52 protein-coding genes, 1 tRNA gene and 2 pseudogenes are annotated in these 56181 nt (G+C 75.4%); 30 read left to right on the forward strand and 25 right to left on the reverse strand.

What is annotated here, in order from left to right; translation table 11 throughout:
* Positions 1-1265: MFS transporter (locus ACI780_RS16840; RefSeq protein ID WP_457004352.1), on the reverse strand; the 1265-nt coding region annotated here is incomplete at its 3' end.
* Between the two features lie 11 nt (positions 1266-1276).
* Positions 1277-3454, reverse strand: coding sequence for an alpha-galactosidase (locus ACI780_RS16845; protein ID WP_457004354.1), 2178 nt, complete (start codon positions 3452-3454; stop codon positions 1277-1279).
* A 200-nt stretch (positions 3455-3654) separates the two neighbouring features.
* On the opposite strand from ACI780_RS16845, the gene ACI780_RS16850 reads away from it, so the two are divergent.
* The 6 genes from ACI780_RS16850 (at position 3655) to ACI780_RS16875 (ending at position 9101) form a co-directional block, all read left to right on the forward strand.
* The gene (locus tag ACI780_RS16850) at positions 3655-5220 is read left to right on the forward strand and encodes a SpoIIE family protein phosphatase (protein ID WP_456871819.1); all 1566 of its coding nucleotides are present in this window, start codon (positions 3655-3657) and stop codon (positions 5218-5220) included.
* 49 nt (positions 5221-5269) lie between these two features.
* Positions 5270-6091: a class I SAM-dependent methyltransferase gene (locus ACI780_RS16855; RefSeq protein ID WP_456871808.1), complete on the forward strand. Its 822-nt coding sequence runs from the start codon at positions 5270-5272 to the stop codon at positions 6089-6091.
* 113 nt (positions 6092-6204) lie between these two features.
* Positions 6205-6690, forward strand: coding sequence for a hypothetical protein (locus ACI780_RS16860; RefSeq protein WP_457004356.1), 486 nt, complete (start codon positions 6205-6207; stop codon positions 6688-6690).
* A 120-nt stretch (positions 6691-6810) separates the two neighbouring features.
* Positions 6811-7437, forward strand: coding sequence for an antibiotic biosynthesis monooxygenase (locus ACI780_RS16865; protein WP_456871810.1), 627 nt, complete (start codon positions 6811-6813; stop codon positions 7435-7437).
* 81 nt (positions 7438-7518) lie between these two features.
* Positions 7519-8247, forward strand: a complete 729-nt coding sequence (locus tag ACI780_RS16870; RefSeq protein WP_457004358.1) for an enoyl-CoA hydratase/isomerase family protein — start codon at positions 7519-7521, stop codon at positions 8245-8247.
* Between the two features lie 38 nt (positions 8248-8285).
* A complete protein-coding gene (locus ACI780_RS16875) occupies positions 8286-9101 on the forward strand; it encodes an alpha/beta hydrolase (RefSeq protein ID WP_456871812.1) in 816 nt (271 codons plus the stop codon).
* 38 nt (positions 9102-9139) lie between these two features.
* Here ACI780_RS16875 and arfA read toward each other — a convergent pair whose 3' ends face one another.
* From arfA to ACI780_RS16895, 4 genes are read right to left on the reverse strand one after another with little or no spacing between them, the layout of a single operon-like run.
* Positions 9140-10642, reverse strand: a complete 1503-nt coding sequence (arfA, locus tag ACI780_RS16880; RefSeq protein ID WP_457004361.1) for an arabinosylfuranosidase ArfA — start codon at positions 10640-10642, stop codon at positions 9140-9142.
* Positions 10642-11628 carry an acetylxylan esterase gene (locus ACI780_RS16885; protein WP_457004363.1) on the reverse strand — a complete coding sequence of 329 codons (987 nt, stop codon included), beginning with the start codon at positions 11626-11628 and terminating at the stop codon, positions 10642-10644. The genes arfA and ACI780_RS16885 overlap by 1 nt, the downstream gene beginning before the upstream one ends.
* Complete coding sequence (locus tag ACI780_RS16890) at positions 11628-13991, reverse strand: beta-xylosidase/alpha-l-arabinosidase (protein ID WP_457004365.1); 2364 nt, start codon at positions 13989-13991, stop codon at positions 11628-11630. The genes ACI780_RS16885 and ACI780_RS16890 overlap by 1 nt, the downstream gene beginning before the upstream one ends.
* Positions 13992-14049: 58 nt before the next feature.
* The gene (locus ACI780_RS16895) at positions 14050-15321 is read right to left on the reverse strand and encodes an endo-1,4-beta-xylanase (protein WP_457004367.1); all 1272 of its coding nucleotides are present in this window, start codon (positions 15319-15321) and stop codon (positions 14050-14052) included.
* 135 nt (positions 15322-15456) lie between these two features.
* Here ACI780_RS16895 and ACI780_RS16900 point away from each other — a divergent pair, with 135 nt between their 5' ends.
* The 4 genes from ACI780_RS16900 (at position 15457) to ACI780_RS16915 (ending at position 19830) form a co-directional block, all read left to right on the forward strand.
* Positions 15457-16719, forward strand: a complete 1263-nt coding sequence (locus tag ACI780_RS16900; protein ID WP_457004369.1) for an extracellular solute-binding protein — start codon at positions 15457-15459, stop codon at positions 16717-16719.
* A 7-nt stretch (positions 16720-16726) separates the two neighbouring features.
* On the forward strand, positions 16727-17725 hold the full coding sequence (locus ACI780_RS16905) for a carbohydrate ABC transporter permease (RefSeq protein WP_457004371.1): 999 nt from the start codon (positions 16727-16729) through the stop codon (positions 17723-17725).
* A 34-nt stretch (positions 17726-17759) separates the two neighbouring features.
* Positions 17760-18596 carry a carbohydrate ABC transporter permease gene (locus ACI780_RS16910; RefSeq protein ID WP_456872060.1) on the forward strand — a complete coding sequence of 279 codons (837 nt, stop codon included), beginning with the start codon at positions 17760-17762 and terminating at the stop codon, positions 18594-18596.
* Between the two features lie 127 nt (positions 18597-18723).
* A complete protein-coding gene (locus ACI780_RS16915; protein WP_457004374.1) occupies positions 18724-19830 on the forward strand; it encodes a LacI family DNA-binding transcriptional regulator in 1107 nt (368 codons plus the stop codon).
* Positions 19831-19857: 27 nt separating this feature from the next.
* Here the strand turns inward: ACI780_RS16915 and ACI780_RS16920 are convergent, their stop codons facing one another.
* The gene (locus ACI780_RS16920; protein ID WP_457004376.1) at positions 19858-20649 is read right to left on the reverse strand and encodes a GAF and ANTAR domain-containing protein; all 792 of its coding nucleotides are present in this window, start codon (positions 20647-20649) and stop codon (positions 19858-19860) included.
* A gap of 147 nt (positions 20650-20796) precedes the next feature.
* Between ACI780_RS16920 and ACI780_RS16925 the strand changes: the two genes are divergently transcribed.
* Together ACI780_RS16925 and ACI780_RS16930 are read left to right on the forward strand one after the other, a co-directional pair.
* Entirely contained in the window at positions 20797-21198 is a 402-nt protein-coding gene (locus ACI780_RS16925; protein ID WP_457004378.1) for a hypothetical protein, read from the forward strand.
* Positions 21185-22486, forward strand: coding sequence for an ANTAR domain-containing protein (locus ACI780_RS16930; protein ID WP_457004380.1), 1302 nt, complete (start codon positions 21185-21187; stop codon positions 22484-22486). Before ACI780_RS16925 ends, ACI780_RS16930 begins: the two co-directional genes overlap by 14 nt.
* A 9-nt stretch (positions 22487-22495) precedes the next feature.
* Here the strand turns inward: ACI780_RS16930 and ACI780_RS16935 are convergent, their stop codons facing one another.
* The 3 genes from ACI780_RS16935 to ACI780_RS16945 form a co-directional block, all read right to left on the reverse strand.
* The gene (locus ACI780_RS16935) at positions 22496-24424 is read right to left on the reverse strand and encodes a CheR family methyltransferase (RefSeq protein WP_457004382.1); all 1929 of its coding nucleotides are present in this window, start codon (positions 24422-24424) and stop codon (positions 22496-22498) included.
* A 4-nt stretch (positions 24425-24428) separates the two neighbouring features.
* Positions 24429-25451 (reverse strand): chemotaxis protein CheB, encoded by a 1023-nt coding sequence (locus tag ACI780_RS16940; protein ID WP_457004384.1) that lies wholly within the window; start codon positions 25449-25451, stop codon positions 24429-24431.
* 76 nt (positions 25452-25527) lie between these two features.
* On the reverse strand, positions 25528-25974 hold the full coding sequence (locus ACI780_RS16945) for a hypothetical protein (protein WP_457004386.1): 447 nt from the start codon (positions 25972-25974) through the stop codon (positions 25528-25530).
* A gap of 128 nt (positions 25975-26102) precedes the next feature.
* On the opposite strand from ACI780_RS16945, the gene ACI780_RS16950 reads away from it, so the two are divergent.
* The 3 genes from ACI780_RS16950 (at position 26103) to ACI780_RS16960 (ending at position 27900) form a co-directional block, all read left to right on the forward strand.
* On the forward strand, positions 26103-26750 hold the full coding sequence (locus ACI780_RS16950; RefSeq protein WP_457004388.1) for a chemotaxis protein CheB: 648 nt from the start codon (positions 26103-26105) through the stop codon (positions 26748-26750).
* A gap of 71 nt (positions 26751-26821) precedes the next feature.
* Positions 26822-27547, forward strand: coding sequence for a Crp/Fnr family transcriptional regulator (locus ACI780_RS16955; RefSeq protein ID WP_457004390.1), 726 nt, complete (start codon positions 26822-26824; stop codon positions 27545-27547).
* Positions 27548-27627: 80 nt separating this feature from the next.
* Positions 27628-27900 carry a hypothetical protein gene (locus tag ACI780_RS16960; protein ID WP_456872005.1) on the forward strand — a complete coding sequence of 91 codons (273 nt, stop codon included), beginning with the start codon at positions 27628-27630 and terminating at the stop codon, positions 27898-27900.
* Here the strand turns inward: ACI780_RS16960 and ACI780_RS16965 are convergent.
* A complete protein-coding gene (locus ACI780_RS16965; RefSeq protein WP_457004392.1) occupies positions 27869-28267 on the reverse strand; it encodes an ANTAR domain-containing protein in 399 nt (132 codons plus the stop codon). The two genes, ACI780_RS16960 and ACI780_RS16965, sit on opposite strands and share 32 nt — an antisense overlap.
* A gap of 201 nt (positions 28268-28468) precedes the next feature.
* Between ACI780_RS16965 and ACI780_RS16970 the strand changes: the two genes are divergently transcribed.
* Genes ACI780_RS16970 through ACI780_RS16980 form a run of 3 tightly spaced genes read left to right on the forward strand, consistent with a single transcriptional unit; the run spans position 28469 to position 30165 of the window.
* On the forward strand, positions 28469-28963 hold the full coding sequence (locus ACI780_RS16970; RefSeq protein ID WP_457004394.1) for an STAS domain-containing protein: 495 nt from the start codon (positions 28469-28471) through the stop codon (positions 28961-28963).
* Positions 28944-29717, forward strand: a complete 774-nt coding sequence (locus ACI780_RS16975) for a GAF and ANTAR domain-containing protein (protein ID WP_457004396.1) — start codon at positions 28944-28946, stop codon at positions 29715-29717. The genes ACI780_RS16970 and ACI780_RS16975 overlap by 20 nt, the downstream gene beginning before the upstream one ends.
* A gap of 16 nt (positions 29718-29733) precedes the next feature.
* Positions 29734-30165 carry a hypothetical protein gene (locus tag ACI780_RS16980; RefSeq protein ID WP_456872009.1) on the forward strand — a complete coding sequence of 144 codons (432 nt, stop codon included), beginning with the start codon at positions 29734-29736 and terminating at the stop codon, positions 30163-30165.
* Here ACI780_RS16980 and ACI780_RS16985 read toward each other — a convergent pair.
* Entirely contained in the window at positions 30049-30873 is an 825-nt protein-coding gene (locus tag ACI780_RS16985; RefSeq protein ID WP_457004398.1) for an ATP-binding protein, read from the reverse strand. The two genes, ACI780_RS16980 and ACI780_RS16985, sit on opposite strands and share 117 nt — an antisense overlap.
* Before the next feature lie 377 nt (positions 30874-31250).
* On the opposite strand from ACI780_RS16985, the gene ACI780_RS16990 reads away from it, so the two are divergent.
* Positions 31251-33998: an ATP-binding protein gene (locus ACI780_RS16990; protein WP_457004400.1), complete on the forward strand. Its 2748-nt coding sequence runs from the start codon at positions 31251-31253 to the stop codon at positions 33996-33998.
* 462 nt (positions 33999-34460) lie between these two features.
* On the opposite strand, the gene ACI780_RS16995 is transcribed toward ACI780_RS16990, so the two are convergent.
* The 3 genes from ACI780_RS16995 to ACI780_RS17005 form a co-directional block, all read right to left on the reverse strand.
* Positions 34461-35111, reverse strand: a complete 651-nt coding sequence (locus ACI780_RS16995) for a hypothetical protein (RefSeq protein ID WP_457004402.1) — start codon at positions 35109-35111, stop codon at positions 34461-34463.
* Positions 35112-35316: 205 nt separating this feature from the next.
* Positions 35317-36036 carry an ABC transporter permease gene (locus ACI780_RS17000; RefSeq protein WP_457004404.1) on the reverse strand — a complete coding sequence of 240 codons (720 nt, stop codon included), beginning with the start codon at positions 36034-36036 and terminating at the stop codon, positions 35317-35319.
* Between the two features lie 21 nt (positions 36037-36057).
* Complete coding sequence (locus ACI780_RS17005; RefSeq protein WP_457004406.1) at positions 36058-36954, reverse strand: ABC transporter ATP-binding protein; 897 nt, start codon at positions 36952-36954, stop codon at positions 36058-36060.
* 164 nt (positions 36955-37118) lie between these two features.
* Here ACI780_RS17005 and ACI780_RS17010 point away from each other — a divergent pair, with 164 nt between their 5' ends.
* Genes ACI780_RS17010 through ACI780_RS17020 form a run of 3 tightly spaced genes read left to right on the forward strand, consistent with a single transcriptional unit; the run spans position 37119 to position 39458 of the window.
* Positions 37119-38294 (forward strand): sensor histidine kinase, encoded by a 1176-nt coding sequence (locus tag ACI780_RS17010; protein ID WP_457004408.1) that lies wholly within the window; start codon positions 37119-37121, stop codon positions 38292-38294.
* Entirely contained in the window at positions 38291-38893 is a 603-nt protein-coding gene (locus ACI780_RS17015; RefSeq protein ID WP_457004410.1) for a response regulator transcription factor, read from the forward strand. Before ACI780_RS17010 ends, ACI780_RS17015 begins: the two co-directional genes overlap by 4 nt.
* Positions 38894-38912: 19 nt before the next feature.
* The gene (locus ACI780_RS17020; protein WP_457004412.1) at positions 38913-39458 is read left to right on the forward strand and encodes an SDR family oxidoreductase; all 546 of its coding nucleotides are present in this window, start codon (positions 38913-38915) and stop codon (positions 39456-39458) included.
* A 65-nt stretch (positions 39459-39523) separates the two neighbouring features.
* Here ACI780_RS17020 and ACI780_RS17025 read toward each other — a convergent pair.
* The 3 genes and pseudogenes from ACI780_RS17025 to ACI780_RS17035 form a co-directional block, all read right to left on the reverse strand.
* Positions 39524-39859 (reverse strand): annotated as a pseudogene (locus tag ACI780_RS17025) (cupin domain-containing protein); the annotation flags it as partial.
* A 21-nt stretch (positions 39860-39880) separates the two neighbouring features.
* Complete coding sequence (locus ACI780_RS17030) at positions 39881-40651, reverse strand: alpha/beta fold hydrolase (protein WP_457004415.1); 771 nt, start codon at positions 40649-40651, stop codon at positions 39881-39883.
* A gap of 34 nt (positions 40652-40685) precedes the next feature.
* Positions 40686-41507 (reverse strand): alpha/beta fold hydrolase, encoded by an 822-nt coding sequence (locus tag ACI780_RS17035; protein WP_457004417.1) that lies wholly within the window; start codon positions 41505-41507, stop codon positions 40686-40688.
* A gap of 639 nt (positions 41508-42146) precedes the next feature.
* Between ACI780_RS17035 and ACI780_RS17040 the strand changes: the two genes are divergently transcribed.
* The 3 genes from ACI780_RS17040 (at position 42147) to ACI780_RS17050 (ending at position 43874) form a co-directional block, all read left to right on the forward strand.
* Positions 42147-42917 carry a helix-turn-helix transcriptional regulator gene (locus ACI780_RS17040; RefSeq protein ID WP_457004419.1) on the forward strand — a complete coding sequence of 257 codons (771 nt, stop codon included), beginning with the start codon at positions 42147-42149 and terminating at the stop codon, positions 42915-42917.
* A 274-nt stretch (positions 42918-43191) separates the two neighbouring features.
* Positions 43192-43596, forward strand: a complete 405-nt coding sequence (locus ACI780_RS17045) for a VOC family protein (protein ID WP_457004421.1) — start codon at positions 43192-43194, stop codon at positions 43594-43596.
* Entirely contained in the window at positions 43593-43874 is a 282-nt protein-coding gene (locus ACI780_RS17050) for a winged helix-turn-helix transcriptional regulator (protein ID WP_457004423.1), read from the forward strand. The genes ACI780_RS17045 and ACI780_RS17050 overlap by 4 nt, the downstream gene beginning before the upstream one ends.
* Before the next feature lie 116 nt (positions 43875-43990).
* Here ACI780_RS17050 and ACI780_RS17055 read toward each other — a convergent pair whose 3' ends face one another.
* Positions 43991-44380: a VOC family protein gene (locus ACI780_RS17055; protein WP_457004425.1), complete on the reverse strand. Its 390-nt coding sequence runs from the start codon at positions 44378-44380 to the stop codon at positions 43991-43993.
* A 740-nt stretch (positions 44381-45120) separates the two neighbouring features.
* On the opposite strand from ACI780_RS17055, the gene ACI780_RS17060 reads away from it, so the two are divergent.
* On the forward strand, positions 45121-46368 hold the full coding sequence (locus ACI780_RS17060; RefSeq protein ID WP_456872015.1) for a PP2C family protein-serine/threonine phosphatase: 1248 nt from the start codon (positions 45121-45123) through the stop codon (positions 46366-46368).
* Positions 46369-46823: 455 nt separating this feature from the next.
* Positions 46824-47009 (forward strand): annotated as a pseudogene (locus ACI780_RS17065) (tyrosine-type recombinase/integrase); the annotation flags it as partial.
* Positions 47010-47112: 103 nt separating this feature from the next.
* On the opposite strand, the gene ACI780_RS17070 reads toward ACI780_RS17065, so the two are convergent.
* Positions 47113-47186: transfer RNA gene (locus tag ACI780_RS17070), tRNA-Pro, on the reverse strand.
* Between the two features lie 77 nt (positions 47187-47263).
* The gene (locus tag ACI780_RS17075) at positions 47264-47947 is read right to left on the reverse strand and encodes a CPBP family intramembrane glutamic endopeptidase (protein WP_457004427.1); all 684 of its coding nucleotides are present in this window, start codon (positions 47945-47947) and stop codon (positions 47264-47266) included.
* 423 nt (positions 47948-48370) lie between these two features.
* Between ACI780_RS17075 and ACI780_RS17080 the strand changes: the two genes are divergently transcribed.
* On the forward strand, positions 48371-48496 hold the full coding sequence (locus ACI780_RS17080) for a hypothetical protein (protein WP_457004429.1): 126 nt from the start codon (positions 48371-48373) through the stop codon (positions 48494-48496).
* A 5-nt stretch (positions 48497-48501) separates the two neighbouring features.
* On the opposite strand, the gene ACI780_RS17085 is transcribed toward ACI780_RS17080, so the two are convergent.
* Positions 48502-51135 (reverse strand): LuxR C-terminal-related transcriptional regulator, encoded by a 2634-nt coding sequence (locus ACI780_RS17085; protein ID WP_457004431.1) that lies wholly within the window; start codon positions 51133-51135, stop codon positions 48502-48504.
* 404 nt (positions 51136-51539) lie between these two features.
* On the opposite strand from ACI780_RS17085, the gene ACI780_RS17090 reads away from it, so the two are divergent.
* Together ACI780_RS17090 and ACI780_RS17095 are read left to right on the forward strand one after the other, a co-directional pair.
* A complete protein-coding gene (locus tag ACI780_RS17090; protein WP_457004433.1) occupies positions 51540-51716 on the forward strand; it encodes a hypothetical protein in 177 nt (58 codons plus the stop codon).
* A 152-nt stretch (positions 51717-51868) separates the two neighbouring features.
* The gene (locus ACI780_RS17095) at positions 51869-53443 is read left to right on the forward strand and encodes an MDR family MFS transporter (protein ID WP_457004435.1); all 1575 of its coding nucleotides are present in this window, start codon (positions 51869-51871) and stop codon (positions 53441-53443) included.
* 3 nt (positions 53444-53446) lie between these two features.
* On the opposite strand, the gene der is transcribed toward ACI780_RS17095, so the two are convergent.
* Genes der through aroH form a run of 3 tightly spaced genes read right to left on the reverse strand, consistent with a single transcriptional unit; the run spans position 53447 to position 55883 of the window.
* Entirely contained in the window at positions 53447-54793 is a 1347-nt protein-coding gene (gene der, locus ACI780_RS17100; protein ID WP_456872025.1) for a ribosome biogenesis GTPase Der, read from the reverse strand.
* The gene (cmk, locus tag ACI780_RS17105) at positions 54790-55485 is read right to left on the reverse strand and encodes a (d)CMP kinase (RefSeq protein ID WP_456872026.1); all 696 of its coding nucleotides are present in this window, start codon (positions 55483-55485) and stop codon (positions 54790-54792) included. Before cmk ends, der begins: the two co-directional genes overlap by 4 nt.
* Before the next feature lie 35 nt (positions 55486-55520).
* Positions 55521-55883 carry a chorismate mutase gene (aroH, locus tag ACI780_RS17110; protein WP_456872027.1) on the reverse strand — a complete coding sequence of 121 codons (363 nt, stop codon included), beginning with the start codon at positions 55881-55883 and terminating at the stop codon, positions 55521-55523.
* Between the last annotated feature and the right edge of the window lie 298 nt (positions 55884-56181).

Raw genomic sequence — 56181 nt, forward strand, 5'->3', positions numbered from 1 at the left:
CCCACCCGCGCCCCCCCGCCCGCGCCGGGCCCCCCCCCCCCCCCCCCCCGCCGGGGGGGGGGGGGCCCCCCCCCCCCGGCGCCCCCCCCCCCCGCCCCCCCCGCGGCCGGAGCGCGCAGGACGTCGACGCTGAGGACGGCGCCGGCCACCGCGGCGAGCCCGGCGAGGAGGAACGGGACGAGGAAGGCGCCGGTCGCCTCGGCGAGGGCGCCACCGAGCGGGGGCCCGCACAGCTGGGCCAGGCCGAAGGCGAGCGTGCAGCGGCCGAAGGCGCCGGCGAACTCCCGGGGGGTCAGGAAGTCCGACAGGCGGGCGGCGATGACCGCCGGCAGCCCGGACATCGTCAGCCCGAACACCAGGGCCGACGCCGAGGCCAGGGGCTCGCGGCCCAGCGGGACGAGCAGGATGGCGCCGGCCATCGCCAGGTAGCCGCCGACGAGCGTGGCGCCGCGCCCCCAGCGGTCCGACAGCGGCCCGAGCACCACCCCGCCGGCGACCAGCCCGACGCCGACCAGGGTGTAGACCGCCGACGCGTGGCCGGCCGAGAAGCCGGCGTCGTCCTCCAGCGCGGTCACCAGGTAGCTGGTGTAGACGGAGTAGGCCAGGCCGTAGGCGGCGTAGCCGCCGGTCAGCCCGATCCAGCCGGGGACCCGCCGCAGCGGGGCGGTGCGGACCGGGGCGTCGTCGTCGCGGTGCTGGGCCGGGCGGAGCAGCAGCAGGCACAGGACGAGCGCGACCACCGCGATCGCCGTCTCCACCAGGTAGACCGTCCGCCACGAGGCGTCGCCGCCGCGGGACTGCAGCACCCAGGTCAGGGCGCTGGCGAAGACGATCCCGCCGCCGATGCCCGACCCGGCGACGCCGATGGCCGCGCCGCGGCGCGACGGGCGGACCACCGAGCCCGCGAGCCCGGGGGCCGGCACCCAGATGAACGCGCCGCCCACGCCGGTCAGCGTCAGCCCGGCGGCCAGCCCCCCGACGCCGCCGGCCCGGGTGAGCAGCGCCAGGCCGACGGCGCTGCAGGCCAGCCCGGCCTGGATCATCGCGGCCGGCCGCGCCCGGCGGGACAGCGCGCTGACGGCCACCGTCCCCAGGAGGTAGGCGGTGACGTTGGCCGTTGCGACCAGCCCCGCCACCGCGTAGGAGCCCAGCAGGTCGCGGTTGATCGCCGGCAGCAGCAGCGCGTAGGAGAACCGGCCGAAGGCCTGGGCGACGGCGGAGGCGAGCGCCACGAGCAGGACGAGCCCGCGCGGCCGCACCTGCACGACGGCCGCCCTCAGCCGTCGGCCACGGCGGTGGCCCGGACCAGCAGCAGGTGCTCGGGGTGCACCGGCGGGACCTGCAGCCCGGCGCGGGCGAGGACGCGGCCGGGGAGGACGACGCCGTCCTCGCCGGCGCACCAGGGGGGCAGGCCGGGCCAGGCGCCGCCGGTGTCGACGCCCGGGGGCTGCAGGCGCACGCGGTAGCGGCGGTCGGGGTCCAGGCCGGGCAGCCGGGCCGGGCCCGGCGGCCAGGTGACCGAGCGGCCGACGGCGACCAGCGCGTACAGGGCGTCGCCGCGGTCGGGCGCGACGACGCCGTGCACCTGCACCTGCGGGTCGGGGTGGTCGCCGGTGACGACGGTGCCGCGGTGCAGCAGCGGGCGCAGCCGCTTGTGCAGCGCGATCCAGGCGGCCAGCTCCTCCAGCTCGCCGTCTGGGACGCCCGCGAGGTCCCACTCGACGCCCATGTGCCCCCACAGCGCGGTGCCGGCGCGGAAGGACAGGTCGTGGGTGCGGCCGGTGGTGTGCGAGCGCGGCGGCCCCACGTGCGTGCCGACCAGTTCCGGGGGCAGCAGGAGCTGGGTGTACCGCTGGATGCCCTGGCGCTCGAGCGCGTCGTTGGTGTCCGAGGCCCACACCCGGTCGGTGCGCTGCAGGATGCCCAGGTCGACCCGGCCCCCGCCGGAGGCGCAGGACTCGATCTCCAGGCCCGGGTTGGCCGCCCGCAGCTCGTCGAGCAGCCGGTAGGTCGCCAGCGTCTGGGCGTGCACCCCCGGCTCCCCGCCCGGCGTGTGCCCGGCGTCGACCAGATAGCGGTTGTGGTCCCACTTCAGGTAGACGATGTCGTACTCGTCGAGCAGCGCCTGCAGGTGGCTGCGCACGTGCTCGTAGGCGCCCGCGTGGGCCAGGTCGAGCACGTGCTGGTTGCGGGAGGGGTCGCCGACGCGCCCGCCGGCGCTGAACAGCCACTCCGGGTGCGCGCGGGCCAGCTCGGAGTCGAGGTTGACCATCTCCGGCTCCACCCACAGCCCGAACTCCATGCCGAGCTCGTGCACGCGGTCGACCAGGGGGTGCAGGCCGTCGGGCCAGACGTCGGCCGACACCCGCCAGTCCCCGAGGCCGGAGGTGTCGTCGCGGCGGGAGCCGAACCAGCCGTCGTCGAGGACGAAGCGCTCGATGCCGAGCCGGGCGGCGGTCTCGGCCAGCCCGGTGAGCCGGCCGAGGTCGTGGTCGAAGTACACCGCCTCCCAGGTGTTCAGCGTCACCGGCCGCGGGCGGGCCGGGTGCGTGGGGCGGGCGCGCAGCCAGGTGTGGAACCGGCCGGCGACGGCGTCGAGGCCCCGGCCGTGGGAGGCGAACAGCCACGGGGAGTCGTAGGAGGCCCCGGGCGCCAGCTCCACCTCCCCGGACAGCAGCAGTTCCCCGGCGCCGAGCACGCGCGCCCCGTTGTGCAGCTTCTCCGCGTAGTGCACCTGGTTGCCCGACCAGCCCAGGTGCACCGCCCAGACCTCGCCCTCGGCGGAGGAGAAGCCGGGGGTGCCGGCGCAGAGCAGGTGCACCGCGTCCAGCCCGGTGCGGCCGGTGCGCACCTCCCGGGAGTGCAGCCCGGCGGCGAACGGCGTGCGCTGCGGCACCCGCTCCATCGTGTGCCGGCCGGTGAGGTCCAGCAGCTCGACGGCCTGCGGCGGCACCGGCAGCACCAGGCGCAGCGCGTCGAGCCGGTAGGGCTCCGCGGCGGTGTTCGTCAGCCGCGCCCGGGCCCGCAGCAGGCCCGAGGGGGTGAGCTCGAGCTCGAGGGACACCTCCAGCCCGGCGACCGGGTCGTCGGCGGTGGCCACGAGCCGGGCGGTCCCCGCACCGGGGTCGGTGAGCTCCTGGGACCGCAGCCGCAGGACCGGGGACCAGTCGCGGCCGGCCCGCGACCCCTCCAGCCCCGGCCGGCCGACCCAGCCGCGGGCGTGCTCGGGCAGCGGGGTCAGCCGGACCACCACGTCGGTCGGGTGGTCCCCCACCGACGTCGTCGCGGCCACGTCCAGGGCGGCCAGGTCCTCCTCCCCCAGCTCACCGAGGTCCTCGCCCCAGTGGACGATCGAGGGCAGCAGCCCGCCCACCGTGCCGGTGGCCAGCACCACGCTGACCCCGGCGGCCCGCCAGTGGACCAGCCGGACCTCACCGGCGGACCCGGCCGGCACCGGGTCGGTGGTCCGGCGCTCGGTCGCCGCCTCGGAGGCGGTGGGCGGCGTCGGCGGGGGTGGGGTGCGGGAGGTGTCGGTCAGGGTGTGCTCCGGAGTCCGGGAGGGGCGGCGTGGCCGGTCAGCTGACGGCTCTGCGGGTCACGCCGAGGTGACCCATCGCGATCGCGCCGGAGATCCTGGCAGACTCCCCGGCCGTGATGGACGCGGGCCCTCCATCGGCCGACCTCCTCCGCCGGGCCCGGGGGCTGGACGCGCTCTTCGCCGGGGACGCCGTCGGCATGGCCTCGGGGACCGGCGACCTCATCGAGCAGGCGAACGACGAGCTGCTGCGCATCCTGGGCCTGGAGCGCGCCGCGCTCGACGGCGGGATCGCCTGGCCGGCGATCACCCCGCCCGACCAGGCCGAGCGTGACGCCGGGGCGGTCGACGCGGTGCGCCGCACCGGGTCGACGTTCTTCCAGAAGGAGTTCCGGCGCCCGGACGGCAGCCGCGTGCCCGTGCTCGCGGCGCTGGCCGCGCTGAGCTGGGACCCCTACGAGTGGGTCGCGGTGGTCATCGACCTGAGCCGGGAGGAGCGGCTGCGCCACCTGGCGCAGTCGGAGGCCGCGATCGTCTCCACCCTGCTCCACGACGCCCCGATCGGCTTCGCGCTGATCGACCCCGGGATGCGCTTCCTGCGGATCAACGAGGAGCTGGCCGCGATGAACGGCCCGTCCGTCGCCGAGCACGAGGGCCGGCCGGTGTTCGACGTCGTGCCCGAGCTGCGCGCCGCGGCCGAACCCCTGCTGCGGCGGGTCCTCGACACCGGCGAGCCGCTGCGGGACGTGGAGATCACCGGCAGCACGCCGGCCGACCCGAGCACGACGCGCACCTGGATCGAGTCGTTCTTCCCGGTCCGCACGCCCGGCGGCCCGATCGTCGGGGTGGCGGCCATCGCCCGCGACGTCACCGAGGTCCGCCGTCTGGAGCAGGAGCTGCAGGCCACCCTGGGCCGGCAGCGCCAGGTGCTGCAGGACCTGCAGCGCAGCCTGCTTCCCCCGCTGCCGACCGTCCCGGGCCTGGACCTCGCCGCCCGCTACCTCGGCGCCTCGCAGGAGGTCCGCCTGGGCGGCGACTGGTTCGACGTGTTCCCCGCGCCCGACGGCCGGCTCGTCCTGGCGATCGGCGACGTCGTGGGGCACGGCCCTCCCGCCGTCGGGCTCATGGCCCGCCTGAGCGGGGCCATGCGCGCCCACGTCGGCGACGGCCGCGGCCCCGGCCAGGTGCTCGCGTGCCTCAACGCGCTGCTCATCGGCTCGCTGGCCCCGGCGATGGCGACGGCGTCGGTGCTGCTCCTCGACCTGGCCACCGGCGCGGTGGAGTACGCCGCAGCGGGCCACCCGTACGGGCTGCTGCAGACGCCGGCCGGCTCGGTGACGCTCCTCGACGGCGCCCGGGGACGCGCGCTCGGCGTCACCGCCGACGCGGCCTACCCCGTGGGCAGGACCACCCTCGAGGTCGGCGGGACCCTGCTCCTCTACACCGACGGGCTGGTGGAGCGCCGCGACGCGGACCTCGACCAGGGCGTCGACCGCCTCGTGTCCGTCGTCGCCCGCAGCCGCACGGGCAGCGCGGCCCGGCTCGTGCGCGACGTCATCGAGGGCAGCCACACCGCCGTCGAGCGCGACGACGACGTGTGCGTCCTCGCCGCCGTCCGCACCGGCGTGCCCGCAGGGGCGGGGCCGAACGGCCCTGGCCCCGCGCGTCCGGGAGCGGTGCAGTGAACCCCTGAGCGGTTCCTCGACCTCCCCCGCCGACCCGAGGGGGCTCCCGATGGCCATCGCCCTCCCGGCCTTCCCGCCGCTGGAAGACAGCCTGTACCTGACGCTGTGCTGCCGGGCGCTCGACAACCGCTCGCCGCGCCCGGTCCTCGGCGACGCCGTGGCCGACGAGGTGGTCCGCGCGCTGGACTACGACTACGGGCCGCTGCACATCGACGCCAACCTGGTCAACACCTGCGCGCTGCGCGCCAAGCGGCTCGACGAGGTGGCGTCGGGCTTCCTGGCCCGCCACCCGGAGGCCGTCGGGCTCGACCTCGGCGCCGGGCTGGACAGCCGGGCGTCCCGCATCCGCCCGCCGCCGACCGCCGACTGGTACGACGTCGACCTCCCCGCGGTGGCGGACGCCCGGGAGCGCGTCCTGCCGGACTCCGCGAACCCGCACGGCACCGCCGCGGACGTCAGGGACGAGGCCTGGCTCGACGCCCTCCCCACCGACCGGCCGGCCGTGGTCGTCGCCGACGGCCTGATGGGGTTCCTCAGCCGGGAGGAGATGGCCTCCCTGCTCGACCGGCTGGTCGCCCACTTCCCCACGGGGGAGATCGCCTTCAACAGCTACTCCCGCTTCGCGATCTGGGCGACCAAGCACGTCCCCGGCACGAAGGGCGTCGCGGACCTGCTCAGGAACCCCGGCTTCGACGACCCCCGGGAACCCGAGCGCTGGAACCCCCGCCTGCACCTGGTCCGGGAGATCCTGCTCAGCCGCGAGCCCGAGATCGCGCAGTTCCCGCCGTTCTGGCGGCTGTACTACCGGCTGTCGGCGCTGAGCACGTCGTGGTCGCGGAAGGGGACGATCGTCCTGCACTACGCCTTCTAGCCGTACTGCTCGCACGACGTGCTCGCGAGGGTCGGGGCGGCGATGACTCCCGCCCGCCGCGGGGGTCTGCGTACTCGACGCACCGCCCCCGCCCCTCCCGAGAGGACCCCGTCATGACCGAGCCCGAGCGCGCCGAGCAGACCGGCGGACCCCGCGCCCCCGAGCCGCACCCGAGGCTGCGCGACCTCGACGTGCTGGCCGGCACGTGGCGCCTCGAGGGCAGCGACCTCGACGGCGGCGCGCCCTTCACCGGCACGGTGACCCGGCGCTGGCTCGAGGGCGGCCACTTCCTCGTGCAGCAGGTGCGGATCGACGGGGACGAGCGCGACGGCGCCGAGTACATCGGCTACGACCACGCCCAGCAGACGCTGCGCTCGATGTTCTTCAGCAACGAGGGCCCCGGCCCGTACTGCTCCTTCGCGCTCGAGTACGTCTGGGAGGTCGACGGCGACGAGCTCACCGTCTGGCACGGCGCGAAGGACTCCCCCGCGCGCTTCCACGGCACGATCGACCGCGCCGCCGGCACCGTCGACGGCCGGTGGGAGTGGCCCGGCGGCGGCTACCGGGCCACCGAGACCCGCGTCGACGACGGCGGCTGAGCGCGCCCCGGGACGGCGGCCCGCCGCGCGGCGGGCCGTTGTCCGGCACCCGGCGAGGGAGGACCCTCGGGAGAGCGGCGATGCCGCAGGGGCGTCGCCGCCGTCCGAAGGGAGGGTGGCATGTACGCCCGATCCACCACCATCCGCGGCACCCCCGGCTCGATGGACGACGCCATCGCCTACGTTCGGGACGAGGTCTGGCCGGCCGTGCGGGACATGACCGGCTGCGTGGGCCTGTCGATGGTCTGCGACCGCGAGACCGGCCGGTGCATCGCGACGTCGGCCTGGGCCGACCGGCAGGCCATGGAGGCCAGCGCCGAGCGCGTCGCCCCGATGCGCCGGGAACTGATGGACCGCTTCGGGGCGGGCGACGACCTCGAGGTGCGCGAGTGGGAGATCGCCGTCCTCCACCGCGAGCACACCAGCGGGGACGGCGCGTGCGCACGGCTGACCTGGATCCACGGCGACGCCGGCCGGGTGGACGACCTGCTCGACGCCTACCGCACCCGCCTGGCGCCGCGGATCCAGGAGATGCCCGGCTTCTGCAGCCTGAGCATGCTCGTCGACCGGGAGACCGGTGACGCCGTCGGCACGGTGGTCTTCGACGGCCGGGCCGCCCTCGAGCAGTCGCGGGAGCAGGCCCGCACGCTGCGCGAGGAGGGCGTCCGGACCATGGGGGTCGACGTCCTCGACGTGGCCGAGATGGACCTCGTCCTCGCCCACCTCCGGGTACCCGAGACCGTCTGACACCCGGAGCGTCCAGGGGCCGCTCCGGACCGCTCCGGGACGGCCCCGCCGCGGGGCACCGTGCGGGTGGATGATGACGCGGTGCTGGTCACCGAGGAGCACGGCGACGTCGCCGTCCTGCGCATCGAGCACGGCCGGGTCGGCGCCCTCGACGTGGAGCTGCTCGACGCCCTCACCGGGGCGGTCACCGCGTCCGACCGCGCGCTGGTGCTCACCGGCACCGGCTCGTCGTTCTCCGCCGGGGTGGACCTGCGCCGGATCCTCGACGGCGGCCGGCCCTACACCGAGGCGCTGCTGACGGCGCTGTCGCGCACGTTCCGCGCCGTGTTCGACCACCCCCGGCCCACGGTCGCCGCGGTCAACGGGCACGCCGTCGCCGGCGGCTGCGTGCTGGCCCTGACCTGCGACCTGCGGCTGATGTCGGGCGGGCGGATCGGGCTGACCGAGCTGGCCGTCGGCGTCCCCTTCCCGACCGCCGCCCTGGAGATCGCCCGGCACGCGCTCGGCCCCCGCGCCGGCCGGGTGCTGCTCGGGGCGCAGACCGCCGACCGCGAGCGGGCGCTGGCCCTGGGGGTGGTCGACGAGCTCGCCGAGCCCGGCGAGCTGCTGCCGCGGGCGGTCGGGCTGGCCGCCGAACTGGCCGGCCGCTCACCGCGGTCCTACCGGCTGACCAAGGCCGCCCTGCACCGCCCCGCCGACGCGGCGATCGAGGCGACCTCCGGCGACGACGCGGCCGTCGTCGCCGGGTGGACCTCCGACGACACGCGGCAGCGGATCGAGGCCGCCCTGGCGGCCCTGGCGCGGAGGTAGCACCTGGCGACCGCGAGGACCCACCACGAGGAGCGCACGTGCAGCGCCTGAAGCCCGTTCCGCTCGGCGAGCACGAGGCGGCGGACGCCCCGATCGTCTTCCGCCTCCCCTGGGACCCCGACGACCGGCGGAACCTCCGCAACGTCGCCGCCGCCACGCTGACCGCCCACCTCCCGGCCCCGGGCAGGCGCACCGGGACCGGCGTGGTGGTCGCCCCCGGTGGCGGCCTGCACTTCCTCTCCGTCGACAACGAGGGGGCGTGGGTGGCCGAGCGGCTCGCCGAGCGGGGCATCGCCGCCTTCGTGCTCCACTACCGGGTCGTGCCCACCCCGGTCGCCGAGCCGGAGTTCGGGGCCGTGCTGGAGCGGGTGTTCGGCGAGCCGGCGTACGTCGCCGGCGTCTCGCGGGCGCAGCGGGCACCGGCCCTGGCCGACGGCGCTGCGGCGGTGCGCCACGTGCGGGACCACGCCGCCGGCTGGGGCCTGGACCCCGACCGGATCGGCATGCTCGGGTTCTCCGCCGGCGCGTTCGTGTCGCTGGTGACCACCCTCGACGGGACCGCCGCCGAGCGGCCGTCGTTCGTCGCGCCGGTCTACCCGGCGTGGTGGGACGGGATCCCGGTGCCCGAGCCGGCGCCGCCGATGTTCCTCGCCTGGGCCACCGACGACGCGCTCGGCGACACGATCGTCGACAGCTCGCTCCGCCTCTACGACGCCTGGCGGCGCGCCGGCGCCCCGGTCGAGGCCCACGCCTACGCCCGGGGCGGGCACGGCTTCGGCATCACGCCGCAGGGGGCTCCCTCGGACGCCTGGTTCCCCGCGTTCCTGGACTGGCTGACCGCGTCCGGGTTCTGACCGGTCCCGTCCCCTCCGCGTTCGGCCGGCCCCGCGGGTCAGGAGAGGGAGACCGCCGTCCAGGAGACCGGCGGCAGGGTCACGCGGAGCGTGCCCCCGGCCACCTCGGCCCGGGGGGTGGGCCGGAGCCCGACCCGGTCCTGCCGGTCGGTGGTGTTCGCCGCGTACGGGTCCGGGTCGGACAGCGTGAGTGCCTCCGCGACGGTGTCCACGCCCAGCGGCGCGAGGTCGACGGTCACCTCCGCCTCCTCCGTCCGCAAGCGGTTCACGAGGAAGAGCGCGGCGCCTCCGTCGTCGGCCGTGGCGGCGGCGTCGACGACGGGCACCTCCCCGTACGCGGCGGTGTCGTAGGAGGGGCAGTCGACGCCCACCCGGAGAGAGACGCCGCGCGCCAGGCGGGAGGTCGTCGCGAACGGGAAGAACGTCGACTTGCGCCACGCCGGCCCCTGGGGCTCGGCCGCGATCGGGGCGATCACGTTGACGAGCTGCGCCATCGCGGCGCTCGTCACCCGGTCGGCGTGCCGGAGCAGCGACATCAGCAGGCTGCCCACGACGACGCCGTCGGCCACGGTGTAGGGCTCCTCGCTGATCGGCGGCGCGACGGGCCAGTCGTCGATCCGCCTCGCGAGGCCGGCCGGGACCCTCGACAGGTACCAGACGTTCCACTCGTCGAAGGAGACGTCGATCGTCTTCGTGCTCTTGCGGACGGCCTTCACGTGGTCGGCGGTGGCGACGACCGTCTCGATGAAGCGGTCCATGTCCGTCGCCGAGGCGAGGAAGGAGCCGAGGTCGCCGTCCTTCTCCTCGTAGTACGCGTGGCAGGAGATGTGGTCGACGTCGTCGTAGGCGTGGGTGAGGACGACCCGCTCCCACTCGCCGAAGGTCGGCATGCCGGCGCCCGAGGAGCCGCAGGCGACCAGCTCGAGGTCCGGGTCGAACTGCCGCATGGCCTTGGCGGTCCGGGCGGCGAGCTCGCCGTAGTCCGCCGCGGACCGCTGGCCGAGCTGCCAGGGGCCGTCCATCTCGTTGCCGAGGCACCACATCCGCACGTCGAACGGCTGCCGGCGCCCGTTGCGGATCCGCTGCTCGGCGAGCGTCGTCCCGGACGGCAGGTTCGCGTACTCGAGCAGGTCCAGCGCCTCCTGGATCCCGCGGGTGCCGAGGTTGAGGGCGAGCACGAGCTCGGCGCCGACCGACTCCAGCCACGCGGCGAACTCGTGCAGCCCGACCTCGTTGGTCTCGGTGCTGTGCCAGGCCAGGTCCAGGCGGACGGGGCGCTGCTCGCGCGGGCCGACGCCGTCCTCCCACCGGTAGCCGGAGACGAAGTTCCCGCCGGGGTAGCGGACCGCCGTCACCCCCATCTCCCTGACGAGGTCGATGACGTCCCGGCGGAACCCGTCCTCGTCCGCCGTCGGGTGCCCCGGCTCGTGGATGCCGCCGTAGACGCCGCGCCCCATGTGCTCGACGAAGGCGCCGAAGAGCCGGCGGGACACCGGACCCACCGGGCGGGCCCGGTCGACGGTGAGGCGGGCGCGCAGCATCAGACCCCCTCTCCCCCGAGCCGGCGGCGCAACCAGGAGAGCTGGGCACGCTGCTGGTGCGCCTCCCCGCCCTCGTGGTCGTTGAACGGGTAGACCTCGATCTCCTTGGGGCCGCCGTAGGCGTTGTACGCCGCGAACACCGTCGACGGCGGGCAGACCTCGTCCATGAGGGCGACGGAGAACAGGGCCGGCGCCGACGACCGGCGGCCGAGGACCGCGCCGTCGAAGTAGGCGAGCGTCGCGAAGACGCGGTCGACGCGGTCGCGGTGCGCCCCGAGGTACCGCACGATCTCGGCGTACGGGTCGCCGGCGGCGGTGCGCGCGGCCCGCGGGAAGTCGCAGAGGAACGGCACGTCGGGCAGGACCGCCCGCACCCCGCCGGCGAGCGCCGAGACGGCCAGCGCGATGCCGCCGCCCTGGCTGATGCCGGTCACCGAGACCCGGTCGCCGTCGACCTCCGGGTGGCCGCGCAGCACCTCGACCGCCCGGACGGCGTCGGTGTAGACGCGCCGGTAGTAGTAGTCCTGCGGGGACAGCACGCCCCGGGTCAGGAACCCGGGCTGGGCGGCCGCGGAGCCGACCGGGTCGCCGGTGTCCCCCCCGGTCCAGCCGCTCCCCTGCCCGCGGGTGTCGACGACGAGCTGCGCGAACCCCGCCGACGCCCAGAGGACGTGCTCGTAGGGCAGGCCCCGCCCGCCGTTGTAGCCCTGGAACTGGACGACCCCGGGAAGGGGAGCGTCCCCGCGCAGGGCGCGCGCGGGCAGGTGCAGCCAGGCCCGCACCTCGGACCCGCCGGCGCCGGCGAAGGACACGTCCCGGGTCTCGACGGTCACCAGGCCGGTGTCGACCGGGGTGCACGACGCGTCCAGCGGGATCTCGGCCGCCTCCTCCAGGGTGGCGTCCCAGAACTCCCACAGGTCGTCCGGCGCCGGGAGCCGCGGGTCGTAGCGCCGGAGCTCCTCCAGCGGGAGGTCGGTCTGCGGCATCAGTCCCCGCTCCGCGAGACGGCGCTCTCGGGGTGCAGCACCCGCTCGAACCCGACCGTGCGGCGGTCGCCGGTCAGCGTGAAGGGCAGCACCTCGCGCACGTCGGCGCTGGAGGCGCCCACCCGCAGCTCCACCTCGCCGGGGTCGACGACCCGGGTGCCGTCGCGCCCGGTGAACGAGGTGAGGTCGGCGTGCAGGGTGAACCGCACGGTGGCCGCGGACCCCGGCGCGAGGTCGACCCGCCGGGCGGCGACGAGGGCCTGCACCGGCCGGACCACCTCGGCGACGGGGTCGTGCAGGTACACCTGGACCACCTCGGTGACCTCGCGCTCGGTGTCGTTGCGGAGGTCGACCTCCAGCTCGGCGGTGCCGTCGGTGTCCCACTCCGGTCCGCCGACCGCGCGGACGCCGGCCCAGGTCGCCGAGCCGTACCCCAGCCCGTGCCCGAAGGGGAACAGCGGGGTCGGGTCGACGGTGCTCACGTCGGTGCGCCGGCCCAGGGGCGCCGCGAGGTAGGTCGCCGGCTGACTGCTCCCCGCGCGCGGGAAGCTCACCGGCAGCCGGCCCGACGGGGACACCCGGCCGCTGAGGACGTCGGCGACCGCCGGCCCGCCCTCCTCGCCGGGGAAGAACCCGCAGACGACCGCGGCGAGCCGGTCGACCTGGCGCGACAGCTCGTAGGGGCGCCCGACGAGCAGGACCAGCACGACCGGCTTCCCCGTCGCCAGCAGCGCCTCGAGCAGCTCCTCCTGGCGGCCGGGCAGCCGGAGGTCCACGGCGTCGCAGCCCTCCCCCGACGTGCCGTTGCCGAACAGGCCGGCCTGATCGCCGAGGACGGCGACGCACACGTCGGCCTCGGCCGCGGTGCGGGCGGCGGCCGCGATGCCCTCGTCGTCGCCGCCCAGCACCGGGCAGCCCTCGGCGACGACGACGTCGTACGCCGCCGGGTCCGCCCGCAGCGCGTCGGCGAGCGTCGGGATGTCGACGCCCACGGGCACCTCGGGGTGGTGCACGCCGACGTGCATCGGGAACGAGTAGCAGCCGAGCACCGCCTGCGCGGTGTCGGCGCGGGGGCCCACCACGGCCAGGCGCAGCCCGGGCCGCAGCGGCAGCGTCCCGTCGTTGGCGAGCAGGACCACCGAGCGGCGGGCGAGCTCCCCCGCGACGGCGCGCGACTCCGCGGAGTCGAGGTCGACCGCGCCGTCGACGACGGCCGGCGAGTCCGGCGACCAGTCGGGGTCGAGCAGGCCCAGCTCGCACTTCTGCAGCAGCACGCGGTGCAGCGCCCGGTCCACCAGGCCCTCGTCCACGGCCCCGGCGCGCACCGCCTCGACCAGCGGCTCGCCGTAGCAGGCCACGGTGGGCAGCTCCACGTCGATGCCCGCCTCGAGGGCACGCGCGGCTGCCTCCCCCGGCGACCCGGCGACGCCGTGCAGGGTCTGCAGGAAGGCGATCGAGAAGTAGTCGGCGACCACGGTGCCGGTGAACCCGTAGGTCTCCCGCAGCAGGGACGTGAGCAGCGCCGGGTCGGCCGCCGAGGGCACGCCGTCGAGGTCGGTGTAGGAGTTCATCACCGACCGGGCACCCGCCCGCAGGGCCATCTCGAACGGCGGGAGCAGCACGTCGGCGATCTCCCGCGGGCCGGCGGAGACCGGCGCGAGGTTGCGCCCGGCCCGGGAGGCGGAGTAGCCGACGAAGTGCTTGAGCGTGGCCACGACGCCGCTGGACTCCAGGCCGCGGACGTAGGCGCTGCCGATGGTGCCCACCAGGTGCGGGTCCTCGCCCATGGTCTCCTCGACCCGTCCCCACCGCAGGTCGCGGGCGACGTCGAGGACGGGGGCGAGCCCCTGGTGGACACCGAGCCGGCGCATGCTCTGCCCGATGAGCGCGCCCATGCGCTCCACGAGGTCCGGGTCGAAGCCGGCCGCCCAGCACAGCGGCGAGGGGAAGGCGGTCGCGGTCCAGGCGGCGAGCCCGGTGAGGCACTCCTCGTGCACCAGCGCCGGGATGCCGTGGCGGCCGGCGGCCACGATCTGCCGCTGGCTCTCCGCGAGGCCCTTGGCCCCCACGAGCGGGTCGACCGGCGCCGTCCCGAACGGCCGGGTCAGCTGCCCGAGCCCGCTGCGGATCAGCTCCTCCCAGTCCACCGGCGCGGCGGCCATCTCGTGCTGGTGCGGGGCGACCTCGCCCGCGGTCGCGTCGATGCCCACCCAGACGCCGTACAGCTGGGCGACCTTCTCCTCCAGCGTCATGCGCCGGACGAGGTCGGCCACCCTGTCCTGGGCGGGGAGGGCGGGGTCGCGCCAGGGCGCCTGCTCGGTGTCGCTGCCGGTGTCGCTGCCGGTGTCGATGTCGGTGGCCATGCTGTTCGGGAGTCCGTCCTGTCTCGTGCGGTGCCGGTGCGGTGGGGAGGTGGGGCGGTCAGGCCAGGGTGACCTCCGCCGGCGGGGCGTCCGGTCGCAGCTGCCACGACGCGCAGCGGTCCCCCGCCGAGACCGAGTAGGTCCCGGCCCACCCGCGCACCGTCACGCGGCCCTCGCCGTCGGTCCGCAGCCGGGTCGGCGGCAGCCACCACTCCCCCTTGACCAGGCCCCGGAGGGCGTCGTAGGCCGGCTTGGGGGTGCCGTCGGCGCGCACCAGTCCCGCGGGGGCACCGAGCCAGGCGCCGCGGTCGGTGATCCCCCAGTAGGTCACGGCCTCGACCGCCGGGTGGGACAGCAGCGTCGAGTAGTGGCGGACGATCTCGTCGGCCTGCCGCTCCTCGCCCTCGGGCGTGGAGGGCCACTCCTCGACCCGGTGGTCGTTGAGGTCCTCGATCTCCGGGGGCATCAGGTCCCCGGACACCAGCGTCGTCTCGGTCCAGTGCAGCGGCAGGCCGTAGCGGGCGAACCGCTCCAGCACCTCCTGCGTCCGCTCCTCGCCCCAGTAGCCCTGGTGCATGTGGCTCTGCAGGCCGATCGCGTCGACCTGCACGCCGGCCTCGAGCACGCCCTCGACCAGGCACTCGTACGCCGTCGACAGGTTGAAGTCGTTGAGGACCAGGGTGGCTGCCGGGTTCGCCGCGCGGGCCTCCTCGAAGGCCAGGCGGATGGTCGGGATGCGCCCGATGCGCCGGCACAGCCGGGTGATCGCGTTCTGCCGGTCCTCGTTCGCGAAGACGGGCATGATCACGACCTCGTTGATGGCGTCCCAGGTGTCCACCAGCCCCGCGAAGGACGTGACCTCGCGCCGGACCCGCGCCCGCACGGTCTCCTCGACGTCGGGGTCGGAGAGCTCCCGCAGCCAGTCCGGGGCGAGCGTGTGCCAGACCAGCGGGTGGCCCTTGACGGACACGCCCCGGTCGCGGAACCACGCGGCCGCGGCCTGCAGACGGCGGGTGTCGGGCCGTCCCTGCACCGGCTCGAAGCCGGCCCAGTAGAACGGCAGGGTCGCGGTGTCGAACAGGTCCAGCCAGAGGTGCTCGAGCCGCTCGGCCGCCTCCGGGTCGGCGCCACCGAAGACGTTCTCGCGCGCCCCGCCGTGCTCGTCGTTGGCCAGCCCCACGAAGTCGAAGCCGATGTTGCCGAAGGCGACGTCGTGGCGGGTCTGCTCGACCACCACGTCGGTGTGCGCACGGGGCGAGCCGTCGGCGGAGCGCACCACCACGGTGCCCTCGGTGCGGCGGACGGCGTCGGGAGATGTGGAGCAGGTCACTAGGAAATCGTTATCGACAACGATTGACAGCGCAAGGGCTGGCTGCGACCTTCGGTGGTGTGTTCCACGCCACCACGGCGTGCGGAAGGACGAAGGGGTTCAGACATGCGGCGTTCGGGGCGAACGGCTCTCTCGGTGCTGTGCAGCAGCGCGGTACTGCTCACGGCCACTGCCTGCGGCGGTGGTGGTGACAGCGCCTCGGGAGGCGACGACAACACGATCACCTGGTGGCACAACTCGAACAACGAGCCCGGCAAGGGCTACTACGAGCAGGTGGCCGCCGACTTCGAGGAGGCCCACCCGGGCGTCGAGGTCGAGGTCGTGGCCATGGCCCACGAGGACATGGTCGACAAGCTCGAGGCGGCGTTCCAGAGCGGTGACGTGCCGGACGTCTACATGGAGCGCGGCGGCGGCGAGCTCGCCGACCACGTGGAGGCCGGCATGGTCCGCGACCTGTCCGAGGACGCGGCCGAGGAGATCGAGAAGATCGGCGGCCAGGTCTCCGGGTGGCAGGTCGAGGACCAGACCTACGCGCTGCCGTTCTCCGTCGGCGTCGTGGGCTTCTGGTACAACACCGAGCTCTTCGCGCAGGCGGGCATCACGGCACCGCCGACCACGATGGAGGAGCTGGCCTCCACCATCGAGACCCTGAAGGGCGCCGGCATCACGCCGGCCTCGCTCGGTGGGGGCGACAAGTGGCCGGCCGCCCACTACTGGTACTACACGGCGGTCCGCTCCTGCTCCGAGGACGTGCTGACCGACGCGGTCACCAGCCTCGACTTCTCCGACCCGTGCTTCGTGCAGGCCGGCGAGGAGCTCCAGACGCTGATCGACACCGAGCCCTTCAACCCCGGCTTCCTGACGACGCCGGCGCAGGAGGGTGCCACGTCGGCCTCCGGCCTGCTCGCCACGGGGCAGGTCGCGATGGAGCTGACCGGCCACTGGGAGCCCGGCGTCATGCAGGGCCTCACCGAGGACGGCCAGGGTCTCGGCGACAAGACCGGCTGGTTCCCGTTCCCGGCGGTCGAGGGCGGCGAGGGTGACCCCGAGGCCCAGCTCGGTGGCGGTGACGCGTGGGCCGTCTCGCAGGAGGCTCCCGACGAGGCGGTCGACCTCGTGAAGTACCTGCTCTCCGACGAGGTGCAGACGGGCTTCGCCGAGAACGACATGGGTCTGCCGACGAACCCCGCCGCGGCGGGCGCCGTCTCCGACCCGGCGCTGGCCCAGCTGCTCGAGGTCCGCGACGCGGCGCCGTACGTGCAGCTCTACTTCGACACCGCCTTCGGGGCGTCGGTCGGCGGTGCGATGAACGACGCGATCGCGCTGATGTTCGCCGGCGAGGCGACGCCGCAGGACATCGTGGACCAGACCCAGCAGGCCGCCGACCAGGAGCAGTGATCCGACCATGACCTCCCAGGGCGCCGTCACGGCGGCGGACCCGGGGGCAGCGGTCACCCGGCGCGCGGACGCGCGCCGGGTGACCGGCCGGACCCCCGGTGGGACCGGCCGCCCCCGTCGCGACAGGGGCCGCAAGCGCCTGGAGATCCTCTTCTTCGTGGCGCCGGCCCTGGCACTGATGGCCGTCTTCGTCGTCTACCCGGTCTTCTCCGCGGCCCGGATGTCGTTCTACCGCTGGAAGGGCTTCGGCCCGATGGTGGACTTCGTCGGCCTGCAGAACTACGCCCGGGTGCTCGCCGACGACGTCTTCACCGACGCGGTGGTGCACAACTTCGTCATCGTCTTCGCGTCGATCCTCGTGCAGCTGCCGCTGGGGCTGGCCCTGGCGCTGCTGCTCAACCGCCGCATCCGCGGGCGGGGGCTGCTGCGGACGATCATCTTCGTCCCCTACGTCCTCGCCGAGGTCATCGCCGGCGTCGTGTGGTTCCAACTGCTGCAGCCGCGGTCGGGACTGCTCGAGTCGATGCTGTCGTCGGTCGGGATCCCGGTCCCCGAGCAGGGCTTCCTCGGCACCCCCGACCTGGCGCTGGCCACCGTGTTCGTCGTCCTCACGTGGAAGTACCTGGGCCTGGCCGTGCTGCTCTTCCTGGCCGGGCTCCAGGGGGTCCCCGACGAGCTCTCCGAGGCCGCCCAGCTCGACGGCGCCTCGTGGTGGCAGACCCAGCGCCGCATCGCGATCCCGCTGCTCGCCCCGACCATCCGGACCTGGGTCTTCCTGTCCATGATCGGCTCGCTGCAGCTGTTCGACATGGTCTGGATCCTGACCGGCGGCGGGCCGGCGAACGCGACGACCACCATGGCGACCTACCTCGTCAGCCAGGGCACGCAGCGCAGCAACTTCGGCATCGCCGGAGCCGCCTCGGTCGTGCTGTTCCTCATCGGGTTCGCGCTGGCCGTCGCCTACCAGTTCCTGGTGCTGCGCCGCGACACCAAGGCGGACGCGTGAACCTGCCCGAGACACACGAGAGGAGGGCCCGGTGATGGCACGACGGGCGACGACGTACGGGCGGGGTGGCCCGCTGGTCTACCTGGTGGCGGCCGGCGTCGTGGCGGTCACGCTCGGGCCGGTGCTCTACGGCGCGCTCGGCGGCTTCCGCAGCAACGAGCAGCTGGCGCGCGACCCGGCTGGGCTCCCCGACCCGTGGGTGCTGGACAACTACCGGGGCGTCGTCACCAACCCCGACTTCTGGCGCTACGCGCTGAACTCGACGGCGGTCGCCCTCATCACCACGGTGGTGGCGGTGCTCGCGGGCGTGATGGCCGCCTACCCGCTGGCGCGCTACCAGTTCCGGTTCCGCGAGCCGCTGTTCCTGGTGTTCGTCCTGGGGCTGCTCTTCCCCGCGGCCGTGGCGATCGTCCCGCTGTTCATCCTCGTGACCCGCGACCTGCAGCTGGGCAACACCTGGTGGGGCATCGCCCTGCCGCAGGCGGCGTTCGCGCTGCCGACGACGGTGGTGATCCTGCGGCCCTTCCTGATGGCGCTGCCGAAGGAGGTCGAGGAGGCGGCCATGCTCGACGGCGCCTCCCGGGTCGGCATCTTCTGGCGGATCGCGCTGCCGCTGTCGATGCCCGGCCTGGTCACGGTCGGCGTCCTGGCCTTCGTCGCCTCCTGGAACGCCTACCTGCTCCCGCTGCTGCTCCTCCAGGGGGACATGCGCACCCTCCCGCTGGGCGTGGCCGACTACTCGACCGAGCACTCGGCCGACACCGCGGGGGTGCTGGCGTTCACGACCATCGCGATGATCCCCGCGCTGATGCTGTTCCTCGCCATGCAGCGGCGCATCGTCAGCGGGCTCCAGGGCGCGGTGAAGGGCTGAGCCGGGCACGCCCACCCGGAGCCGCCGCAGGGACCGGCTCCGGGTGGGCGAGGCCTCCCGCGCCGGTGTCCTGGACAGCGCAGCCCCCTCCTCTGGCAGTGTGACCAGCGGACCGAGAAGAGGACCCATGGATCTCGACGCACCGACCGACGACCGCACCGGCCCGGGCCTCGGAGTGGGGTCGGCCGACGGCACCCCGACCGGGCAGGTCCCCCTGCCGGCCCTCCGCGGCCGGGTGACGATGCAGCAGGTGGCCGCGGAGGCCGGCGTCTCGATCTCCACCGTCTCGAAGGTCATCAACGGCCGGTACGGCATCTCGGCCGACACCGTCGACCACGTGACCCGGGTCATCGACCGGCTCGGCTACGAGGCGAGCCTCGTCGCGCGCAGCCTGCGCAACCGCCGCACCAACGTCGTCGGCGTGCTGGTCATGGACTTCGAGCCGTTCAGCACCGAGGTGCTCAAGGGAGTCGCCGACGCCATCCACGGCTCCGGCTACGAGCTGATCGCCTACTCCGCCGGCGGGCACGTCGAGGCCCCGGTGGGGTGGGAGCGCCGGTCGCTGAGCCGGCTGATGGGGAGCCTCGTCGACGGCGCCGTCCTCGTCACGCCGACCGTGACCGAGGTGCAGGCCGACGGGCCGGTGGTGGCGGTGGACCCGCACACCGGTCCGTCGGGACTGCCCTCGGTCACCGCCGACAACCTGCAGGGCGCGCGGCTCGGCGTGGAGCACCTGATCGGGCTCGGGCACACCCGCATCGGCATGATCACCGGCCGCGCGGACCTGCTGTCCGCCCAGCAGCGGGAGCAGGGCTACCGCGAGGCGCTCGTCGCCGCGGGGCTGCCGGTGGACGAGGCGCTGGTGCGGTCCGGCGGCTTCGAGCCGGAGATCGCGCGCGAGGCGGCCCGCGAGCTGCTCTCCCTCCCGTCGCCGCCGACCGCGGTCTTCGCGGCGAACGACCTCTCGGCGCTGGTGACGCTGGAGGTGGCGGCGGAGCTCGGGCTCGAGGTGCCGGGCCGGCTCTCGGTGGTCGGCTTCGACGACATCCCCGAGTCCGCCCTCGCCGCACCCCCGCTGACCACGGTGCAGCAGCCGATCCGGCGGATGGGCGAGGAGGCCGCCGCCATGCTCCTGGCCCTCATCGCCGGCGAGGACGTGGCCGACCGGCACCGCACCCAGGCCACCTCGCTCGTGGTCCGGTCCTCCACCGCCCCTCCCGGACAGCTCTCCTGACGGGGCACGCACCCGGCCGCACGGTCGTCAGGAGTCGAGGGCCCCGGTCTGCGACAACTGCTCGGCGACCTCGGTGAGCTTCCGGTTGGTGTCCTGGCTGGTCTTCGCCAGCAGCGCGAACGCCACGTCCGCGGTGATCTTGTACCGCTCCATCAGGATGCCCTTGGCCTGACCGATGACGTCGCGGCTGGCCAGGGCGACGGTGATGTTGGTGAGGTCCTGCGCATCGGCCACCGCGATCGCCGCGTGGCTGGCGAACAGCAGCCCCACGCGCTCGGACTCGTCGGTGAACGCCCCGGGGCGGCTCGACAGCAGGTTCAGCGCCCCGAGGTCGCTCTCGTGCACGAACAGCTGGAAGCACAGGATGCTGGCCACGCCCAGCTCCGACGGGGCCCGGCGGCCCAGCTCCGGCCAGCGCGGGTCGGTGGCCAGGTCGTCGACGCGGACGGTGACCTGCTCGTACATGGAGTCCAGGCACGGGCCCTGCCCGACCTGCTGCTGCAGGTCGTCGAAGCGCCGCGCCCGCTCGCCGGTGGCCGCGGCCGACACCACCCGGCGGCGGCCCTGCACCAGGCTGATCGTGGCCTCGTCGGCGCCGGGGATCGTCCCCCTGACCGCGGAGACGATGGTCTCCATGACCGCCGTGGGGTCGGTCTGGTGCTGCATGTCCCGCGCCAGGTCGGCGAGCCGCTGGGACAGGTCCTGGCGGACCGCCTCGCCGGTCGCGTGCGCCGAGGGCCGTCCCCGGCGCTCGGCCGGCGCGACGGGACCCTCGGTCGGCGAGCGCTCGCCGGCCGGTCCAGGACTCCTGCGGTCCATGACGGAACTCTGTCACGGCGCGCGGTCGAGTGGAACGACCGTCGAGTGGCATGACCGTCGCCCGTTCCCCGGGTCACGGGCGCGACAACGGGGGGGGTGGCACGGGAGGATGGAGCGGAGGACCCGACCGCAGGGAGGGAGCCCGGGATGGAGTCCGAGGACGCCGGATCGCGGGCGGCGGAGCGCGCGGAGGCGGCCGGCCGCCGCACGCAGGAGCTGTCCGACCGGCTCGCCCGGGCGGCGGCGGGGGAGGCGCCCGACGACGAGACCGTCCGCGAGGCCCGGGCGCGGGCGGAGACGGCAGCCGAGCGGGCGCGCGAGTCGCTGGAGCGGGCCCGCGACGGGCACCGGCGGGCGGCCCGGGCGCACGAGCGCAGCGCCGAGCTCCACGAGGCCGTGGCCCGCGCGGGCGTCGGCGACGTCGAGGCGCACCGCGCCCGCGCCGCCGAGCACCGCGTCGCGGCTGCCGAGGACGACCGGGGAGCCGCCGCCGACGACCGCACCGCCGCAGCGGTTCGGCGGGAGGGGCACCCCGATGACGATCGGTGAGAGCAGCTCCCCCGGCCGGCCGCCGTCGGTGGACGAGGTGATGGCCCAGCTGGCGTCCCTCGACGTCCGCTCCGAGGAGCTGGAGGTGGTCTCCGAGGAGCTGCGCGTGCAGCAGGAGCAGGTGACCGCCCTGCTCGGCCGGCACGAGGCCGAGGTCCGCTGGCGCAGCCAGCTCGCCGCCGTGGTCCCCCTCGGCCTGGCGCTCACCGACGGCAACGGCAAGCTGCTGGAGGCCAACCCGGCGCTCGTCGGCGCGGTCGGGGTCGGCCCCGGTCGGCTGCTGGGCAAGCCGCTGTCGGTCTTCCTCTCCCCGGAGGACGTCCTGGCGTTCCGCAACGCGCTGCGCGCGCTGTCGCGCCCTGCCGGGGCCGAGCAGCGCCTGGACGTGACCCTCCGGCCGCGGAGCGGACCGCAGCGCCGGTCGGAGCTGTTCGGCTTCACCGAGACCCCGGGTCCGCCGGCGTCCGCCCGGGTGCAGTGGGTGCTGGCTCCCCGGGACGGCGGAGCGCAGGAGCAGCGGACGGCCGCGGTGCCCGACGACCTCCCACCGGACACCGGCGCGGGCGAGGTCACCGACGTCCTGGGGCTGGCGGCGGCGTTCGCCCAGCTGTCGGCCCTGCCGGTCGACGAGCCCGACCGGCAGCGGATGCTCGGCCGGATGGCCACCCTCGTCCGGAGCGCCGTGGCCGGCGCCGACTGGGTGAGCATCACGCTCGGCTCCCCGCTCGAGCCCCAGCGGCTGGGCAGCGAGTCCCCCGAGGCCCAGGACCTCGACGGCCGGCAGCTGCGCGTCCAGGAGGGTCCGTGCTGGGACGCCTACCGCACCGGCCGGGCGGTCAGCTCCCCCGACGTGCGCGCCGACGACCGCTGGTCCCGGCTGCGTGCGCTCGCGGCGGACGCGGCGGTGCGCGCCGTGCTGGCCGTCCCGGTGCGCGAGGACGGCGAGACCACCGGCGTCATCAACCTCTACTCCGCCCGGCCGGAGACGTTCGGCACGGCGAACCGCCGGATCGGCGAGCTCGCCGCGGCCGCGGTCGCGGGCGTGCTGCAGAACGTGGCCGAGCGCGAGGCACTCACCTCGCTGGCGGGCAACCTGGAGCGGGCGCTGACCTCCCGGGCCGTCATCGACCAGGCCAAGGGCGTGCTCGTGGCCCGGCTCGGGGTGGGCCCCGACGAGGCGTTCGCCCGGCTGGTGGCGCTCAGCAACCGCCTCAACGTCAAGGTGCGCGACCTCGCCCGGCTGGTCGTCGAGGGCGACACCGACCTGGTGATGGCCGCCGGCGACTGACCGCCCGGCTCAGAGCCCGCTCGGGTCCATCAGGATGACCGCGCCGCCACGCTGCTCGGGGCCGTGGGCGAAGGAGCTGACGGTCACCCGCACCTGCACCGGCCGGCCGCGCCGGTTGACCGCGGCGAGGTCGACGGTCTCGTGCGGCGGGCCGTCGCCGGCGACCTGCCGGCGCAGCAGCGGGTGCAGGTCCGACAGCGGCAGCCCGACGTCGAGGTTGAGCAGGTGCTGGCCGGAGACCTCGTCCTGCCGGAGGCCCCACAGGTCCTCGGCGGCGGCGTTCCACACGAGCACCCGCAGGTCTGGGTCGACCACGGCCACCCCGGCCTTGAAGCTGCCGAGCACGCCGGTCATGAACCGGTTGAGGGCACCGACCTCGTCGGTGCTGCGGCGCAGCTCCTCGTTGGTGGAGTGCAGCTCGTCGTTCATCGACTGCAGCTCCTCGTTCATGGTCTCGAGCTCCTCGTTGGTCGACTGGAGCTCCTCGTTGGTGGTCTCCAGCTCCTCGACCGTGCTCTGCAGCTCCTCGTTGGTGGTCTCCAGCTCCTCGTTGGTCGACTGCAGCTCCTCGTAGGCGGTCTCCAGCTGCCGGTTGGCGTACTCGAGCTCGGTCTGCAGCCGCCGGTACTGCGTCACGTCGTCGAAGACGATGGTGGTGCCGAGCAGGGTGCTGTCCTCGCGGTAGAGCGGCCGCACCTGCACGTCGAACACGGTCGGCTCCTGGCCCGGCCGGCGGCGCTCGACGCCGCGCAGCCAGATCGGCCGGCGCTCGGCCGCGGCCTCGGCGATGGCCCCCCGCAGCTCGACCGGGCGGTAGGAGATCTCCAGGTCGTGGAACGGCCGGCCGACGTCCCGGTCGTCGACACCGAGCAGCTGCTCGGCCTGCCGGTTGACCATCGCCACCCGGCCGTCGGCGTCGACGGCGAGCTGGGCAGCCGGCGCGGACAGCATCGCCTCGCGCCGCAGCCGGGAGAGCTCCAGTTCGCTGACCGGCGGCGAGACGGGGAGCGGCGCGGCCAGGACCGGGCGCTCGACCACCGGGCGCCCGCCGCGCTTGCGGAAGAAGCGGCGGGTCAGGTCGACCGGGGTGAACAGCTGGCTGTGGGACAGCAGCATCTCGGCCTTGCCGAGGAACAGCACACCCGAGGGGTTGAGCGCGAAGTGCAGGCGGCCGAGGATGCGGCTCTGGGTCTCGGCGGTGAAGTACATGAGGGTGTTGCGGCACAGCAGCAGGTCGACGTGCGAGATCGGCGCGTCCTGCACCAGGTCGTTGCGGCCGAAGATCACCGACCGGCGCAGGTCCTTGCGGAAGACGTACCGGGCGCCCTCGGGCGAGAAGTACTCCTCGACCTGGTCCGGGGTGAGGCCGGCCAGCTCCCGCTCGGTGTAGGAGGCCTGCCGCGCCTGGGCGAGCGCCTCCTCGTCGACGTCGGTGGCGTAGATCTTCACCCGCTGCCGGAACTGCTCGGCGCCCAGCGCGTCGGCCAGCAGGATCGCCAGGCTGTAGGCCTCCTGGCCGGACGCGCACCCGGCGCTCCACACCCGGATCGTCGGGCCGGCCCCGGCCAGCATGTCGGGCAGCAGCTCGTCGCGGAGGTGGTCCCACGCCTTCCGGTCGCGGAAGAAGCTGGTGACGTTGATGAGCACCGTGTTGAACAGCGGCGTGAACTCGTCGGGGTGCACCTCCAGGTGGTCCTGGTACTCCGCCACCGAGTCGATGCCGACCTCGGCCATCCGCCGGCGGACGCGGCGGGCCAGGCTGGGGCGCTTGTACCCGGTGAAGTCGAAGCCGCGCTGCTCGCGCAGGTAGACCAGCAGCGCCTCGAGGTCGGGGTCGGGCTCGAGTGCACCTCCGACCGCGCCGTCGTCCTGCGCGTCGGTCTCGTCGGCGGGCAGGTCGTCCTCGTCCCCGCCCGGCTCCGGTCGTCGCTCGGTCACCGGCTCACGGCCCCCCCACCTCGTCGGGCAGCGCCCCGCCGTCGAGCTGCTCGCGCTGCAGCAGCCGCCGGATCAGCAGCGCCGCCGCCTGCGCCTCGTCGTGGCGGGTGCGGAAGGTCCGGGCGGTGTGCGTGTGGCCCCGCTGCTGTGCCCTCTCCCCCATCCGCAGGCTGAGCGCCGCCCGCTCCTCCAGGCCGCGCAGCGCCATCCACAACGCGCCCTCCAGCGCCTCGGACTGCTCGGCGGCCAGCGCCTCCGGCGACCAGGCGTGACCCACCCGGCAGCGGTAGCGCTCCATGCCGCCCTCGGTGATCGTGAACAGCGCGCCGTGGCAGGACGGGCAACCGAACCCCGAGGGCGTGCCGGGCCGCACGTCGTCGTTCAGCGCGGCGACGTCGAACTCCGCCACGGCCGTCTCCTTGTCCATCAGGTCGCTGGCCGCCGGAGCGCCGTCGGCGACCTCCTCGGCCACGAGATCGGTGAGCAGGGCCCCCATCTTCGCCACCGGGACGGCGTGGTCGGCGGAGGCCACCTCGACCGCGTGCGCCGGCATGCTGGGGTACAGCGCGTCCTCCGGGTCCTGCGCCACGCCCACGCCGCCCCGCTCGCGGACGGCGATCATCCCCGCCGTCCCGTCGTCGAGCGCCCCGGACAGGACGACGGCCACCACGCGCGGCCCGGCGCTGCGGGCGGCGGTCCGGAAGAGGACGTCGACCGCCGGGCGGTGCCCGTTCTCGCGGGGACCGCGGGAGAGCAGCAGGTGGTCCCCCACCACGAGCAGGTGGTGGTCGGGGACGGCGACGGTCACCGTGCCGGGCCGGAGAGGGGCGCCGCTCTCCGCCCGCCGCACGGGCAGGGGGCAGGCGCGGTCGAGGATCTCCGTCAGGGCGCTGCGGCCGGTCGACGGCACGTGCATGACCACGAGCAGGGCGGCCGGGAAGTCCGGCGGCAGGCTGCCGAGGAGGACGCGCAGCGCCTCGACGCCGCCCGCCGAGGCACCGACCACTACCAGGTCACGTCGCGCCACGGCGGTTCTCCGTTCTCCCGTGCGCAGCCGCGCAGGGTCCTCCCTGCACCGTAGCGCCGAGGCGGGGTCGGGTCGCTCAGCGCCCACCGCGCGCGGGCAGGACCTCCGCGTCGCGGGCCAGCCGGAACGCCTGGGCGCGCTCGCGGGCCCCGCGCGCGTCCTCGCGTGCACGGGCACACCGCTCGAACAGCGCGGTCAGCCTGCTGCCGTGGGCCCGGGTCTCGAGCACCGCCCTCGTGGTCCGGCACAGCGCGACCCCGCCGTCGTTGCCCGTGGGCCGGCCGAGCAGCGGATCCTGGGCACCGGCGGGCGGGGCCAGGCTCGGCAGGCCCCGTTCCCGCAGGGCCTCGTCGGCGACGACGGCCAGGTAGCGGTCCTCCCGCTCCGGCCAGGCCACGCCGCCGAGGCGGGCCTCCAGCTCCGGCCGCGACCGGCTGCCGCCCATCTCGAGGTAGGCCAGCCACAGGTCCCCGAGGGGCAGCCCGCTCAGCCGGCAGGCCAGCGCCAGTTCGTCAGGTTCCACGGCCGCGCCCTCCCCGGTCGTCCGGCCGGTCGCTCGGGTGCGCCCAGCCTACGTCGCTCCGCAACCGGCGACCCGCCGGAACACGTGGTGCTGTGTCAGGTGCCTGACACAGGGGTAGCCTCGCGGAGGTGGCGGCGCTCCCCTACCCCGACGCCCGCGGCGGCTTCCGGGTGGTGGTGCTGGCCGCCAGCACCGGCGGGGTGCGGGCCCTGTCGGCCGTGCTGGGCGGCCTCCCGGCGGACTTCCCGGTGCCCGTGCTCGTGGTCCAGCACCGTGGTCCCGGCACGCCGGAGATGCTGGGCGACATCCTCCGTGCCCGCAGCCTGCTCCCGGTGCGCACGGCAGCCTCCGGGCCGCTGCTCCCGGGCGTGACCGTGCTGCCGGGCCGGACCACCGCGGACGTCGACGACGACGGGCTCGTGCTGCGCTGCGCGCCGACGCTCGGCGGCGCCGACCACCTCCTCACCAGTGCCGCCGCCGCGTACGGGACCGGGGTGCTGGCCGTGGTCCTGACCGGGCGGCTGGCCGACGGCGCCGAGGGCGTGCGCGCGGTCCGGCGGGCCGGTGGCCGGGTGCTGGTCCAGCAGCCGGACGACGCCGAGGCCCCCGGCATGCCGAGCGCGGCCCTGGCCACCGGCTGCGTGGAGCACGCCCTGCCGCTGGCGCTCGTCGCCCCGGCCCTGGTGGCGTACACGATGGCGCCGGGGGGCGCGGACCTGCTCGCCGTCCCCGTACCGCCGTGGGCGCGGCTGGGCCCACGGCCCGTGCCGGCCTGACCCCCGTCCTCCGGGAGTACCGTGGCCGCTCCCGGAGACGACGGGAGCACCGTCCGACCGGGAGGCGGCCCGTGCCGAACGACAGCACCGCACCGGACCTGCACCGCAACCTCCTGCTCGGCCTCCTCCCCGCCGAGGAGTTCCGTCGCCTGGAGCCGCTGCTCGAGGTCGTCCCGCTGGAGGTCCGCGACGAGCTGTACGAGGCCGGGAAGACCATCGAGCACGTCTGGTTCCCCGTCGACGCCGTCCTGTCGGTGGTCGCCACCGTCGAGGGCGAGGCGGCGGTCGAGGTCGCCACCGTCGGGCGCGAGGGGATGTCGGGACTGCCCGCGTTCCTGGGGACCGCCGAGAGCCCCCACGACTGCTTCTGCCAGGTCGCCGGGACCGCCGCGCGCCTGGTGACGGGCGACCTGCGCCGGTTCCTCGCCGCCGACGGCGCGCTGCACGACCTGCTGCACCGCTTCACGCAGGCGACGATGGTGCAGCTGTCGCAGAACGTCGCCTGCAACCGCCTGCACACCACCGAGGAGCGCTGCGCCCGGTGGCTGCTGCAGACCCGCGACCGGGTGGGCGCCGACGAGTTCACCCTCACCCAGGAGTTCCTCGCGCAGATGCTGGGCGTGCGCCGCGGCACCGTGTCGCTCACCGCCGGGGTGCTGCAGCAGGCGGGGATCATCCGCTACACGCGCGGGCGGATCACCGTCGTCGACGCCGCCGCGCTGCACGAGGCGGCGTGCGAGTGCTACGACGTCGTGCAGGCCGAGTACCGGCGCCTCACGGCCGCTCCCGAGGCGTGACCGATCCGGCGCCGCCCGGCGCGGCGGGACGCCCGTCCGCACGGGCTCCGCGGGACGTCCGCCGGAGCACACTGGACGGCGTGACCGATCCCACCGGGCGGGGCCAGGAGGCGTTCCACCGCGCGGTGCGGCGGGAGCGGGCCGCGATCGCGCTGCACGAGCGTGCCGCCGCCCTGCACGACGCGACGGCCGGCCGGCTGGACGAGGCCGTGCTGGTGGAGGTCGACCTCCCCCGGGCCGAGGCGCTCAGGGCGCGCGCCGCGACCGAGCGCCACCTCGCCGGGGTCGCCCGGGCCCGTGCCGCGACCGTCCGGGCACGGCTCACCGCCGAGGGCGTCGAGGACGTGGGCTGACGCCGGGCGGCCGGGAGCCGCCGCCGCCGCCCTGCCGCGAAGACCTACGGAGGGGGAACTCGCCGGTGTGCACCAGGTGGTCGGCGACGTCGCGCAGCTTCCGGTCGGCGTCGTTCGACGCCCGCGCCAGCAGCTGGGAGGCCTGGTCCGGAGTGAGCCGGTATCGCTCGACCAGCACGCCCTCGGCCTGGTCGATCACCCCGCGGGACTCCAGCGCGACCTGCAGGTCGTCGGCCAGGTCCCGCGCGCTGCGGTAGGCGTACAGGTTGCCGGCGGCGACCGCGGCGTAGGCGCCGCAGCGGCCGGCGACTGCTCGGCCGTCCTCGTCGAACGCGCCGGCGGACCCGGCGGCAGGCACCAGCGACACCGGGGCACCGGCCGCAGCACGGCCTCGTGCCCGCGCGGGACCCGTGTGGCCGGCCCTCGCCGCCGGTGGTCGCCGACGCCGACGAGGGCTACCGTGAGGGAAGGGGTCGAAACGCCCGGCCCGATCCGTGCGCGCTCGCCCGGGGGGAGCCCGGGACCGGGATGGATCCGTCGTCGCGCGCACCCGAGCCCGGGACGTGCCATGTCACAGGCGACGACTTCTCTCCACTCGGCGGACCCGGCCGTGGCCGAGCTGCTGGTGACCCTCGACCTCCCGGCCGGGCGGATCCTGCTCAGCGGTGAGCTGGACAGGGCGACCTGCGGGCACCTGGACGCCGCCTGCGCGGTGCTGGGCCGTGCCGCTGTCCCGGCGTGGGTGCTGGACCTGGCCGGACTGAGCTTCTGCGACGTGCCGGGGCTGCGGGCGCTGGCGGCGGTCCGACGGGCGGCGCAGGCAGCCGGCGCGGCCGTGATCGTGGTCGGGGCGCGGCCCTACCTGCGACGACTGCTGCCGCTGGTCGGCGTCGACGATGCGCTGCCACCGGTGGCACGGTCGATCGCCGGGCCGGTCGCGGGCCACTCCGGCGGCGCTCCCGCGGTCCGGCACGCGACGGCGGGACCGACGCCGGCCGGGCCACCGTGGCGGGGCGCCGGTACACCGGTGAGGGAGACGCGGGATGCCGCCGGTCGATCCTGACGCGGCCGCGGGGCCGGACGGGCCGGCCGGCGCCCAGGGGCCCGATCGGCTGGCGGCCACGCTGGTGCAGATGGCCGGGCTGGTGCTGTCGCAGGAGACGGTCCGCTCGGCGGTGGAGCTGGTCACCGCGCTGGCGTCGGCGACGGCGCCGGACACCGACGGAGCCGCGGTGACCGTCGTCGACGAGCGCGGCACCCGCACGATGGCCGCGACCAGCGAGCTGGCCGCACGGGCCGACGCGCTGCAGTACGACCTGGACGAGGGACCGTGCCTCAGCGCGTGGCGCACCGGGCTGCTGGTGCGCATCGACGACACCACCGGCGACCGGCGCTGGCCGACGTGGAGCGAGCAGGCCGCCCGGCTGGGCATCCGGTCGGTGCTGAGCGCACCGCTGGTCACCGACGGGAGGTCGATCGGCGCGATCAAGCTGTACGGGGTGCAGCCCGGCCGGTTCGACCGGCACGACGAGCAGGTGATGACGCTGTTCGCCCGGCAGGCAGCCATCCTGCTGGCCGCCACCCAGAACCTGGCCGGCGCCCGGGAGCTCAGCCGCCGGCTCATCGACGCCCTGGCAGGCCGGGACGTGGTCAGCCAGGCGATCGGTGTGCTGCTGGCCCGCGGCGCTCCCGACCGGGAGACCGCCTTCGCCTCGCTGGCCACCGCCGCCGAGCGCACCCGCCGCCCGGTGCGCGACGTCGCGCAGGACCTGCTCGCCACGCTCGCCGGTGACGTCGCCGACCCGCCGACGTCCTGAGTCGACGGCGGCCGAGGTGACGGACCAGGACCGGCACGAGCGGGTGGAGGCCGCGCGCCGGCGCGCGGAGATGACCGTCCACGAGCTGTGGCTGCGCTACATCGCGCTCGGCGGCAACGGTGACCTGTTCGATCTCGACGCCTACCTCAACGGGCTGCTGCCGCTCCGGAGCTTCGACCAGAACGTCCTCGCCGTCGCCGTGAACGAGGGGCTCGAGGAGCTCTACCGCGCCGCCCGGGTCCCGCTGACCCCGCCACCCACCGGCCCGCCCCGAGGCTCGGCGCCCACCGAGGGCCGCGCCGTCGCCGAGGCGCTGCTGAGCCCCGACGGCTCAGCCGCCGTTCCGCGCCCGCAGGGGGAGGACGCGCCACCGGCTCCGCCTCCGTCGTCGACAGGCCACGCGGAACCGGGCGGCAGCGCGGGAACGGCTCACGGCGCCACGACCTGAGCGGACCACGCGGTCAGCGCCGGCGGGCCCTCCGACGGAGGGCCGGCCGCTCCCTGTCCGGTCGACCGGACCGAGCACCGGGCCGGCGGTCTCCCCCGGTGGGGGCCGGGAGCGCGGGAGGCTGGTCCGGCGCGCCTGCTCGGCGTCCCTGTGCGCGCACTCGGCGACGACGCGGAAGACGTCGGCACGCTCGTGCCTGCCTTCGACGGCGGCGTCCGTCGCCGTGCGTTGCAGCGTCGCCGCGATCCGGACCTCGGTGGCGGCCAGGTACGTGGACAGGTCACGAGCCCGCTCGGTGGCTGCCCGGATCCGCTGTGGTGGTGGCGCCGGCGAGGGCGGCCGGTGGGCGATGTAGGCCCACACGGTCTTCCGGTCCCCGTCGACGGCCCAGCCGTGCGCGTGGCTGAGCCGGGCCACCAGGTGCAGGCCCATGCCCCCCAGTGCGGCGTCGCGGCCGATCGCCGGTGTCGGCAGCCGCGCGGTCGCGGTGTCCCTGACCTCCACGAGCCAGCCGGGACCGGCCGCGGTGACCGTGATCTGCACCGGTGGCCGGCCGTGCCGCAGTCCGTTGGAGGCCAGCTCCTCGACCACCAGCAGCAGCCGCTCGCCGTCGTCGGTCCCGGCGGGCAACCCGCCGCCGGCCAGCGCCGCGCGCAGCCGCCGCCGCAGGCCGGTGAGCTCCGCGGCGGTGCCCGGCTCCCGTGCCACACCGCGGCCGCTCCCGGCGCCGGCGGCGGCCGCTGCGCCCACGACGAGTTGCCCATCGACCTCATCCCGGATGAGCGGCGAGTCCCCGCTCGACCCGGCGAGGGGCAGATCACCCGTCCCGTCGGACCGGCCGGACCCGTGCTGTCAGAGTGCCGCGCGCACCCCGGCCTACCCGCGATGTGGCGATCCCATTCCGCAGCAGTGAGCCGACCGGCCACCGGTGCCCGCCGCACCCACCCGGCCGGGGCGCAGACCGGTGCCGCCGCGCCGTCCGGGTCCTCTCCCCGGCATCGGGGACGGCCGGCGAGCGCGGCTCCCGTCGGCGGGGACCACCTACGCTGACGACGGGCACAGCCGGACTCGGGCGAGGAGCGCTGGTGGACCTCGTGGGCCGGCGCGCCGAGCGCGACCTGGTCGGGCAGGTGCTGGCCGGGGCGCGTGCGGAGGCCAGTGCAGCCCTCGTCGTGCGTGGTGAGGCCGGCATCGGGAAGACGGCGCTGCTGGAGCACGTCCGGAACACCGCGCTCACGTCCGGCTTCCTGGTGGCGAGCGCGGCCGGGGTGGAGTCGGAGTCGCAGTTCGCGTTCTCGGGGCTGCACCAGCTCTGCGCACCGCTGCTGGGTCGCGCCGGCGCGCTACCCGAGCCCCAGCGAGCCGCCCTCGGTGTCGCGTTCGGGCTGCGCAGCGGTCCCCCACCGGACAGGTTCCTGGTCGGCCTGGCCACGCTGAACCTGCTGGCCGAGGTCGCCGAGGAGACGCCGCTGCTCTGCCTCGTGGACGACGCGCAGTGGCTGGACGAGGCATCCGCGCAGATCCTGGCGTTCGTCGCCCGGCGGGTGGCGGCCGAGCGGATCGTGCTCGTCTTCGCGGTGCGCGACCCCGGCGAGAGCGACGTGCGGTCCCTGGCCGGGCTGCCCGACCTGCGGCTGGACGGGCTCGCGGAGGCCGACGCGCGGACGTTGCTGGCCGCCCGGGTCCGCACACCGATGGACGACGAGGTGCGCGACCGGATCATCGCCGAGGCGGGCGGCAACCCCCTGGCGCTGCTGGAACTGCCCCGCGGCGCCCCGCAGGCCCGGCTGGCCGGCGGGTTCGAGCTACCGGACGTGGTGGGCGTCCCGCGCCGCATCGAGGACTTCTACGAGCGCCGCTCAGGCAGCCTGCCGGCGCGGACGCAGCTGCTGCTGCTGGTCGCCGCGGCCGAGCCGACCGGCGAGGTCGCGCTGCTGTGGCGCGCGGCCGCCCACCTCGGGATCGCCCGCGAGGCTGCCGCACCCGCGGAGGCCGCCGGTCTGCTGGAGATCGGGACCCGGGTGCGGTTCCGCCATCCGCTGGTGCGCTCGGCGGTCTACCGGGCCGCCGCAGCACCGGATCGCCGCCGCGCCCACGACGCGCTGGCTGCCGCCACCGACCCGCGCGCCGAGCCCGACCGGCGGGCCTGGCACCGGGCGCAGGCCGTGGCGGGCACCGACGAGGAGGTCGCCGCGGAGCTGGAGCGCTCGGCCGGCCGGGCGCGCGCCCGTGGCGGGTCGGCCGCCGCGGCCGCGTTCCTCCAGCGGGCGGCCGAGCTGACCCCCGAGCCCGCCCGCCGCGCCACGCGGGCGTTGGAGGCTGCACACGTCAAGCACCAGGCCGGCGCGCCGGAGGCCGCCCTCGAGCTGTTGACCGTGGCGGCGGGCGGCCCGCTGGACGCACGGCAGCGCGCTCGCCTGCAGCTGCTGCGCGCCCGGGTCGACTTCCAGCTGACGCGTTCCGGGGACGTGGCCGGGATGCTGGTGGACGCCGCCCGGACCCTCGCGCCGCTCGATGCCGCGTTGGCCCGGGAGACCTACCTGCACGCGCTCGACGCGGCGCTCGTCATCGGTGGTTCCGATGCCTCCCCCAGCGTGCGCGAGGTCGCCCGAGCCGCCCTCGCCGCACCACCGCAGCCCGGACCGGCCGGCCCGGTGGACCTCCTGCTCGACGGGCTGGTCGCGACGTACACGCAGGGCTACGAGTCGGGTGTGCCCGGACTCCGCCGGGCGCTCGAGGAGTTCCGGAGCCGAGGAACCGCAGGCCCCGGCCGGTACGGGGACGACAGCTGGCTGTGGCTGGCCAGCCGCACGGCGGTGGCGCTGTTCGATGACGAGCTGGCCCTCCTCCTGGTCCACCGACAGGTCCGGCTCGCCCGGGAGGCGGGCGCGCTCGCCGCGCTGCCTGCCGCCCTCGTCGACCTGTCCGTCACCCTGGCGCTGACCGGCGAGTTCGCCCACGCCGCCGAGCTGGCCGCCGAGAGCAGCGCGCTCAGCCGTGCGACAGGAGCGCGTCCGCTGCGCAACGCGCAGCTCGTCCTGGCCGCATGGCACGGCCGCGAGGCCGAGACCCTGCAGCTGCACGCGTCCACCGTCGGCGGTGCCGACGGAGCCGGGGACGGCGCCGAGGCGGCGGTCGCCCACTACGCGCTGGCGGTGCTCCGCAACGCCCTCGGCGACTACCCGGCAGCCGAGGAGGCGGCGGCACGGGCGTCGACGTCCGGCGAGTACACCATCAGCAACCTGGCCCTCCCCGAACTCGTCGAGGCAGCCGTCCGGGCCGGCGGACCGGAGCGCGCGGCCGCCGCGCTCGACCAGCTGGGCGCCCGGGCGCGGGCCAGCGGCACCCCCTGGGCGCTCGGCCTGGCGGCCCGCTCCCGCGCGCTGACCAGCACCGGGACGGCCGCCGAGGGGCACTACCGGGAGGCTGTCGAGCGGCTGCGCGGCAGCCGGATGGCGACCCACCTCGCCCGGACCCATCTCGTCCACGGCGAGTGGCTGCGCCGGGAGGGCCGCCGCCAGGACGCCCGCGACCACCTCCGGACCGCCCACCGGATGCTCGCGGACATGGGCGCGGAGGCGTTCGCCGCCCGCGCCGCCCGGGAGCTGCGCGCCACCGGCGAGCACCCGCGCGCACGGAGCGCCCAGGTGACCGATGCGCTCACCGCCCAGGAACTGCACATCGCGCGGCTGGTGGCCACCGGGGCGACCTCGCGGGAGATCGGCGCGCAGCTGTTCCTCAGCCCGCGCACGATCGAGGCCCACCTCCGCAACGTCTTCCGCAAGCTGGGCATCACCTCGCGCCGACAGCTGCGGGAACTGCCGCTCCCCTGACCGGGCCGCTGCCATCAGTCCGCCGACGGCGCCGCTGCTCCCGATGACGAACACCCTCACCGTGTGCTCCCCGTCCGCGCGTCCGGGCCACGGCCTGACGCCGTCGGTCACGGCCCGACCCAGATCTCCGCGGCCATCCCGAGGGCGACGGAGAGGGGGCCCCCGTAGAACGCGAGGGCCCACCGGGGCGAGGACAGGGAGGCGCTGCGGGTCGCGCAGCGGGTGGGAGCCCGCGACGGCCCACTGCGCCGGCGGGGTGCCGCCGCCACCCGCGGTGCCCGGCACGGGTCCGGCCGGCGGTGGAACGCCCGGGGACGGACGCCTCCGGGTGAGACCTCGGGACGGGCTCGGCTCGTCGTGGCCACGCCGTCAGGTTCTGGTCGGCGGCGGCACGTTCGCGTCGGTGGGAATCCCGTAGATCCGTACCCGAGCGATCCCGATGCAGGTGTTCGCGTCGAGGCGTCAGCTCGCCGCGCCGTCGAGCAGCCAGTGGTACCGGAGCCGGAGCCCTCGCTCCACGCTGGCCACCACCGCACCGAGGCCCAGGGTGACCGTCAGCCACAGCGGCAGCTGGACCGGGGACGCGAAGCCCCCGAACCGGTCGACCACGGGCGGGATCCGGCCGACCACGTCCACGAGCTCGAGGACGACGACGCTCAGACCGCCGACGAGCAGCACCACGGACGCGGAGCCGATGGACCGACTCAGGGCCGGGTGGTCGTGCGCCAGACGGAGACGGCGCCCCGCGGCGGATCGCGGGTCCGGGACGAGTTGCTGCTCACCCCCGTCCGGCGTGACGTAGTGACAGCGCTTGAGCCCGAACACGGTCGCGGCCACCTCGATGACGCCGCCCTCGACCGGGAAGGCCGCAGGGACCCTCGACGAGGCGGAGTGCCGGCCGTCGAGGTAGAGGTCGGCCCGGACGACCCCGTTCTCGTCGCCCATCGGCCGGACGTCGACCGCGTACACGGTCCGCCGGCCGTCGGCGCGGGGCAGGGAGAGGGAGAACAGCGAACGGCTGAGCAGCTGCCACCACCGGAAGGGCTGCAGGGGGCGCCCGTCCCCGCGCCTCACCCGCGCGGCGGCCCGACGCCGTCGCCACTCGTCGATCACGGCCCTTCCTCTCCGGGACGGGACCACCCGAGGGGACGGATGGCGGGTCGCCCCGCCGTCGTCCCGCGAGCACGACGCACGACGGATCGGACCTCAGGAGGCACGCGGCGCCGGCGGTCGCGGGAGTCCGCGGCGAGCTGCCGGGACGCCGTGACCGACGCCGGCTCGGGACCGGCAGTCCGATCGGTGAGCCGTTCGTCCGGGGTCACCGGCGCGGCTCCCAGCGGAAGAACCTCGCGGCGAGGGCGACGGCCACGACGACCCAGCCGAGGGTCGGGAGCAGCAGGAGCAGCGAGTCGGCGACGGCGAGGCCGCCGTTCCAGGCGCCGACCACGAGCTCGGTGGCCGAGCCGCCGGGCAGCGCCCGCTTGAGCCAGGTGGCGCTCTCGGTCCCGGCGATGCCGACCCAGCTCGCCACGGCGATGGTGCCGAGGGAGATCGGCAGCGTGGTGACCTGGGCCTGCTCGGGTGAGTTCGTCACGCCGGCCGTGGCCAGGCCCAGGGCGAGCAGCATCGCGAACGTCGCGACGATGGCCACGACGAGCACCGGCACGTCGGCCGGCCCCTCGCTGACGGCCGCGAAGAACCCGAGGACCACCGCGACCTGGGCCAGCGAGATGACGGCGACCGGGAGGACCAGGCCGGAGAGGATGGTCGGGTCGGCGGCCGCCGTGGAGCGCAGGCGCTTGAGGAAGAGGGTCTGCCGGCGGGCGGCCAGCGTGGTCACGATCGTGGCGTAGAGGCTGAACGCGCCGATCGTGAAGACGACGACCGCGGCGATGTAGCCGAGGCCGTAGAGCTCCGCGAACGTGTCGCGGCTGTAGACGAAGAAGGCGCTGGCCCCCAGGGGGAAGAGGAGGCTGGTGATCAGGACGGCCCGGTTGCGCAGGATCTGGGCCAGTTCGCTGCGGGCGATGGTGAGCACGAGGATGTCCCTTCGGGATGGTCAGGAAGTGGCCCGCTCGGAGCCGACGGCCCGGAAGACGTCGTCGAGCCGGGTGGGCGCCGCGGACAGCCCGCGCAGCTCGACGGCGTGGTCGTCGGCCCAGTCGAGCAGCCGCTTGAGGTCGGCCTGCAGGTCGAAGGTCTCGACCACGTAGGCGCTCCCGGCGACCGGGGCGGAGTACATGGGCGGCGTCGTCACACCCGGGGGGAGGGAGAACCGGATGGACGCCGGCAGGGACCGGGTCAGCTCCGCCACCGTGCCCTGCCGGCGCAGGGTGCCGGCGTGCATCAGGCCGATGCGGTCGGCCCGCTGCTGCGCCTCCTCCAGGTAGTGCGTGGTCAGCACGACGGTGGACCCGTCGTCGCGCAGCTGCTGGACGGCGTCCCACAGGGCGTCCCGCGACTGGATGTCCAGCCCGGTGGTGGGCTCGTCGAGGAAGACCAGCTCCGGCCGGCCGTGGACGGCGGTGGCGAAGTCCAGCCGCCGCTTCTCCCCGCCCGACAGCTGGGACACCCTCGTGTCGGCCTTGTGGGTGAGGTCGACGACCTTGAGCAGCCGGTCGGCGTCGTCCGCGCGGCCGGAGAGCCGTCCGATGAGCTGCACGGACTCGGCGACGGTGAGATCGGCGGCGAACCCGCTCTCCTGGAGCATGATCCCCGTCCTGGGCCGCACCGAGCGCCGGTCCGTCGGGCGCCTGCCGAACACGCGGACCGTGCCCGACGACGCCGTCCGGTGCCCTTCGATCACCTCCAGGGCGGAGGTCTTGCCCGCTCCGTTGGTGCCGAGGAGTGCGTAGAGCTCCCCCGGCTCCACCTGGAGGGACAGGTCCCTGACGGCGTGGAAGTCGCCGTAACGGACGTTCAGTGCGTCGACGTCGATGACGGGGTTGGTGGACACGCGTCCATGGGACCCGTCGCCGTCGTGGCCGCCCAGTGCCGCAGCGTCACCTCGTCGCGTGACCGTGCGCGGGCCACCTCCATGACACGGCGTCACTACCGCCCGGACACGCCGGGCCCGAGTATGGGGGGGTACGCCCCCGCCCCTCGTCCAGGAAGCCGCCCATGGCACTTCGCAGCCCTCACCGGGCGCTGCCGCCACCGACGGCTCAGTCGTCGCGACGTCGGTTCCGGACGCTCAACCTCACCGTCTTCCTGCCCCTGCTCTCCGCCGTCGGCGCGCTCCTGGTGGCCCGGCAGGCGCAGACCTGGCAGCAGGCGTGCGTCCTCGGGGTCGGCCTCGTCGCCACGCTGGTCGCCTTCGAGCGGTGGACGGCGGGCGACCTCTCCCGCGTGGCCCTCCCCTGCCTGGTCGTCGTCGCGGCCGTCTGGCCGTACGGGGTCCTCACCCTCGGCGGTGAGCGGGGGGCCGCGTACTACCCGATCGCCGTCGTGGGGTCGCTGGTGGTGCCCCAGCTCCCCCGGCACCGGGCTGCCGCGGCGGTCGGCCTCGTCGGCTACGTGGCCGCGGTCGGCCTGCTCGGGCTGCTGACGGCCCCGGTCCCGGCCGACGCGCTGGTCGACTCCGTGGTCGTCCCGGCCGGCTTCACGGCAGTCGTCACCGGGCTGATGTTCCCCAACGAGCGCTTCTACGACGTCGTGGCCGACATCGAGCGCGAGCGCGACCGCGAGGCCGAGCTCGCGGTGGTGCGCGAGCGGATGCGCTTCGCCGGCGACCTGCACGACATCCAGGGCCACACCCTGCACGTGGTGAAGTTGAAGGTCGCCCTGGCCCGGAAGCTGCTGCTCAGCGACACCGACCGCGTGGAGCAGGAACTGCGCGAGGTCTACGCCCTGGTCGGCGACACGATCGAGCAGACCAGGGAGCTGGCCTACGGACGCCGGAGGCTCAACATCGTCGCGGAGCTGGAGAACGCGAAGAACCTCCTGGAGGCGGCGGGGATGCACGTCCGCGTGGACTGCCGTGCCGAGGTCGCCCGCGCCGACGACCTGCTGGCGCAGGTGCTCCGGGAGACGACGACCAACATCCTGCGCCACTCGCGGGCGACCCTCGTCCGCATCGCGCTGGCCGAGAACAGCCTCGCCGTCGCGAACGACGGCGTCGACGGGCAGGGACCGCCGCGACTGCGCGGGCTCGCCGACCTCGCCCGCCGGGTGTCGGACGACGGCGGTGAGCTCACCGTCGAGCGCGAGAGCGGGTGGTTCCGGACGGCGGCGACCTTCCCCGCACCGCCGGTCCCCGGCGACCGCGTGGCCACGGCCGGCGAGGCGGGCCGGTGACCACCGTCGTGCTGGCCGACGACGAGGTGCTGCTCCGGAGCGCGCTCGCCTCCCTCCTCCCCCTGGAGGGCGACATCACGGTGCTGGCCGAGGCGTCCGACGGCACGGAGGCCACGTCGGCCACGCTCGCCCACCGGCCCGACGTGCTGGTCATCGACCTCGAGATGCCCGGCACCGACGGCCTGGCGGCCGTCGCCGAGATCCGCCGGACGCTCCCCGGCCAGGTGGTCCTCATGCTCACCCGGCACGCCCGGCCCGGTGTGCTGCGCAGCGCCCTGAGGCTCGGCGTCCAGGGGTTCGCGAGCAAGGCGGCCGAACCCGCCCACATCGCCTCGGTCATCGCGGCCCTGCACGGCGGCCGGAGGTGGATCGACCAGGACGTCTCCGCCGCGGCGATCGTCGACGACTGCCCGCTGACCGACCGGGAGCTCGAGGTGCTCCGGGGAACCCGTGACGGCTACTCGGTCGCCGAGATCGCCGCCCGGTTGCACCTGGCGCAGGGGACAGTGCGCAACTACCTGTCCAGCGCCATGCAGAAGACCCAGACCCGCACCCGGCACGAAGCGGCCCGGTACGCGCGGGAGCACGACTGGCTGTAGGCATCCGGGAGGAGCTGTGGTGAGCCGCGTCCTGCTGACCGGGGTCTGCCCGGCCGCCGTCGCCCTGGACGGCGTGCGGCCGACGGCGTTCTCCTGGGACCACCCCGCCGGCTGGCCCGGAGCCACCGACGGCGTCGACGCGCTGTACGTCGTCCTGCCCATCCGCCCCGACGCCCCGGAGCTCGTCGGCGCCCTGCTCGAGGGAACGCCTCCCGGGGCCCACGTCGTCCTGCTCTCCGAACGGGACGCCGACCAGGTCGGCCCCGGCGGGTGGTCCGTGCGGGCCGAGGAGGTGGTCCGCCGCAGCGGCCACACCTGGTCGATCCTGCGGCCGAGCTGGTTCATGCAGGTGTTCACCGATGCCCGCTTCCACCTCGACCAGGTCCGCGGCGTCGGCGAGCTGCCCTTCCCCAGCGGTGGCGCACCGGTGGCCTGGATCGACGCCCGGGACATCGCGGCGGTGGCCGAGCGCGCGCTGTTCGACCAGGAGCACGCCGGCCGGGTGTTCGAACTCTCCGGCCCCCAGTCGCTGTCCCTGCCGCCGGCCCTCAGGGACGCGGTGTGACCTCGGCCGGCTCCACCACGCGACCGGTCGTCATGTGGTGAGGTCGCCAACGGCTGCCCGACGGCGACGACGTAGGTGGACAGCATCCGCCCGGTGCCCGGACCGAGGTCGCGCGCGTTGTGCGGGGTCCTCGGCGGGATGAGGAAGCCGTCGCCGGCGTGGAGGACCAGCGTGTCGGCGTCCCGGATCCTCATCTCGACCGTCCCGGCGAGGATGTACCCCACTTCCTCCCCGGGGTGGGTGTGCCAGCCGGACTCGACGCCGACCGGGATCTCGGTGAGCACCTGCACGATCTCCCGCCCGGGGATGGACGAGGAGGCGCGCTGGACCTCCGTGCGCTTCAGCGTGCCGGCGAGCTCGTCGGTCGCCCGCAGGACAGCCGGGCCAGGGTCGGAGACCATGGTCGTTCCCCTGCCCGGGCGTCAGACGGCCGCGGGTGCCGGCGTCGCGGCGCCTCGGGCGAGCGCGTCGAGCGCCTGGCGGATGACGTCGGCGGCGATCTCGGGCCGGGCGACGAAGAGGACGTGGGAGCCCTCGGCCTCGGTGGTGACGGCTCCCGCCCGCTGCGCCATCCGGCGGACGACGTCGGCCCCGGCCGCTCGGTCCCCGGTGCAGACCAGGGCCCACGACGGCAGCGTCCTCCACGCCGGGGTCCCGTTCGGCTCCGAGAAGCCCAGCGAGGAGACGGGGCGCTGGGTGGCGGCCATGTCGGCGGCCTGCTCCGCGGTGAGGTCCGCGGCGAAGACGTCGTGGAGCTGCGCCGGGTCGATCGAGAACTCGCCGACCGTCTGCCCGTCCGGCCCGGCCGGGTACTGCCGCTCGACCAGCGCCGTGTCCAGGACGCTGTCGGTGGAGCCGCCCTCGACCTCCATGAGCACTTCACCCTCGTCGGGGGCGAACGCGGAGAGGTAGACCAGCCCACGACGTTCCCCGCTCTGGTCGCGGCGTTGGTGATGATCGCCCCGCCGTAGGAGTGACCGACGGCGAGCACCGGGCCGGGGATCTGGGCCAGCGCGCTCGCGACGTAGGCGGCGTCCTCGGCGATACCGCGCAGGGGGTTGGAGACGGCGACGGCGCTGACGCCGGCGGCGCGCAGGTGGTGGATGACCCCCGTCCACCCGGAGCTGTCGGCGAACGCTCCGTGGACCAGCGCGACGGTGGGGTGGAGGGGACACGACGGTCGCCTCGGTCATGACGATCTCCTCGAGAGTGGGCAGAAGGGAACGGTCAGCCGGCCAGGAAGGCGAGCAGGTCGGCGTTGAACTCCTGCTCGTGCGCACCGGTCAGCCCGTGCGGGGCACCCGGGTAGACCTTGTAGGTCGCATCCTTGACGATCTTGCTGGACTTCTCGCCGGCCGCGACGATGGGCACGATCTGGTCGTCGTCCCCGTGCAGGATCAACGTGGGGACGTCGATGGCCTTGAGGTCCTCGGTCGTGTCGGTCTCGGAGAAGGCCTTGATGCAGTCGTAGGCGCCCTTGATGCCCACGGTCATCGACTGCAGCCAGAACTCGTCCCGCTTGCCCCGGGACACGGTGGAACCCTCGCGGTTCGCGCCGTAGAAGGGCGCGGACAGGTCCTCGTAGAACTGCGACCGGTCACCGGCCACCCCGGCCCGGAGCTCGTCGAACACCGACACCGGCAGCCCCTCGGGGTTCGCGTCCGTCTTGAGCATCAGCGGAGGGATGGCCGACAGCAGCACGACCTTGGCCACCCGGGAGGTGCCGTGCCGGCCGATGTACCGGGTCACCTCGCCACCGCCGGTGGAGTGCCCGACCAGGACGGCGTCGTGCAGGTCGAGGTGCTCGATGAGGCCGGCCAGGTCATCGGCGTAGGTGGTGAGGTCGTTGCCGTCCCAGGGCTGGGAGGAGCGCCCGCCTCCACGGCGGTCGTGGGCGATGGCCCGGTAGCCGGCACCGGCCACCAGGTGCAGCTGCGGGTCCCAGGCGTCCGAGGTCAGCGGCCAGCCGTGGCTGAACACGACCGGCTGCCCGCTCCCCCAGTCCTTGAAGAAGATGTCGACGCCGTCCTTGGTGGTGTAGGTGCCCATCGGGTTCTCCCGCTGTCCGTCGCGAAGGTTCGCGTGAGTCGGTGGTGTGCGAGACGAACGCTGCTCGGGGAGGTCGGTGCGGAGCATCGGTCGGCCGACTGAACCGGGCGGATGTCGTCGTGGTCGGCACCCGCCGCCCGCCGGTCGTGCAGTCGACGTGACCGGCACCGGGCGCCCGTACCGCTCGCGGCCCCGATCCGGACCCAGGGCCGGAGGGGGTTCCGTCGATCGACTGATGCTCACGACTCACCGGAGGGCGAAGGTCGAGCCGGCGGTTCCGGGGACGTGCCCCACGACCCCGCCCACATCGAGGAGAGACCCTGATGGGACATCTCGACGGCCGAACTGCACTGATCACCGGCGCCACCAGCGGCCTAGGACCCCGACCGAGGGTCCTCCGCGTTCCCGGACGGGTCGATCCGGACGAGTGAGCGCACGTGTCCGTCCTGCACACGGAGGATGGCCTGGTCACCGCAGAAGAGCACGGTCCAGCCGTCTTCCCGTTCGACGGTCACGTCGTCGTAGATCATCCTGCACGCGGCACGAGGGCGCGTGGAGGAAGCGCGTGCCTCGGCACGGGACCCCACCGGGTGGGCCGAGCCCCGGGGACTCGGTCTCGTCGAGCACTGTGCGTGCCGGGTGCGCGGGCTGTCGGCGCTCGGCGCGGAGGACTTCGACGAGGCCCACCGCCAGCTCTCGGCGATCTGTCCGGCGGGCAGCATCCCCCTGCACGACCCGATCGCGCTCGCCGTCGGCTTCGACCTCGTCGACGCCGCTGTGCGCACCGGGCACCGCGATGCGGCGACCAGGCACGCCGCCGCGCTGCGCGCGCTGCCCCTGACGGCGGGGTCACCCCGGCTCGCGCTGACCGCGCTCGGTGCGGCCCCTCTCGCGGGCGACGACTCCGGACTGTTCGAGGCGGCGCTGGCGCAGCCCGGCGCCGAGGAGTTCCCCTTCGAGTACGCGCGCGTACAACTCGCGTACGGGGAGCGGCTCCGCCGCCTCCGTGAGGTGACGCCGGCGCGCAAGCACCTCACCCTCGCGCACCAGTCCTTCGACTACCTCGGTGCGCGTCCCTGGGCGGTCCGGGCCGAACGGGAGCTGCGGGCCACCGGCATCACGCGGGGCCGCCGTCACGTGGGCTCCGCGCCCGAGTTGACCTCCATGGAGCGGGAGATCGCCGAACTGGCCGCTGGTGGGGCATCCAACAAGGAGATCGGCGAACGGTTGTACATGTCCCCCCGCACGGTGGGGTCCCACCTCTACCGGATCTTCCCCAAGCTCGGCGTCGCCAGTCGTGGCGGGCTCCGGGACGCGCTCAACGCCGCGCAGAGGGGCACCGCGGACGACCGACCCGACCGGACACCAGCACCGTCATCGGAGACCGGGGTCCGGGACTCACCCCCGTGACCAGCGCGGGCGCCCACGACGCCCGTCGTCGGGGCTGCAGCCCGGCGCACGGTGCCCCTCCCCCGCTCCGCCACCGAGGCCCTCCAGGACCGGCGGAGCCGGCAGGAGGCGCGATGCTCGGCCGAGGGGAGCCGGCGCGACAGCGAGCCGGTGATCCCGTCCGCGTCGCCGTTCACGGCTCGCCCAGCCGTGACGAGCGCTCCCTGTCAGCACGGCCGACGTGGGCGCGCGGCCGGGACTTGACGTCGCACTTGCATTTTGCAAGTGTTGCCGCATGAGCCTGTTCATCACCTGCCCGGTCGAGGACGTCGAGCGCGCGACCGCCTTCTACACCGCCCTCGGCTGGACCCTCAACGCCGAGATGTCCGATCACAACGTGTCCTGCTTCGCGATCGCGCCCGAGCAGTACGTCATGCTCGGCAGCCGCGAGATGTACGCGAGCGTCGGCGGGGCCGAGGAGCTGGTCGGCGGACCCCGCACGCCCTCGAAGGTCACCGTCTCCTTCGACCTCGGCAGCCGCGACGCGGTCGACGAGCTCACCGAGCGCGCCGGCGCCGCCGGCGGGCGGATCGGTGACACCGACGACTACCCCTTCATGTACCAGCGCCAGTTCGACGACCTCGACGGCTACCACTACTCGCCGTTCTGGATGAAGCCGGACGCCGATCCGACCGCGTGAGCGACCTCGCCGCGGCCCTCGAGGTCGTCGGGGCCCGGTGGGCCCTCCTGGTCGTGGAGCGGCTGCTCGAGGGGCCGCAGCGCTACGGCGATCTGCAGCGCGACCTCGGAGTGCCGACGAACGTGCTCGCGACCCGCCTGCGCGAGCTCGAAGCGGCCGGCGTGCTGACCCGCCTGCCGCTCCGGCACAACACCCGGGCCTACGCGCTGACCGATCGCGGGCTCGCCTTGCGCGAGGCGATCGTCGCGCTCGCACGCTGGGGCGCCGAGCAGGCCTAGGTGTGGCGCGGGATCGCGGTGCGCGACAGGGGTTCAGCCGCGGCGCGGCCTGTCCCGTGGCGGGCCGCTCAGCGACACGGGCGTCCCGGGGCGCGCAGATCCTCCGCAGGACCGACCTAGGCGGGCGGAGCGAAGAACTCGAGCGGAAGGCCATCCGGGTCCCGGAACGAGAGGCCGAGGCCGTAGCCGGCCTCCTTGATGCCGCCGTGCCGGATCCCGAGCTCGTCGAGCCGGGCGGCCCACCGCGCCAGCTCGGCCTGGTCGGCGCATGCGAAGGAGAGGTGGTCGAGGCCCGGTCGCCGCTCGTCGAACGGCACGTCGTCGACGCCGTCCGGGAACTGGTGCAGGCCGACCAGCGTGTCGCCCAGCGCCCACACGACGTGCCGGAACGGACCGGTGTCCTCGTCCAGGACCGGCTCAGCGCCGAACAGCTGCCGATACCAGGGGACGCTGCGCTCGAGATCGGTGACCGTGAGCGCGACGTGGGCGATGCGGGGGAACGACATGGTGGAGCCTCTCCAGGCTGGAACCTCCCGGCGACGGTCGCCCTGCATCGTGTGGAGTCCGGGTCGACGCGTCAAGGGCCGCGCTCCCCCGGCCCCGGACCCCTCCGCCACGCCATGGGCGGTCGGAGAAGCGGTCCGACGGCGATCTGCCGGACGGCTGACGTCGCGGCGTGGTGGATCCCGAGGCCCGGCCCTGCGCTCGCCTCCCGCAGCCGCCGAGGAGCTGCACCCCGGTCGTGCTGCCGCACGGCTGCACCTGACCAGGCCGTACCCAGACCGAGGTAGGCCAGCGGCCGGTCGTCGCCGGGTGCCGGCGTCCAGCCGGTCAGCCGCGACGGGTCGGGGCACGGTCCGGCGAGGACGTAGCGGTCGGGGTCGACCCGGTCGGCGTGCGGCTGCACGACCCGCGGTACCAGGACGACGCACGCCGGAGGCCGCCCCACGAAGGCCTCGCCGTCGTCGCTCACCCCGTGCGCGTCGAGCCAGTCCCGCAGTGCCGCGGCGAACCGCCGGGCGCTGGGCCGGCCGCCACCGCCGTCAACTGCTCGGCCACGTCCTCCGCGTAGCCGTCCCAGGCGACGTAGGCCGGGCTCAGCTGCACGGCGGGGACCGGTTTCGTCTGCTGCGTTCCGCGGCGCGGACCGTAGCCGGCCGCGACCTGCGCCGACCGGCGCGACCGGCCGGATCGGCGTGCCGGAGCAGTGCCGCCGCGGGCGTCGTCGCCCGGCTAGGGTCGGCGCGTGGGTGGACCGGGCGGGGGCCGGCTGGATGTCGGTGGACTGCTGCACGAGGTCGAGGCGGCCGCCCCGGTCGAGGCGGTGCCGGCGGTCGCGGCCGCGCTCGCGGAGATGGTCGACGCCCGCCAGGTGCACCTGCTCCTCGTCGACTTCAGCGGCCGCGCGGTCGTGCGGCTGACGTCGGCCGACCGGGTCGACGGCGCCCGCAGCCGGGGCCCGGAGCAGGCCGAGACGCTTCCGCTGCCGGGCAGCGTGTACGACCACGTCCTGCGGACGCAGCAGGCCGATGTGCAGCGGGTCGCCGGCGGCGCCCGGCTCGTCGTTCCGGTCACCGACCGCGGCGACGCCATCGGGCTCCTGGAGCTGACGCTGCCCCGGTTTCCCTCGGCTCGGGAGGTCGCCGACATCGGTGACGCCGCGCACGCGCTGGCCTACGTCCTGGTCGCCGCCCGCCGGCACACCGACGTGTTCGAGTGGGGCATGCGCACGACTCCGTTCTCCCTGGCGGCGGAGATCCAGCGCCGGCTGCTGCCGGGCGCCTACACCTGCGAGGCCGGGCAGTTCACCCTCGCCGGCTGGCTGGAGCCGGCCGCCGCGGTGGGTGGGGACACCTTCGACTACAACCTCGACCGCGACGTCCTGCAGCTGTCGATCACCGACGCGGTCGGTCACCAGGTCGCGGCAGCCCTGCTGGCCACCCTGCTGGTCGGCGGCCTGCGCAACGGCCGCCGGAAGGGGCTCGACCTCGCCGCGCAGGCCGGCTACGCCAACGACTGCCTGGCCGAGAACGCGCCTCCGGGGCAGTTCGTCACCGGTCAGCTCGTGCGCGTGGACCTGCGCGCGGGCACCGCCGAGATCGTCAACGCCGGGCACACCCTGCCGCTGCGCCTGCGCGGCGGCGTCGTGGAGGAGATCGCCCTGCGCGTCGAGGCACCGTTCGGGGTGCTGCCCGGCAAGGCCTTCGACGTGCAGCGTCTCCCTCTCGAGCCCGGCGATCGGATCGTCTTCCTCACCGACGGCATGCTGGAGCGCAACGCGGCATCCCTCGACGTGGCCGCGGCGCTGGCCGACACCGCGGACCTGCACCCGCGGGAGGTCGTGCACGCCCTCGGGGCCGCCGTGCTGACCGCGACCGGCGGGAAGCTCCGCGACGACGCCACGATGCTCTGCTTCGACTGGTACGGCGGGCCGCCGCGCGCCCGCACCGCCGAGCAGGGGGCCGACCCCGACCGCACCTCGCCGAGAGTCTGATCCGCACCTCGGAAGCCCGCAGCTCCGGGAGGGCTCCCGGAGACGGGTCCTGTCGGCGAGGCGAGACCGCACGATGTCCGCGGTCTCGGTGCGGTCACCGAGGGTGCGACACGAGTGCGCACGGACAGCCGGGGCAACCGCCGGGGGGATGCCGAGGTGGCGCACCACGCCAGCCCGGGCACGAGACGGGGAGGGACAGGCCGTGCAACGGATCCGGCCCCGAACCGCACGGGAGACGGCGATCGTGCTCCGGCTGCGGAGCAGGTCCGTGCGTGACCGGGCGGCGGCGGCCTGCCGGAGGCGCAGCTGACCTGCGCCGATGCGGCCCTGCACCACGTGCGGCGCCGTGTCCCCCGGGAGCCGGTCATCGCCGATGGCGGATCGAGGGTTCGCCGTCCTGACCGGCGGCGCCGACGCCGGCGCCGCCGTCCTCGCCGTCCGCCGGCCTCCGCGGCGTCACCCCGCACACCCTCCGGCACTCCGCGGTGAGCTTCCTGCTCGCGGCCGGCACGCACACGAAGGTCGCTCAAGAGCACCTCGGCCACTCGTCCTACGCCATCACGGCCGACATCTACAGCCACGTCGGGCCGGCTCAGCAGCGGGAGGCGGCCGACCGGCTCGACCAAGCACTCCGCTGGTGACCGTTGCTGTCCCTCGGGCCGCGTTGCTGTACGCGTTGCTGTACTCATGCGAGAGGCGGGCCACCCTCGTCGGGTGACCCGCCTCTGACCTGCGGTTTCACTGTCGGGCTGACAGGATTTGAACCTGCGACCCCTTGACCCCCAGTCAAGTGCGCTACCAAGCTGCGCTACAGCCCGAGCGCCGGGCGGCTCGCACCGCCCGATCGCTGCCCCAGCAGGTTACCGCACCCGCTCCCAGCATCCCGAAGGCGGCCTCAGCCGAGCCGGTGGGCGGCGAGCGCGGCCAGGCTGCCCAGCGTGTTGGTCGCCAGGTGGAGCAGCACCGGGGCCAGCAGGCTGCCGCTGCGCAGCCGCAGCCAGGTGAACAGCACGCCGGCCACCGCCGTCCCCGCGCAGACCAGCGCCACCGCTGCGGCCGTGGCGAGCGGCCCGTCGACCAGGTCGTTGGCCGCCAGGCCGCTCAGCGTGGGCCGCACGTGCCACAGCCCGAACACCCCGGCCGCCACCGCCGTCGCGGCACGCAGTGGCAGCACCCGGAGCAGCACCGCCAGCAGCACCCCGCGGAAGGCGATCTCCTCCCACAGGACCGTGCCGAGGGGGATGCGCAGGAGCACGTCGCCGGCGAGCTCCGCCGGGTCGAGGCCGGCGACACGGGCGTCGGCGAGCAGGGGGCGGGTGGGGGGCAACGCGAGGACGGCCGCGTAGCCGGCCGCGACGAGCGCGAGGGCCGCACCGCCCCACCGCAGCCCCGCGGGCACGTCGCGGCGGGCCAGGCCGAGGTCCGCCCACGAGGAACCGGTCAGCCGGGCGGTGGCCAGCAGCACACCGGCGGCGGCGAGGTTCACGGCGACGTAGGTCCCGGTGTCCCCCGGCAGGGCGGGGACGACGACGTTGTTCCACAGCAGCAGCACCCCGACGAGCACGACGGCGAGCGGCACGCCCCGCCATCCCGCCGTGGTCCGCCGTGGGACCCGGGCGCCTGCCGTCACGACCGGCTCCTACCCCGCGAGCAGTCGCGCCCTCTGCTGCGCGAACTCGTCGTCGGGGAGCGGCCAGGCCCACCGGATCTCCCCTCGGCTCCGTCAGGCCGGGCACGGATGCGTCGGCCGGGCGCGGGGACAGCGTGCTGGGCGGCGGCACCCGCGACCTCCTCCGCGGCGGATGACGTCCGCCGCGGCCGCGCCGACCGGTCGGGGCGCAGCGGCATCTCATCCCGGGCGGGGGACCTGCCGCGCGGCCGGTCCGGGGACGATCCGCGGGGATCGAGCCAGGAGGTGACCCGTGTCGTCGCGACGCTACGAGTTCCGGGTGGCGGGGTGGTTGTCCGACCACACCCGCGGGGCGTTCCCGACCTGGAGGTCGTGCAGGCCCCGCCCGAGACGATCATCCACGGCGACATCGTCGACGAGGCACAGCTGCACGGCGTGCTGGCACGGATGCAGGACCTCGGGCTGCGGGTGGTGTCCCTGCACGAGGTCCCCGGCTGAGGCCCTCAGGACCGCGCGTCCTCCGACCTCGACTCGACGAGCACGCCACGGCGCCGGGCGGTCTCCACCGCGTCCCTGCGCGAGTTGACGCCGAGCTTGCCGTAGATCGCCCGGACGTGGGTCTTCACCGTGCTGTGGGAGACGGTGAGGTCGCCGGCGATCTCGTCGAACGAGCGCTGGGTGGGCAGCAGGCGCAGCACCGCCCGCTCGCGCTCGGTCAGCGCCACCGGGTGGGTGCCGACCCCCAGGGCCTGCCGCGCGGCGAGCACCCGGTGCGCGGTCGGGTCCAGGCCGCCGAAGCTGCCCAGCTGCCGGGTGAGCAGCTCGACCACCTCGTCCGGCGCGAGCGCCAGTGGCCGCAGCGCGTCCGTCGCCTCGGTCAGCGCGAGCGCCTGCCCGAGGCTGCCGCGCGCGCGGGCCGGGTGGCCCTCCGCCACCGCGAGCCGGCAGTCGAGCACCCAGCCCGCCAACCGCGCCCACGGGACCGTGGCCGCCAGCGACCGGTCCAGCAGCGGCCGCAGGACCTCGCCGGCGGCGCGGTACCGGCCGAGCGCGGCCAGCCGGTGTGCCCGCATGAGGGCCACGTCCCCGCCGGTCCCCAGCGTCGACTCGGCCCACTCCAGCGCGGCGCGGGCGGGTTCGGCGTGCCCGGTGCGGTGGGCCACGCCGTGCTCGAGCAGGGCGACGAGCGCGGCCGCGCTGGCCGCCATCGGGTGGTCGGCCACCGCCGTCCGGGACCGCCGCATCTCCTCCAGCCCGTCGACCTCGCGCCCCAGGTCGGCCGACGCGGCGCCGGACAGCGCCCGGACGGTGACCGCGACCGGGTTCGACGGGGGCGGCGGCTCCCGGTCGTAGAAGGCGAGCGCCGGGGAGAGCAGGTCCAGGCACGACTGCGGCTCCACCCGCAGCAGTGCTGCGTAGGCGCGCATCGACGCCGTGAAGGCGACGCCGGCCGTGGCCCGCCAGTCGGTCCCGTGGGCGCCGACGTCGGCCTGCTCGGCGAGCGCGGACATCCGCCGGAAGTCCCCGCGGACCCCGGCGAGGGCGGCGAGGACGGTGCGGGCCCGGGCGGTCACGTACCGCTGCCCCGAGGCCTCCGCCCGGGCGAGCGCCCCGCGCACGAGGCTCTCGGCCTCGTCCCACCGGCCGACCGTCAGCAGGGCCAGCGCGCGGTCGAGCGCCGCCGTCACCGCCAGGCCGGAGGCCTCCTCGACCGTCGGGGCGAGCGCCTCCGTCGCCGTCACCATGTCCGCCGGGTTCCCGGTCATGGTCACGCGGCGGGCGCGGACCAGGGCGCGCAGCTCCGCGAGCTCCTCCCCCGGCTCGGTCGGCCAGACGAGGTCGGCACGGGCGAGGTGGCCGTCGGCCGCGACCAGCGCGCCCGCCTCGACGTCGACGAGCCCGGCCAGCAGTTCCAGCCAGGGGTCGGCGGCCACGGCGTCCCCCAGCCAGTCCAGCGCCTCCCGCATCGCCCCGTAGCGGCCGTCGGCGACCAGGCGGGCGCTGTCCTGGCGGAGCAGCCGCACGACGGCGGCCGGGTCCCCACCCCGCCGCGCGTGGGTGAGGGCCTCGACGGTCCGGCCCCGGGACGCGTACCACCCGGCCGCGCTGCGCTGCAGGCGCAGCACCTCCTCGGGACGGCGGCGCGTCAGGTCGGCCAGCAGGTGCGAGCGCAGCAGCGGGTGCACGCGGTACCAGATGCGACCCTGACCGCAGCTGAGCACCAGCGAGGTGTCGCGCTCCATCGCGTCGAGGACCTCCGCCGCGTCCGGCCGGCCGGACACCGCGATCGCGAGTGGCGCGGACAGCTGGTCGCAGACGCTCACCGCGCGCAGCAGGTCCAGCACGTCGGACGGGAGCCGGGCCAGGACCTCCCCCACCAGGTAGTCGGACACGGCCCGGCCGTTGCCGACGAAGTCGGTGAGGAAGCGGTCGGGGTCGTCGGTCTCGCGCAGCGACAGCGCCGCCAGCCGGAGCCCGGCGGCCCAGCCCTCGGTCTGCTCGACGAGCAGGCGCACCTGGTCGGGGCTCGCCTCGACGTCGGCCGAGGCCAGCATGGTGTCCGCCTCCGGCACCGAGAACCGCAGGGCCTCCGCCCGGATCTCGTTGAGCTCGCCGGCCACCCGCATGCGGCTGAGCGGCAGCGGCGGGTCGGTGCGTCCGGTGAGCACCAGGTGCAGCCCGGGGGGACGGTCGCGGACGAGGGTGGCCAGCCCGCGCCTGGGCTCGGGTGCGGTCAGCTCGTGCACGTCGTCGAGGACCAGACGCACCGGCTCGGGGACGGCGTCGATCGCGTCGACCACCGCGGCGAGGAACGCCGGGTCCCGGCTCGGCAGGTGCGGCGCCGCGATCGACTGCAGGAGGGAGTCCTCCGGCACGACGGGGCAGGAGGCGAGCGCGGTCAGGACCGCCGACCAGAAGCGCTGGTCGTCGTCGTCGTCGCCGTCCAGGGAGACCCAGGCCGTCCGGTCCGGGACGCGGGAGGCCCAGTCGGCGAGCAGCAGCGTCTTGCCGTAACCGGCGGGCGCGCACACCGCGGTGACCTGGCCCGGTGCCGCGGCGTCGACCGCGGCCAGCAGCCGGGGCCGGGGCACGTACCCGGGCGACAACCGCGGCACCGCGGTCTTCGCCCGTGGCACCCCGGACCGTCTCGCGCCCCTCGCTGAGGCCACGGCATCCCCCTCGCAGCAGCACGAACGTACGACGACCGAGACGATCCCGACAGGGGCAACCGGCCCGGACCGTAGACGGAACGCAACCGGACGGGACCGGACGGCGACGGCCGGGGCGGCGATCCGGCTCCGTGCGAGTCCGCCGGCTGTGGTCTCACCCCGCCCGGACGAGGTCGTGGGCGGTCGGGTGGTCCACGACCCCGCCGCCCGCTCACCGCGGTCGGGCCGGTGGTCGGCTCCCCGGCGGCGGAGCGGCATCGCGGTCCCTCTGCGGCCCGGAACTCATCCGCCGCAGGTGAGGCCGCGCCGAGCGCCTGCGGCCACGCTCGCCGCTGCCCGTGTGCCCGTCCCGGCGGATGCCAGGAGGACCGATGCCGATCCCCGAGGTGCACCCTCCGGAGCTGGCCGACCCGGCCGGTCGCGACCCGGCCGAGGACGAGTACAGCCCCGCCTTCGCCGCCTGGGCGCTGCTGCTGACCCTCGGCGTGCTCGCCGGGGCGATCGTCGTCGTCTGGGCGTCCGCAGGCTGGCCGGTGGGCGCGCCGTGAGCTCCTCCGGGGCAGCTGCCGGGGCGGCCGGGGCGCTCCTGCTGCGTCCCGAGGGCCGGACGGACCGGCGTGCGGACGAGCTGCGGGCCCTCGTCCGGCGGTGAGCACCGGCGCCGGGAACGACCCGGCGCTCCCCCGGGTTGTCGTTGCCCGTGACGACCACGCCCCGGGCCTCGATCGGGCTCCGCTCCGAGCGCGGTCCCGTGCTCGGCGCGGTCATGCTCAGCACCGCCCTCATCGCGCTCGACAGCACGATCATCGCCACGGCCGTCCCCGCCGTCGTCGACGACCTCGGCGGCTTCAGCCAGTTCCCGTGGCTGTTCAGCGTCTACCTGCTCACCCAGGCGGTGACGGTGCCGGTCTACGGCAAGCTCGCCGACGTCCACGGGCGCAAGCCGGTGCTGCTGGTCGGCATCGCGGTGTTCGTCGCGGCGTCGCTGTTCTGCGGCCTCGCCTGGTCGATGCCGGCGCTGATCGTCGGCCGCGCGCTGCAGGGCATCGGGGCGGGGGCGATCCAGCCGATCGGCATGACCGTCATCGGCGACATCTACACCGTCGAGGAGCGCGCCCGGGTTCAGGGCTACGTGGCCTCGGTGTGGGGGATCTCCGCGGTGCTCGGCCCCACGCTGGGCGGGGTCTTCAGCGACTACCTGTCCTGGCGCTGGATCTTCTGGGTGAACCTGCCCCTGGGCGCGGTGGCGCTGGTCGCGCTGTGGCGGCGGTGGACCGAGCGGGTCGAGCGCCGGGAGGCCCGCTTCGACGTCGCCGGGTCGGTGCTGCTCGCCGCCGGCGCGGGGCTGCTCATCGTCGGCCTGCTGCAGGGCGGCAGCGCCTGGGCCTGGTCGTCACCGGTCTCGATCGCGGTCCTCGCGACGGCGGCCGTGCTGCTCGTCGCCTTCGCGCTGGTGGAGCGGCGGGCCGCCGAGCCGGTGCTGCCGCCGTGGGTGCTGCGCCGCCGGATCCTGCTCAGCGGCAACGTCGCCGCGCTCGGGCTCGGCGCGCTGCTCATCGGCCTGAGCTCCTACCTGCCCACGTGGGCGCAGGGGGTGCTCGGCGCCGGGGCACTGGAGGCCGGCTTCGCGCTGGCGGCCCTGACCCTCGGGTGGCCGATCGCGGCGAGCCTGTCCGGCCGGCTCTACCTGCGCATCGGGTTCCGCGACACCGCGCTGCTCGGCGTCGTCCTCGCCGTCGCCGGCACGGCCGGGACGGCGCTGCTCGGCCCGTCGGCACAGCTGTGGCAGGTCGGCGCCTGGATGTTCCTCACCGGCCTCGGCCTCGGACTGTCGTCGGCGCCGCTGATCGTCGCGGTGCAGTCGGTGGTCGGCTGGGACCGGCGCGGCGTCGTCACCGCCACCAACATGTTCTCCCGGTCGATGGGCTCGGCGATCGGCGCGGCGGTGTTCGGCGCGATCGCCAACACCACCCTGGCCGCCCGCTTCGCCGCCCCGCCGCCCGGTCTCGACGGCGAGGTGCCCACCGACGTCGACAGCACGACCGCGGCGCTCGCCCAGGGCGGCGCCGTCGCCGACTTCGCGCGGGAGAGCCTGCACGCGGCCTCGCACGGCGTCTTCGTCGCCACGGCGGTCACCGCCGTCGTCATCGCCCTCGCCGTGCTGGCCATGCCCCGGCGGACCGAGCCGCTGCGCTTCGACGACGACCCCCACGACGACGACCCCCACGACGACCCCGACGAGGACCCCGCCGACGATGCCGCGACCGTGGCCTGACCGTCAGCCGCGCCGCTCGTTCCCCCGGCCCTCGCGGACCTTGACCGAGATGTCGATCGGGGTGCCGCCGAAGCCCCACCGCTCCCGCAGCTTGCGCTCGAGGAAGCGGCGGTAGCCGGCCTCGAGGAAGCCGGTGGAGAAGACGACGAACCGCGGTGGCCGGACGTCGGCCTGCGTCACGTACTTGATCTTCGGGGCGCGCCCGCCGCGGGCCGGGGGCGGGGTCTCCTGCACGAGCTGGCGGACGTAGGCGTTGAGCTCCGCCGTCGGCACCCGGGTCTCCCAGGAGGCCAGCGCGGCCCGCAGGTGCTCGGGCAGCTTCCCGACGCCGCGGCCGGTGGCCGCCGAGATGTTGACCCGCGAGGCCCACCGCACCCGGGCGAGGTCCCGCTCGATCTCGCGCTCGAGCTGGGCGTGCCGGTCCTCGTCGAGGGTGTCCCACTTGTTGAACGCGATGACCAGCGCGCGGCCGGCCTCGATGACCTGGGTGATCACCCGTTGGTCCTGCTCGCTGATCACCTCGTCGGCCGCCAGCAGCACGACGGCGACCTCGGCGGCCTGGATCGCGGCCTCGGTGCGCAGGCTCGCGTAGTACTCGGTGCCGCTGGCGGTGTTGACCTTGCGGCGCAGGCCCGCGGTGTCGACGAACCGCCACTCCTCCCCGCCCAGCGTGATGATCGAGTCGACCGGGTCCACGGTGGTGCCGGCCACCGAGTCGACGACCGAGCGCTCCTCCTTCGCCAGCCGGTTGAGCAGGCTCGACTTGCCCACGTTCGGCCGCCCGACCAGCGCCACCCGGCGCGGGCCGCCCTCCTCCGGCTGCTCGCGCGGCGCCTCGGGCAGCGCGTCGAGGACCAGGTCGAGCAGGTCCCCCGAGCCCCGGCCGTGCAGCGCGCTGACCGGCTGCGGCTCCCCCAGCCCCAGCGACCACAGCTCCGCGGCGTTGGACTCGCTGCGCTCGTCGTCGACCTTGTTGGCGACGACGATCACCGGCCGGTCGCTGCGGCGCAGGATCCGCGCGGCGGCCAGGTCGGTGTCGGTGGCGCCCACCTGGCTGTCGACGACGAGCACGATGACGTCGGCGGTGCGCATCGCGAACTCGGCCTGCCGGGTGATCGACGCGCCCAGCCCCTCCGCCCTCGGGTCCCAGCCGCCGGTGTCGGTGACGGTGAACCGCCGCCCGTTCCACAGCGCCTCGTAGGAGATCCGGTCGCGGGTGACGCCCGGGACGTCCTGCACCACCGCGGCGCGGCGACCCAGGATCCGGTTGACCAGCGTCGACTTGCCCACGTTCGGCCGGCCGACGACCGCCACCACCGGCAGCGGGCCGCCGGTGCCCTCCTCGCTCACGCGTCCACCCCTCGTGCCCCGGCCGCCGCGAGCGCCAGCCCGACCACCCGGTCGACGACGCCCTCTCGGTCCAGGTCGGTGCTGTCCACGACCACCGCGTCGGCGGCCGGCCGCAGCGGGCTGTCCGCGCGGCTGCTGTCGTACTCGTCGCGGCGGCGCAGCTCGGCGGCGAGCGCGGCCACCTCCGCCGGGTCGCTGATCCCCAGCTGCAGGGCCCGCCGCTGCGCGCGGGCCTCCGGCGCCGCGGTCAGGTAGACCTTCACGGTCGCCTCCGGCAGCACCACGGTGCCGATGTCGCGCCCCTCGACGACGACCGCGTCGGCCGAGCCCACCAGCGACCGCTGCCGGTCGACCAGCTGCCGCCGCACCGCGGGCACCGCCGAGACCGCCGAGACGGCGCGGGTGACCTCGGCGCCGCGGATGCGCTCGGCGACGTCGGTGCCGTCGACCTCCACCCGCTCGGTCTCCGCCGCCGTCCCCACCTCGATCCGGGCGCCGGCCACCACGCGGGCCACCGCGTCGGCGTCCTCGGGGTCGACGCCGGCGTCGAGCACCGCCACCGTGGCGGCGCGGTACATCGCGCCGGTGTCGAGGTAGGCGGCGCCCAGCCGGGCGGCCACCGCCCGCGCGACGCTGGACTTGCCCGTGCCGGACGGGCCGTCGAGGGTCACCTGTCCCCGGAAACCGCTCATGTCCACGTCCTCCACTCCTCGGGTCACCGGACCGCTCACTGGGCGATGTCCCGCCGCAGCGCCACCGCGCCCCGCAGGTACACGTGCTGGATGCCCGCGCGCGGCCGGTCGGTCTCCACGTGCGCCATCAGCCGCAGCACCCGCGGCAGCGCGTGCGGCACCGCCATCTCGGTGGCGCACATCAGCGGCACGTCGCCCATGCCCAGCTCGCGGGCGGCCAGGGCCGGGAACTCCGACACCAGGTCCGGTGTCGCGGTGAACAGGATGCTGATGATGTCGTCGTGGTGCAGCGCGTTGCGCTCGACCACCGCGTTCACCAGCTCCCGGGTGGCCTCGAGCACCAGGCCGCGGTCGTCGGCGTCCACCTGTGTCGCGCCCCGGATGGCCCGTACGGCCACGAGCACCCTCCTCCGTCGATCGGGCTCCCGGATCCGGGGTGCCCGGTCGAGTCTAGGTTCCGCCCGCCACCCGGCCGGACCGGTCCTCCCCCACCGGTGCCTCGACCCCGGTGCCGGCCGCTCGGTCGGACCAGGTCCGTGCACGAGTTGGGGATAACGGTCCAGGACCCCGGGCGCACCTCCGGGGACCAAAGGCCCTGGGGTCTATCGGACGGATTCGTAACGGTTGAGGGGTGAGTCGAGAAGAGACCCACCGCCGGCCCCCCGCACGCCCACCGGGACCGCCCCGCGACGGGCC

Source organism: Geodermatophilus sp. SYSU D00814 (assembly GCF_054050055.1).

Bases quoted from the DNA above. Each gene is read 5' to 3' on its own strand.
- ACI780_RS16850 (WP_456871819.1), top strand. From the start codon at position 3,655: ATGGACGCGGGCCCTCCATCGGCCGACCTCCTCCGCCGGGCCCGGGGG.
- ACI780_RS16855 (WP_456871808.1), top strand. From the start codon at position 5,270: ATGGCCATCGCCCTCCCGGCCTTCCCGCCGCTGGAAGACAGCCTGTAC.
- ACI780_RS16860 (WP_457004356.1), top strand. From the start codon at position 6,205: ATGACCGAGCCCGAGCGCGCCGAGCAGACCGGCGGACCCCGCGCCCCC.
- ACI780_RS16865 (WP_456871810.1), top strand. From the start codon at position 6,811: ATGTACGCCCGATCCACCACCATCCGCGGCACCCCCGGCTCGATGGAC.
- arfA (WP_457004361.1), bottom strand. From the start codon at position 10,642: ATGCTGCGCGCCCGCCTCACCGTCGACCGGGCCCGCCCGGTGGGTCCG.
- ACI780_RS16885 (WP_457004363.1), bottom strand. From the start codon at position 11,628: ATGCCGCAGACCGACCTCCCGCTGGAGGAGCTCCGGCGCTACGACCCG.
- ACI780_RS16890 (WP_457004365.1), bottom strand. From the start codon at position 13,991: ATGGCCACCGACATCGACACCGGCAGCGACACCGGCAGCGACACCGAG.
- ACI780_RS16905 (WP_457004371.1), top strand. From the start codon at position 16,727: ATGACCTCCCAGGGCGCCGTCACGGCGGCGGACCCGGGGGCAGCGGTC.
- ACI780_RS16910 (WP_456872060.1), top strand. From the start codon at position 17,760: ATGGCACGACGGGCGACGACGTACGGGCGGGGTGGCCCGCTGGTCTAC.
- ACI780_RS16915 (WP_457004374.1), top strand. From the start codon at position 18,724: ATGGATCTCGACGCACCGACCGACGACCGCACCGGCCCGGGCCTCGGA.
- ACI780_RS16920 (WP_457004376.1), bottom strand. From the start codon at position 20,649: ATGGACCGCAGGAGTCCTGGACCGGCCGGCGAGCGCTCGCCGACCGAG.
- ACI780_RS16925 (WP_457004378.1), top strand. From the start codon at position 20,797: ATGGAGTCCGAGGACGCCGGATCGCGGGCGGCGGAGCGCGCGGAGGCG.
- ACI780_RS16930 (WP_457004380.1), top strand. From the start codon at position 21,185: ATGACGATCGGTGAGAGCAGCTCCCCCGGCCGGCCGCCGTCGGTGGAC.
- ACI780_RS16970 (WP_457004394.1), top strand. From the start codon at position 28,469: ATGTCACAGGCGACGACTTCTCTCCACTCGGCGGACCCGGCCGTGGCC.
- ACI780_RS16975 (WP_457004396.1), top strand. From the start codon at position 28,944: ATGCCGCCGGTCGATCCTGACGCGGCCGCGGGGCCGGACGGGCCGGCC.
- ACI780_RS17010 (WP_457004408.1), top strand. From the start codon at position 37,119: ATGGCACTTCGCAGCCCTCACCGGGCGCTGCCGCCACCGACGGCTCAG.
- ACI780_RS17030 (WP_457004415.1), bottom strand. From the start codon at position 40,651: ATGACCGAGGCGACCGTCGTGTCCCCTCCACCCCACCGTCGCGCTGGT.
- ACI780_RS17035 (WP_457004417.1), bottom strand. From the start codon at position 41,507: ATGGGCACCTACACCACCAAGGACGGCGTCGACATCTTCTTCAAGGAC.
- ACI780_RS17045 (WP_457004421.1), top strand. From the start codon at position 43,192: ATGAGCCTGTTCATCACCTGCCCGGTCGAGGACGTCGAGCGCGCGACC.
- ACI780_RS17055 (WP_457004425.1), bottom strand. From the start codon at position 44,380: ATGTCGTTCCCCCGCATCGCCCACGTCGCGCTCACGGTCACCGATCTC.
- ACI780_RS17090 (WP_457004433.1), top strand. From the start codon at position 51,540: ATGCCGATCCCCGAGGTGCACCCTCCGGAGCTGGCCGACCCGGCCGGT.
- cmk (WP_456872026.1), bottom strand. From the start codon at position 55,485: ATGAGCGGTTTCCGGGGACAGGTGACCCTCGACGGCCCGTCCGGCACG.